The sequence below is a fragment of the Phenylobacterium sp. genome (assembly GCF_036502675.1).
Lineage (GTDB): Bacteria > Pseudomonadota > Alphaproteobacteria > Caulobacterales > Caulobacteraceae > Phenylobacterium.
In genome coordinates this window covers 1-50,171 of sequence record NZ_DASXYF010000140.1, presented here as the reverse complement: position 1 = coordinate 50,171, position 50,171 = coordinate 1, and the positions used below count along the sequence as shown (strand labels likewise).

Annotated in this window: 57 protein-coding genes; 32 read left to right on the top strand and 25 right to left on the bottom strand. The window is 71.4% G+C overall.

From position 1 onward, the window contains the following. Positions 1–445 (bottom strand): tRNA (adenosine(37)-N6)-dimethylallyltransferase (locus tag VGL30_RS18140; RefSeq protein ID WP_331541430.1); only part of this gene is annotated, 445 nt, incomplete at its 3' end. Between the two features lie 199 nt (positions 446–644). Here VGL30_RS18140 and serB point away from each other — a divergent pair. Together serB and VGL30_RS18130 are read left to right on the top strand one after the other, a co-directional pair. Then, positions 645–1,352, top strand: coding sequence for a phosphoserine phosphatase SerB (gene serB / locus VGL30_RS18135; RefSeq protein ID WP_414695050.1), 708 nt, complete (start codon positions 645–647; stop codon positions 1,350–1,352). Between the two features lie 3 nt (positions 1,353–1,355). Beyond that, positions 1,356–2,024, top strand: coding sequence for an HAD family phosphatase (locus tag VGL30_RS18130; protein WP_331541428.1), 669 nt, complete (start codon positions 1,356–1,358; stop codon positions 2,022–2,024). Between the two features lie 118 nt (positions 2,025–2,142). Here the strand turns inward: VGL30_RS18130 and VGL30_RS18125 are convergent, their stop codons facing one another. Together VGL30_RS18125 and hflK are read right to left on the bottom strand one after the other, a co-directional pair. Further along, positions 2,143–3,033, bottom strand: coding sequence for a protease modulator HflC (locus VGL30_RS18125; RefSeq protein WP_331541427.1), 891 nt, complete (start codon positions 3,031–3,033; stop codon positions 2,143–2,145). Further along, positions 3,030–4,073 (bottom strand): FtsH protease activity modulator HflK, encoded by a 1,044-nt coding sequence (gene hflK / locus VGL30_RS18120; protein ID WP_331541426.1) that lies wholly within the window; start codon positions 4,071–4,073, stop codon positions 3,030–3,032. The genes VGL30_RS18125 and hflK overlap by 4 nt, the downstream gene beginning before the upstream one ends. Before the next feature lie 281 nt (positions 4,074–4,354). On the opposite strand from hflK, the gene VGL30_RS18115 reads away from it, so the two are divergent. After that, positions 4,355–5,467: an Mrp/NBP35 family ATP-binding protein gene (locus VGL30_RS18115; protein WP_331541425.1), complete on the top strand. Its 1,113-nt coding sequence runs from the start codon at positions 4,355–4,357 to the stop codon at positions 5,465–5,467. Between the two features lie 54 nt (positions 5,468–5,521). On the opposite strand, the gene VGL30_RS18110 is transcribed toward VGL30_RS18115, so the two are convergent. From VGL30_RS18110 to VGL30_RS18085, 6 genes are all read right to left on the bottom strand, one after another. After that, positions 5,522–6,154, bottom strand: a complete 633-nt coding sequence (locus VGL30_RS18110) for a YceI family protein (RefSeq protein WP_331541424.1) — start codon at positions 6,152–6,154, stop codon at positions 5,522–5,524. A 168-nt stretch (positions 6,155–6,322) separates the two neighbouring features. Then, a complete protein-coding gene (locus tag VGL30_RS18105; protein WP_331541423.1) occupies positions 6,323–6,679 on the bottom strand; it encodes a metalloregulator ArsR/SmtB family transcription factor in 357 nt (118 codons plus the stop codon). A gap of 142 nt (positions 6,680–6,821) precedes the next feature. After that, the gene (locus tag VGL30_RS18100; protein WP_331541422.1) at positions 6,822–7,727 is read right to left on the bottom strand and encodes an SDR family NAD(P)-dependent oxidoreductase; all 906 of its coding nucleotides are present in this window, start codon (positions 7,725–7,727) and stop codon (positions 6,822–6,824) included. 153 nt (positions 7,728–7,880) lie between these two features. Further along, positions 7,881–8,825: an HlyD family secretion protein gene (locus tag VGL30_RS18095; protein ID WP_331541421.1), complete on the bottom strand. Its 945-nt coding sequence runs from the start codon at positions 8,823–8,825 to the stop codon at positions 7,881–7,883. A 5-nt stretch (positions 8,826–8,830) separates the two neighbouring features. Next, positions 8,831–9,574 (bottom strand): ABC transporter ATP-binding protein, encoded by a 744-nt coding sequence (locus VGL30_RS18090; RefSeq protein ID WP_331541420.1) that lies wholly within the window; start codon positions 9,572–9,574, stop codon positions 8,831–8,833. Beyond that, positions 9,571–10,713 (bottom strand): ABC transporter permease, encoded by a 1,143-nt coding sequence (locus VGL30_RS18085; protein WP_331541419.1) that lies wholly within the window; start codon positions 10,711–10,713, stop codon positions 9,571–9,573. Before VGL30_RS18085 ends, VGL30_RS18090 begins: the two co-directional genes overlap by 4 nt. 190 nt (positions 10,714–10,903) lie before the next feature. Here VGL30_RS18085 and VGL30_RS18080 point away from each other — a divergent pair, with 190 nt between their 5' ends. From VGL30_RS18080 to VGL30_RS18060, 5 genes are all read left to right on the top strand, one after another. Beyond that, complete coding sequence (locus VGL30_RS18080) at positions 10,904–12,187, top strand: NupC/NupG family nucleoside CNT transporter (RefSeq protein ID WP_331541431.1); 1,284 nt, start codon at positions 10,904–10,906, stop codon at positions 12,185–12,187. A 17-nt stretch (positions 12,188–12,204) separates the two neighbouring features. Beyond that, the gene (locus tag VGL30_RS18075; RefSeq protein WP_331541418.1) at positions 12,205–12,816 is read left to right on the top strand and encodes a glutathione S-transferase family protein; all 612 of its coding nucleotides are present in this window, start codon (positions 12,205–12,207) and stop codon (positions 12,814–12,816) included. Beyond that, a complete protein-coding gene (locus VGL30_RS18070) occupies positions 12,813–13,340 on the top strand; it encodes a hypothetical protein (RefSeq protein WP_331541417.1) in 528 nt (175 codons plus the stop codon). Before VGL30_RS18075 ends, VGL30_RS18070 begins: the two co-directional genes overlap by 4 nt. 312 nt (positions 13,341–13,652) lie before the next feature. Then, entirely contained in the window at positions 13,653–16,877 is a 3,225-nt protein-coding gene (locus VGL30_RS18065; protein ID WP_331541416.1) for an ATP-binding protein, read from the top strand. Further along, entirely contained in the window at positions 16,874–17,254 is a 381-nt protein-coding gene (locus tag VGL30_RS18060) for a response regulator (RefSeq protein ID WP_331541415.1), read from the top strand. Before VGL30_RS18065 ends, VGL30_RS18060 begins: the two co-directional genes overlap by 4 nt. 40 nt (positions 17,255–17,294) lie before the next feature. Here VGL30_RS18060 and VGL30_RS18055 read toward each other — a convergent pair whose 3' ends face one another. Both VGL30_RS18055 and VGL30_RS18050 read right to left on the bottom strand, forming a co-directional pair. Further along, positions 17,295–18,293 carry an MsnO8 family LLM class oxidoreductase gene (locus VGL30_RS18055; RefSeq protein ID WP_331541414.1) on the bottom strand — a complete coding sequence of 333 codons (999 nt, stop codon included), beginning with the start codon at positions 18,291–18,293 and terminating at the stop codon, positions 17,295–17,297. Then, the gene (locus tag VGL30_RS18050) at positions 18,290–18,766 is read right to left on the bottom strand and encodes a PaaI family thioesterase (protein ID WP_331541413.1); all 477 of its coding nucleotides are present in this window, start codon (positions 18,764–18,766) and stop codon (positions 18,290–18,292) included. The genes VGL30_RS18055 and VGL30_RS18050 overlap by 4 nt, the downstream gene beginning before the upstream one ends. Before the next feature lie 153 nt (positions 18,767–18,919). Here VGL30_RS18050 and VGL30_RS18045 point away from each other — a divergent pair, with 153 nt between their 5' ends. Genes VGL30_RS18045 through VGL30_RS18000 form a run of 10 tightly spaced genes read left to right on the top strand, consistent with a single transcriptional unit; the run spans position 18,920 to position 25,100 of the window. Beyond that, positions 18,920–19,441, top strand: coding sequence for a hypothetical protein (locus tag VGL30_RS18045; protein WP_331541412.1), 522 nt, complete (start codon positions 18,920–18,922; stop codon positions 19,439–19,441). Next, entirely contained in the window at positions 19,441–20,589 is a 1,149-nt protein-coding gene (locus VGL30_RS18040) for an acyl-CoA dehydrogenase family protein (protein ID WP_331541411.1), read from the top strand. Before VGL30_RS18045 ends, VGL30_RS18040 begins: the two co-directional genes overlap by 1 nt. 52 nt (positions 20,590–20,641) lie before the next feature. Beyond that, positions 20,642–20,824 (top strand): hypothetical protein, encoded by a 183-nt coding sequence (locus tag VGL30_RS18035; RefSeq protein WP_331541410.1) that lies wholly within the window; start codon positions 20,642–20,644, stop codon positions 20,822–20,824. 17 nt (positions 20,825–20,841) lie between these two features. Further along, on the top strand, positions 20,842–21,126 hold the full coding sequence (locus tag VGL30_RS18030; protein ID WP_331541409.1) for a type II toxin-antitoxin system prevent-host-death family antitoxin: 285 nt from the start codon (positions 20,842–20,844) through the stop codon (positions 21,124–21,126). Between the two features lie 2 nt (positions 21,127–21,128). After that, positions 21,129–21,500, top strand: a complete 372-nt coding sequence (locus VGL30_RS18025) for a type II toxin-antitoxin system VapC family toxin (protein WP_331541408.1) — start codon at positions 21,129–21,131, stop codon at positions 21,498–21,500. A gap of 1 nt (position 21,501) precedes the next feature. Continuing rightward, positions 21,502–21,762: a DUF3253 domain-containing protein gene (locus VGL30_RS18020; protein WP_331541407.1), complete on the top strand. Its 261-nt coding sequence runs from the start codon at positions 21,502–21,504 to the stop codon at positions 21,760–21,762. Then, positions 21,759–22,397, top strand: coding sequence for a glutathione S-transferase family protein (locus VGL30_RS18015; protein ID WP_331541406.1), 639 nt, complete (start codon positions 21,759–21,761; stop codon positions 22,395–22,397). The genes VGL30_RS18020 and VGL30_RS18015 overlap by 4 nt, the downstream gene beginning before the upstream one ends. A gap of 23 nt (positions 22,398–22,420) precedes the next feature. Then, positions 22,421–23,002 (top strand): uracil-DNA glycosylase family protein, encoded by a 582-nt coding sequence (locus VGL30_RS18010; RefSeq protein WP_331541405.1) that lies wholly within the window; start codon positions 22,421–22,423, stop codon positions 23,000–23,002. 5 nt (positions 23,003–23,007) lie between these two features. Then, positions 23,008–24,039, top strand: a complete 1,032-nt coding sequence (locus VGL30_RS18005) for an alpha/beta fold hydrolase (RefSeq protein WP_331541404.1) — start codon at positions 23,008–23,010, stop codon at positions 24,037–24,039. After that, a complete protein-coding gene (locus VGL30_RS18000; protein WP_331541403.1) occupies positions 24,036–25,100 on the top strand; it encodes a Leu/Phe/Val dehydrogenase in 1,065 nt (354 codons plus the stop codon). The genes VGL30_RS18005 and VGL30_RS18000 overlap by 4 nt, the downstream gene beginning before the upstream one ends. On the opposite strand, the gene VGL30_RS17995 is transcribed toward VGL30_RS18000, so the two are convergent. The 4 genes from VGL30_RS17995 to VGL30_RS17980 form a co-directional block, all read right to left on the bottom strand. Continuing rightward, on the bottom strand, positions 25,097–26,413 hold the full coding sequence (locus VGL30_RS17995) for an MFS transporter (protein WP_331541402.1): 1,317 nt from the start codon (positions 26,411–26,413) through the stop codon (positions 25,097–25,099). The two genes, VGL30_RS18000 and VGL30_RS17995, sit on opposite strands and share 4 nt — an antisense overlap. 152 nt (positions 26,414–26,565) lie before the next feature. Further along, positions 26,566–27,237, bottom strand: a complete 672-nt coding sequence (locus VGL30_RS17990) for a TetR family transcriptional regulator (RefSeq protein WP_331541401.1) — start codon at positions 27,235–27,237, stop codon at positions 26,566–26,568. A gap of 97 nt (positions 27,238–27,334) precedes the next feature. Then, complete coding sequence (locus VGL30_RS17985; protein WP_331541400.1) at positions 27,335–27,478, bottom strand: hypothetical protein; 144 nt, start codon at positions 27,476–27,478, stop codon at positions 27,335–27,337. 14 nt (positions 27,479–27,492) lie between these two features. Then, the gene (locus VGL30_RS17980) at positions 27,493–28,368 is read right to left on the bottom strand and encodes a transglutaminase family protein (protein ID WP_331541399.1); all 876 of its coding nucleotides are present in this window, start codon (positions 28,366–28,368) and stop codon (positions 27,493–27,495) included. A 127-nt stretch (positions 28,369–28,495) separates the two neighbouring features. Here VGL30_RS17980 and VGL30_RS17975 point away from each other — a divergent pair, with 127 nt between their 5' ends. Beyond that, positions 28,496–29,872, top strand: coding sequence for a UdgX family uracil-DNA binding protein (locus tag VGL30_RS17975; RefSeq protein ID WP_331541398.1), 1,377 nt, complete (start codon positions 28,496–28,498; stop codon positions 29,870–29,872). A 9-nt stretch (positions 29,873–29,881) separates the two neighbouring features. On the opposite strand, the gene VGL30_RS17970 is transcribed toward VGL30_RS17975, so the two are convergent. From VGL30_RS17970 to VGL30_RS17960, 3 genes are all read right to left on the bottom strand, one after another. After that, positions 29,882–30,538, bottom strand: a complete 657-nt coding sequence (locus VGL30_RS17970; RefSeq protein WP_331541397.1) for a TetR/AcrR family transcriptional regulator — start codon at positions 30,536–30,538, stop codon at positions 29,882–29,884. A gap of 16 nt (positions 30,539–30,554) precedes the next feature. Next, complete coding sequence (locus VGL30_RS17965) at positions 30,555–31,730, bottom strand: VWA domain-containing protein (RefSeq protein WP_331541396.1); 1,176 nt, start codon at positions 31,728–31,730, stop codon at positions 30,555–30,557. A 95-nt stretch (positions 31,731–31,825) separates the two neighbouring features. Then, positions 31,826–32,320 (bottom strand): recombinase family protein, encoded by a 495-nt coding sequence (locus tag VGL30_RS17960; protein WP_331541395.1) that lies wholly within the window; start codon positions 32,318–32,320, stop codon positions 31,826–31,828. 314 nt (positions 32,321–32,634) lie between these two features. Between VGL30_RS17960 and VGL30_RS17950 the strand changes: the two genes are divergently transcribed. From VGL30_RS17950 to dxs, 5 genes are all read left to right on the top strand, one after another. Next, a complete protein-coding gene (locus tag VGL30_RS17950; RefSeq protein ID WP_331541394.1) occupies positions 32,635–33,558 on the top strand; it encodes a histone deacetylase family protein in 924 nt (307 codons plus the stop codon). Positions 33,559–33,606: 48 nt separating this feature from the next. After that, complete coding sequence (locus VGL30_RS17945) at positions 33,607–34,224, top strand: histidine phosphatase family protein (RefSeq protein WP_331541393.1); 618 nt, start codon at positions 33,607–33,609, stop codon at positions 34,222–34,224. Between the two features lie 91 nt (positions 34,225–34,315). After that, a complete protein-coding gene (locus VGL30_RS17940) occupies positions 34,316–34,558 on the top strand; it encodes an exodeoxyribonuclease VII small subunit (protein WP_331541392.1) in 243 nt (80 codons plus the stop codon). After that, a complete protein-coding gene (locus VGL30_RS17935) occupies positions 34,558–35,439 on the top strand; it encodes a farnesyl diphosphate synthase (RefSeq protein WP_331541391.1) in 882 nt (293 codons plus the stop codon). Before VGL30_RS17940 ends, VGL30_RS17935 begins: the two co-directional genes overlap by 1 nt. A gap of 29 nt (positions 35,440–35,468) precedes the next feature. After that, a complete protein-coding gene (gene dxs / locus VGL30_RS17930; RefSeq protein WP_331541390.1) occupies positions 35,469–37,388 on the top strand; it encodes a 1-deoxy-D-xylulose-5-phosphate synthase in 1,920 nt (639 codons plus the stop codon). 34 nt (positions 37,389–37,422) lie between these two features. On the opposite strand, the gene VGL30_RS17925 is transcribed toward dxs, so the two are convergent. The 5 genes from VGL30_RS17925 to flgF form a co-directional block, all read right to left on the bottom strand. After that, positions 37,423–37,926: a hypothetical protein gene (locus VGL30_RS17925; protein WP_331541389.1), complete on the bottom strand. Its 504-nt coding sequence runs from the start codon at positions 37,924–37,926 to the stop codon at positions 37,423–37,425. 63 nt (positions 37,927–37,989) lie between these two features. Then, positions 37,990–38,730, bottom strand: coding sequence for a flagellar basal body L-ring protein FlgH (gene flgH, locus VGL30_RS17920; protein WP_331541388.1), 741 nt, complete (start codon positions 38,728–38,730; stop codon positions 37,990–37,992). 14 nt (positions 38,731–38,744) lie between these two features. Beyond that, entirely contained in the window at positions 38,745–39,491 is a 747-nt protein-coding gene (gene flgA, locus VGL30_RS17915; protein ID WP_331541387.1) for a flagellar basal body P-ring formation chaperone FlgA, read from the bottom strand. A 1-nt stretch (position 39,492) separates the two neighbouring features. Next, entirely contained in the window at positions 39,493–40,281 is a 789-nt protein-coding gene (flgG, locus tag VGL30_RS17910; protein ID WP_331541386.1) for a flagellar basal-body rod protein FlgG, read from the bottom strand. Positions 40,282–40,295: 14 nt separating this feature from the next. Further along, a complete protein-coding gene (gene flgF / locus VGL30_RS17905; RefSeq protein ID WP_331541385.1) occupies positions 40,296–41,033 on the bottom strand; it encodes a flagellar basal-body rod protein FlgF in 738 nt (245 codons plus the stop codon). 227 nt (positions 41,034–41,260) lie between these two features. On the opposite strand from flgF, the gene VGL30_RS17900 reads away from it, so the two are divergent. Genes VGL30_RS17900 through VGL30_RS17880 form a run of 5 tightly spaced genes read left to right on the top strand, consistent with a single transcriptional unit; the run spans position 41,261 to position 47,441 of the window. After that, positions 41,261–41,854 (top strand): flagellar basal body-associated FliL family protein, encoded by a 594-nt coding sequence (locus VGL30_RS17900; protein ID WP_331541384.1) that lies wholly within the window; start codon positions 41,261–41,263, stop codon positions 41,852–41,854. A gap of 30 nt (positions 41,855–41,884) precedes the next feature. Next, positions 41,885–42,967 carry a flagellar motor switch protein FliM gene (fliM, locus tag VGL30_RS17895; RefSeq protein ID WP_331541383.1) on the top strand — a complete coding sequence of 361 codons (1,083 nt, stop codon included), beginning with the start codon at positions 41,885–41,887 and terminating at the stop codon, positions 42,965–42,967. Further along, the gene (locus tag VGL30_RS17890; protein WP_331541382.1) at positions 42,964–43,494 is read left to right on the top strand and encodes a DUF6468 domain-containing protein; all 531 of its coding nucleotides are present in this window, start codon (positions 42,964–42,966) and stop codon (positions 43,492–43,494) included. The genes fliM and VGL30_RS17890 overlap by 4 nt, the downstream gene beginning before the upstream one ends. Next, complete coding sequence (locus tag VGL30_RS17885; protein WP_331541381.1) at positions 43,491–44,504, top strand: MotE family protein; 1,014 nt, start codon at positions 43,491–43,493, stop codon at positions 44,502–44,504. The genes VGL30_RS17890 and VGL30_RS17885 overlap by 4 nt, the downstream gene beginning before the upstream one ends. Positions 44,505–44,507: 3 nt before the next feature. After that, complete coding sequence (locus VGL30_RS17880) at positions 44,508–47,441, top strand: tetratricopeptide repeat protein (protein WP_331541380.1); 2,934 nt, start codon at positions 44,508–44,510, stop codon at positions 47,439–47,441. Positions 47,442–47,619: 178 nt separating this feature from the next. Here VGL30_RS17880 and fliP read toward each other — a convergent pair whose 3' ends face one another. Together fliP and VGL30_RS17870 are read right to left on the bottom strand one after the other, a co-directional pair. Continuing rightward, entirely contained in the window at positions 47,620–48,417 is a 798-nt protein-coding gene (gene fliP, locus VGL30_RS17875) for a flagellar type III secretion system pore protein FliP (RefSeq protein ID WP_331541379.1), read from the bottom strand. Next, on the bottom strand, positions 48,410–48,712 hold the full coding sequence (locus tag VGL30_RS17870) for a flagellar biosynthetic protein FliO (RefSeq protein ID WP_331541378.1): 303 nt from the start codon (positions 48,710–48,712) through the stop codon (positions 48,410–48,412). The genes fliP and VGL30_RS17870 overlap by 8 nt, the downstream gene beginning before the upstream one ends. Positions 48,713–48,812: 100 nt before the next feature. Here VGL30_RS17870 and flgB point away from each other — a divergent pair, with 100 nt between their 5' ends. Genes flgB through fliE form a run of 3 tightly spaced genes read left to right on the top strand, consistent with a single transcriptional unit; the run spans position 48,813 to position 49,970 of the window. Further along, positions 48,813–49,226, top strand: a complete 414-nt coding sequence (gene flgB, locus VGL30_RS17865) for a flagellar basal body rod protein FlgB (RefSeq protein ID WP_414695049.1) — start codon at positions 48,813–48,815, stop codon at positions 49,224–49,226. An 11-nt stretch (positions 49,227–49,237) separates the two neighbouring features. Next, positions 49,238–49,657 carry a flagellar basal body rod protein FlgC gene (flgC, locus tag VGL30_RS17860; protein WP_331541376.1) on the top strand — a complete coding sequence of 140 codons (420 nt, stop codon included), beginning with the start codon at positions 49,238–49,240 and terminating at the stop codon, positions 49,655–49,657. A gap of 10 nt (positions 49,658–49,667) precedes the next feature. Beyond that, complete coding sequence (fliE, locus tag VGL30_RS17855) at positions 49,668–49,970, top strand: flagellar hook-basal body complex protein FliE (RefSeq protein WP_331541375.1); 303 nt, start codon at positions 49,668–49,670, stop codon at positions 49,968–49,970. The last annotated feature ends 201 nt before the right edge of the window (positions 49,971–50,171 follow it).

The window sequence follows — 50,171 nt, the reverse complement described above, 5'->3', positions numbered from 1 at the left end:
CGCCCGGGTCGGGCTCGGCCAAACGCCGCCGGAAGGCTGCCTCGCCCATGGCGTCGAGCTCGGCCGTCGCCTGCGCGCGGAGGGCGGCGGGAACGGCTGGAATCTCCGCCAGGCCCGCCGTCAGCGCCTGGAAATAGAGGCCGGTGCCGCCGACCAGGATGGCGCGGCCGTCGCGCATCGCGATCTTGCGCAGGACCTGCGCCGCCGCCGTGCGCCAACGGCCCACCGACCAGCCGTCGGCCGCGTCAGCCGTCCCGAACAGGTGATGCGGCGCCTGGGCCTGCTCCTGCGGTGAGGGTGCGGCGGAGAGGATGCGCAGGTCGGCATAGAGCTGCATGGAGTCGGCGTTGACGATCTCCGCGCCCGTCGCCCGCGCGAGCCTGAGCGCCAGCGCCGACTTGCCGCTTGCCGTGGGTCCGGCGATCAGCCAGATGCGGCTTGTCATGCAGCTCGTTCTCACACTGGCCGTTCCGGCAGATTACATCCAACGGTACGGCATAAGGTTCGATGTCACGCCGCTCGCCGGTGTATGCACGGATGTAAGTGATCCAATGTGGTTGTCGAAGCCAGCATCAGAGTTTTCGGCGCACGACACCTTTCTGGAGACCGACGACTTCGACGGAGCGCGCCGCGCCGCCGCCGAGATGGTGGCGGACAGGCCCGTGGACTGGTGCCTGCAGCCGCTGGAAGGCCGCAAGAAGCGCCTGCTGATCGCCGACATGGATTCCACGATCATCAATGTCGAGTGCCTGGACGAGTTGGCCGACTTCGCGGGGCTGAAGGCGGAGATCTCGGCGATCACCGAGCGGGCCATGCGCGGCGAGTTGCCTTTCGAGGCGGCGCTGCGCGAGCGGGTGGCGATGCTGAAGGGCCTGCCGGTCACCGCATTGCAGGCGGCTTACGACGAGCGCGTGCGGCTCAATCCCGGCGCGCGGACGATGGTCAGGACCATGGCGGCCAACGGCGCGCGCTGCGTGCTGGTCTCCGGCGGCTTCACCTTCTTCACCCGCCGGGTGGCCGCCGCCGCGGGCTTCCATGCCGAGCGGGCCAACACCCTGGACGAAGCCGGCGGCATGCTTGCGGGGACGGTGGGCGAGCCGATCCTGGGGCGCGAGGCCAAGCTGGCGGCGCTGGCGGCGGAGGCCAGGGCGCTGGGCGTCCCGCCGCTGGCGGCGCTGGCCATCGGCGACGGGGCCAACGACCTGGCGATGATCGGGGCGGCGGGCCTGGGCGTGGCCTATCGCGCCAAGCCGGTGGTGGCCGCCGAGGCCGACTGCGCCGTCGACCACGCCGACCTGACGGCGGTGCTCCACTTTCAGGGCTACCGCGCCGAAGACTTCGTGACCGACTGACCGATGCGCCTGCCGCGCCGGGTCCGCGCCGTGGTGTTCGACATGGACGGCCTGCTGGTCGACACCGAGCAGGCGGTCTATGCGGCCATGCAGCGGACGGCCGGCGGCCTGGGGCGCGAGCTGCCGATGGCCACCTTCCAGCGGATGGTCGGCCTGCCGCGGGCGGCGAGCGACGTGATCGTCATGGAGCACTTCGGCGAGGGCTTCGACATCGACGCCTGGGCCGCCCAGATCCGGTTGCACGTGCAGGAGGCCATCGCCGCCGGCGTGGCGCTGAAGGCGGGGGCCGCGGAGATCCTCGACCACCTGGACGCCGTCCGCCTGCCGCGGGCCATCGCCACCTCGTCGACCCAGGAGGCGGTCCACCACAGCCTGGGCCCGCACGGGATCGTCGGGCGCTTCGACGCCCTGATCACCCGCGACGTGCAGACCCTCGGCAAGCCGCACCCCGAGCCGTTCCTGAAGGCGGCGGCGGCCCTGGGTGTCGCGCCGGAAGACTGCCTGGCGCTGGAGGACAGCCACAACGGGGTGCGCGCCGCCGCGGCGGCCGGGATGATGACGGTGATGGTGCCCGACATGCTGGATCCCACCGACGAGATGCGCACCCTCTGCATCCGCATCGCCCGCGACCTGCACGAGGTGGTGGAGATGCTGGCGGGGCAGGGCGGGTGAGGGGGCGTCTCCGACGCAATCACATCCGGAACTTGGCCGTCTGGCGACGCCACCGCGCCTGCGGCGCGCCCCTCACCCAACCTCTCCCCGCAAGCGGGGCGAGGGGTTTAGGGTGGCGCTACTTCCCGCCCGGCCCGCGTGCGAAGTAGCGGAAGAAGGCGCTGTCGGGGGAGAGGACCAGGGTGGTGTCGCCTTGGGCCAGGGCCGCGTCATAGGCCTGCATGGAGCGATAGAAGGAGGCGAAGCTGGGGTCGCGGCCGTAGCTCTGGGCGAAGATGCGGGTGCGCTGGGCGTCGCCTTCGCCGCGGGTGGCCTCGGCGGTCTCGGTGGCGGTGGCCAGGGTGATGGCGACCTCCTTGTCGGCCGAAGCGATGATCTCCCGCTTCTGCTGTTCGCCGATGGCGCGGATCTGGGCGGCCTGCTGCTGCCGGGAGGTTTGCATGCGGCGATAGACCGTGGGCTGGTTCTGCGCCGGCAGGTCGGCCCGCTTGATCCGTACGTCGATCACCTCGATGCCCAGGCGGGAGGACTGGGCTCTGCGGCTCACGTCGGTCTTGGTGGCCTGCATCAGGGCGCCGCGGCGGCCGGAGACGATGTCGTTGGAGGAGGCCGACCCCAGCACCTGGCGCAGCGAGGAGTTCAGAAGCCGCTCGATCCGGTCCACCGCCGTGCGGTCGTCGCGCAGGGTGCGATAATACTGCAGCGGGTTGGAGATGCGGTAGCGGATGAAGGCGTCCACCACCAGCCGCTCCTGGTCGGAGGCGGTGATCTCCTCCTGGTCGGCTTCCAGCGACAGGTTGCGCTTGTCGAGCATGATGGCGTGCTCGAGGAACGGCACCTTCATATGCAGGCCGGCGTTGGGTGCGCCGGGGGCGTTCAGCACCCGCACCGGCTCGCCGAAGCGGGTGATGATGGCCTGCTTGCGCTGATCCACCTGGAACAGGGTGTTGCCGATGACGATGAGCGCCAGGACGACGAGAACGCCGAGGGCGACGAGGCGGCGGCTCATGGCTTCACCGCCTGTGTTTCGGGCTGGGGCTGGGGCGCCGTCGCAGACGGGTCGAGGGCGCCGGACGCTGCGGGCGCACGGGGCCGGAAGACGTCGGGCGGCAGGATGATCGGGGCCGACGCGCCTTTGGCGTCGACCACCACCTTGTTCGACTTGGCCAGCACGCGCTGCATGGTCTCGATGTAGAGCCGGTCGCGGGTGACGCCGGGGGCGCGGCGGTACTCGGCCTGGATCTGGTTGAAGCGGGCGGCGTCGCCCAGCGCCTCGCGCACGGCCTGCTCCCGGTAACCCAGGGCCGACTGGGTGGTGCGGGCCGCATCGCCCTTGGCCTCGTTGATCACCCGGTTGCGGTAGGTGTTGGCCTCGTTGACCGCGGAGACCGCGTCCTGCTGGGCGCTCTGCACGTCGCGGAAGGCGGCGGCCGCTTCCTGGGGCGGGTTGGCCGCGCGGATCTGCACCTCGACCACGATGATGCCGGAGCCCCAGCTGTCCAGCATGCGCTGCATGAGCTCGGCGGCGTTGAGCTGCACCTGGCCGCGGCCGGTGGTGAGGATCTCCTGCAGGCCCATCTTGCCCACCACCTCGCGCATGGCGCTCTCGGCCACCGCCTTCACGGCGGGATCGGGGTCGGAGAGGCTGAAGAGGTAACGGGCCGGGTCGGCGATCCGCCAGGTGACGCTGAAGTCGAGGTCGACGATGTTCTCGTCGCCGGTGAGCATCAGGCTCTCCTCCGGCACGTCGGCGCCGGCGGTGCCGCCCACGTCGGTGCGCTGCAGGGAGGTGACCGCCACCTTCTCCACGCGCTCGATGGGGACGGGCAGGTGGTAGCGCAGGCCCGGCGCCTCGGAGCGGGAGTAGGCGCCGAAGGTGGTGACCACCGCCTCCTCGTTGGGTTGCACCACGTAGAAGCCGGAGAGCGCCCAGAGGCCGAAGGCGACGCCGGCGACCATTGCCACGGCGCCGGGCCGCATGCCCTCGCCGCCGGAGCCGCCGAACAGGCCGCGCAGCCTGCGCGACAGGCGGTCGAAGGTGGCGTTCATGTCGGGGCCGCCGTCAGGCCGGCGCGGGCCTCCGCCTCCGCCGGCGCGATTGGCGGGGCGTTTGGCCGGCTCGCGGCGGTCGCCATCGTCGCCGGGGGGCGGCGGTGAACCCCAGGGACCGGGGTTGGCGTTGTCATTCCAGGGCATGCGTCGGGCGCGTTTCGCTTCGTTGGTCTCGGCGCGGCTGCGTCGTCGGCCCCAGGTGGGCTTGTAAACCGGCGCTGTGGCCCGGATATGAGACCCCTTCACGGCCAAAGCAAGTCATACGAGGTTCGGCCCGCATGAACGATCCCGCTCCCCTCGACCGGACGGCCATCCTGGCGGCGCTGGACAAGGTCATCGATCCGAAGTCCGGCCTGGGCCTGGCGGCGGCGGGGCTCGTGCGCGGCCTGACCCTGCGGGGCGACCGGGCGGCCTTCATGCTGGAGGCGCCGCCCGCCGACATTCCGCTCTATGAGCCGGTGCGCGACGCGGCGGAACGGGCGCTGGCCGCGGCCGCCGGCGTCGGGCAGGCGCAGGTGGTGCTGACGGCGGAGGCTCCGGGCGCCGGGCCGGCCCCCGGCGTCACCCGGGTGCGCCGGGGCGCGCGGCTGAGCGAGGATCCGCATGCCCAGGCCAAGGCGCCGCCGGACGTCGAGCGGCCGGCCCATGTCCGCAAGGTCATCGCCGTGGCCAGCGGCAAGGGCGGAGTGGGCAAGTCGGCGGTGGCGGCCAACCTGGCGGTGGCCTTCGCCGCGCTGGGCCTGCGGGCCGGGCTGCTGGACGTCGACGTCTACGGGCCGTCGGCGCCCAAGATGATGGGGATCGACGGCGACCCGGAGTTCGCCGATGGCAAGCTGCAGCCCCTGGAGGCCTGGGGCGTGAAGGTAATGTCCATCGGCTTCCTGGTGGACGAAGCCGCGCCGATGATCTGGCGCGGGCCGATGGCCTCGTCGGCGGCGCGGCAGATGAGCCACGACGTGGCCTGGGGCTCGGCCGAGGCGCCGCTGGACGTGCTGGTGGTGGACATGCCGCCGGGCACCGGGGACATCCAGCTGACCCTGGTCCAGAAGGTGAAGCTGGACGGGGTGGTCATCGTCACCACGCCGCAGGAGATCGCCCTGATCGACGCCCGGCGGGCCGCGGCCATGTTCCGCAAGACGGCGATCCCGATCCTGGGGGTGGTGGAGAACATGTCTTTCTTCCCCGACCCGTCGAGCGGCCGGCCGCTCTACCTGTTCGGCCAGGGCGGCGGCAAGGCGGAGGCCGCGCGGCTTGGGGCGCCGCTGCTGGGCGAGGTCCCGCTGGACCCGGCGCTGCGGGAGGGCTGCGACACGGGCAGGCCGCTGGTCGCCACCGCCCCGGAGAGCCCGGCGGCCAAGGTGTTCCTGGACATGGCGCGACGGCTGAAGTGACGCCGAGCCGATGAGGTCGCTAGGTCCTCGGCCGTCAGGAGGTCCTGAGGCCGCTCACGGCTGACGCACGAACTCGGCGTCGATGACCAGTTCGATGGGCGCGGCGAAGAATTGCGGCGGCAGGCCGTAGTCGGCGCCCACGATCGAGGTCTTCGCCTCCATGCCGAGCCGCGGCGCCCCGAAGCCGGGGCCGGCGCCCACCAGCTCCACGGCGAAGGTCACCGGCTTGGACTTGCCCATCAGGGCGAGGGTCCCGTCCACCTCGCCGTGGGTCGCGTCGGTCTGGCGGAAGGCGGTTGAGGTGAAGGTCGCCTGCGGGAAGGCCTTGGCGTTCAGGTACTGGGCGCCGGCCAGCTGGGCGGCGAAGCCGGGCACGGGGCTGGAGATGGAGGCGGTGTCGACCGTGGCGGTCACCGAGGAGGCGGCCGGCGCGGCCGGATCCCATTTGAGCGCGCCCGCCACCTTGTCGAAGCGGAACACGCTGACCGAATAGCCGATGTGGGAGACGCGGGCGATGACGGCCGCATGGGCGTCGTCCAGCTTATAGGTCCCGGCGGGAGCGAGCTTGGGGTCCTTCAAGCCGAAGACGATGGTCGGGGGCTTGGCCGGCGCGGTGGTCGCAGCCGGAGCGGCGCCGGCGAGGGCGGCAAGGGCGAGACCAAGGACGGCGGCGTGGAGAGTCGGCATGGCGTTTCCTCGTGTGCGATTCGGGGCGGGAAGTAGACGTGCAGATGGGCGGTCTTGTCATCCGGCGAAAGCCTCGCCGTCTCGATGAGCTGGATGCGCACGTCTAGCGGAAGGGGGCGTCGCAGGTGCGTTCGATCGCGAAGGACGCGTGCACGACGGTGCGTCGGGTCATCGGGTCTGCTCAGGATCGTTAGCCGTGGCGGCCAGGTCGTCGCCGAGGCGGTCGAGGCGCCGCTCCCACAGCTTGCGCCGCTCGCGCCGTTCGCTGATCCAGCGCTCGGCCAGGGTCAGCGCGGCCGGCTCGATGCGGCAGGTGCGCACCCGGCCGGCCTTCTCCGAACGGACCAGGCCGCTGGCCTCCAGCACCGCCAGGTGCTGGACGATGGCCGAGAGCGAGATGTCGAACGGCCGGGCGAGCTCGCTCACCGAGGCGGGGCCCTCGGTGAGCCGCTCGACCATGCCGCGGCGGGTGGGGTCGGCCAGGGCCTGGTACATGGCGTCGAGCCGGGCGCTTTCGTGAAGCATATACTTAAGTATCACGCCGCGAGGAGGCGGGCAAGGGGAACAGGCCGGCGGCCCTGCATGTCAGCCGGGCGGTTCAGAGAGACACCTCATCCGACCTGCTTCGCCGGCCGCCCTCTCCCGCAAGGGAAGAAGCGCGCGGGCTTCAGCCGCCCTGCAGCTTGCGGAAGATCTTGGCGACCTGTTCGCCGGCGTTGCCGTAGGGGTGCTGGTTCGCCGGGTCGCTGATCGCAGCCCAGTTGTCGCGGACCTCCTCGCCGGAAAGGCCGCCGTCGCCCAGGTAGACGCCTTCGGTCTCGTAGACCCGGGCCACGGAGAACACGCCGCCGCCGGCCACCAGGACCGCGCCGGCCGGAGCCTCCTCGGAAGCCAGGAAGACCACGCCCGGGGTGACGTATTCCGGACTCAACCGGGTCAGCATCTCCGGCGGCAGGATGCCCTCGGTCATGCGGGTGGCGGCCACCGGGCAGATGGCGTTGAGGTGGATGTTGTTCTTCTGCCCCTCGAGGTTCAGCGATTTCATCAGGCCGACCACGCCCAGCTTGGCGGCGCCGTAGTTGGACTGGCCGAAGTTGCCGTAAAGGCCGGTGGCGGAGGTGGTGACGACGATGCGGCCGTAGTTCTGCTGGCGCATGATCTCCCAGACCGCCTTGACCGGCTTGACCGTGCCCATCAGGTGGACGTCGACGACGATATCGAAGTCGGCGATCTCCATCTTGGCGAACGACTTGTCGCGCAGGATGCCGGCGTTGGCGACCAGGACGTCGATGCGGCCCCATTCCGCCATGGCGTCGGCGACCATGCGGGCGACGCCGGCGTCGTCGGTGACCGAGGAGCCGTTGGCGATGGCCTGGCCGCCGGCCGCCCTGATCTCGTCCACCACCGCCCTGGCCGCCTCCGAGCCGCCGCCGGAGCCGTCCACCGCCCCGCCCAGGTCGTTGACCACCACCTTCGCCCCCCGCCGGGCGAACTCCAGGGCGTGCTGGCGGCCGAGGCCGCTGCCGGCGCCGGTGACGATGACGACCTTGTCGTCGAAGCGGATGTCCGCCATGGGGGCCTCGTGAGCTCGATGAAAAATGCGGCGCAAGTTCTGCGGAGGCGGGCGCGCGGCGTCAAGACGCTCCGGAGCAAGATCCGCCATCTGGTTCCTCTTCCTCCGGCATCGGGGAGAGAGGCCAGCGGGGAATGCGGAGAGCCCGGCGGCTCAGGTCCGGGGGCGCAGGAACTTCACCAGCACGCGCTGGCCGATGAGGAAGGGGGCGCCGTCGGCGCTGACCACCACCTCGACCACCCGCTCGTCGGCCCGCTCGGAGGGGTCGTCGGAGTCCAGCTTGCGGGCGCCGAACACCGCCGCCCGGCGCAGGACGCGGCCGGCGTAGGCTTTGCCGGGGTCGGATTCGGGCGAGATCTGCACCGTCTGGGCCACCGCCACCACCGGCAGGGCGCTTTCCGAGAGCTCGGCGCGGACGATCCGGCGGCTGTTGGGCTCCAGCTCGAACATGGTGGAGACATTGAGGGTGGAGGCGCCGGAGCCGGGGTTGGCGTAGCGGCGGGCGATGCGGCCGTCGACGGGGGCGCGGACCACCGTGAGCTCGAGGTTGTAGCGGGCCTCGGCCAGGCGGGCCTGGGCGGCGGCCACGGCGGCGCGCTGGGCCTGCAGGCCGGCCTCGGCCTGGCGGACGGTGTCGCCCGCCTGGTCCAGGCGCTGGGCGGCGATGAAGTTGGAGGCGGCCAGCCCCTTCATCCGCGCGTACTCCCGCCGGGCGGTGGAAAGCTGGAGATCGCCCAGGACGGTCTGGGCGCGGGCCTGTTCGAGGTCGGCGGCGGCGCTGTCGGCGGCCAGGCGGGGCTCGTCGTCCTCCTGGCGGGCCAGCGCCTGGCCGCGGACCACGGCGTCGCCCTCCTGCACCAGGACGTCGCGGACGATGCCGGCGCGGCGGGCGGCCACCTGGATGACGCCGCCTTCCACGTCGGCCTTGCCGTTGGCGATCGCCACATAGGGCCCGCCGGGCGGGATCGCCGTCGCGGCGCCGCTCGCCTGCCGCCGGGCCTGGTGGGTCTGGCTGGCCATCACCACGCCGCCGGCGCCCAGCACGAGGACGCAGACCGAAACGATCCAGAAGGCGCTGCGGCGGAAGAGGGGGGGCATGGGGCTCAGGCTCCGGAGCGCGCGGCGCGCGGATGGCGGACGAGGACGGGGGCGGGCCCTATGCGGCGGTCCTCGCGGATCCGGCCGTCCTCGAGGCGGATGATGCGGTCGGCGTAGTCTTCCAGCCGCGGATCGTGGGTGACGCAGACTACCGCCGCGCCGCGGTCCTTGGCCGCGCGTTGCAACAGATAGGCGACCACCTGGCCGCTCTCGCCGTCCAGCGCGCTGGTGGGCTCGTCGGCGAAGACCAGGTCGGGGGCCTTGGCCATCGCCCGGGCGATGGCGACGCGCTGCTTCTCGCCGCCGGACAGCTCGGCCGGGCGCTGGTGCAGGCGCGGCGTGAGGCCCACGTCGTCGAGGGCGGCCTCGGCGCGGGCGCGGGCGTCGCGGGCGGAAAGGCCCGTGTGGCGCAGGATCACCGCCACCTGCTCCAGGGCGGTGAGCGCCGGGAACAGGTTGAAGCCCTGGAAGATGAAGCCGCAGTGGGCGAGGCGGAAGCGGTCGAGCTCCTCGGCCGACCGGCTCCAGAGGTTCTGGCCCAGGGCCGTCACCTGGCCGGCGTCGGGCTTCAGCAGGCCGGAGAGGGCGGCCACCAGCGTCGACTTGCCGGAACCGGAGGGGCCCATGACCATGGTCACGTCGCCGTGGCGCGCCTCGAAGTCGACGCCCTTCAGCACCGCCACCTGGGCGCGGCCGGCCTTGAAGCGCTTGACCAGGCCGGTGGCGACGATGGCGGGGACGGCGGTCAACGCAGCAGATCCGCCGGCTGGGCTTTCCGCAGCACGCCCATCGACATCATGCCGGACCCGAGCGCGATCAGCAGCAGGAGGACGGCCACGCAGGCGACCCAGGGGACCGGGAAGCTCATGGGCAGGCCGCTCAGCGCGCCGGCCTGGGCGACCAGGAAGGTGAAGCCCGCCGCGAGCGCCAGGCCCGCGACGCCCACCCACAGGGACAGTTCCAGCACGATCAGCCGCAGCGCCTTCAGCGGCACGCCCAGGGCGCGCAGACTGGCGAATTCGCGCACGTTGGACAGGATGGCGCCGCGCAGGGTCTGGGAGGTGACGCCGACGCCGATCAGCAAGGAGAGGAACAGGGAGAAGCCCAGCATCAGGCCGATGACCTGATGCTTGATCATGGCGCCCTCGTTGGCGCGGGCCAGATCCTGGCGGGTCCAGGCGCGGTAGGCGCCCCGGGACACCGCGTTGAGCTGGTCGCGTACCGCCAGGGTCCGCGAGGGATCCTTCAGCGCCACCAGCAGGGGGCCGGTGGTTTCGTTGCGCACGCCGACCCCCAGCATCCGCATGGTGTCGCGCGACATCACCACGCTGACCTGGTTGATGTCGGCGTAGCCGTCGAGCAGGGCCGCGACGCGGACCGTGCGGCCGGCGAGCAGGGCGCGGTCGCCGAGCCTGGCGCCCAGGCGGCCCAGCGCCGTGCGGTCGACGGCGACGGCGTAGGGCTCCATCAGCGCCACCCGGACAGACTCGCCGTAGTCGACGGGCAGGGTGACGGCGCCCAGGCGCGGGTCCACCGCGCGCATGGCGACGTTGAGGGCCACCTGCTTGCCGCCGGGACCGGGGATGTTGAGCCAGGGCGCGCCGGCGCCGTCGAAGCTCGCCACCTCGGCGACCTCGGGGTTGAGGTAGATCTGCGGGGCGATGCGGGCCGGCAGGGCGGCGGGGCCGTTCTCCACCAGGCTCTCGCGCTTGGGCGGCATGATGACGATCTGGGCCCGCGAGCGGTCGATGGTGGCGGTGACCGCGTGCACGATGCCGGTGAACATCCCCACCTGCGCCAGGACCAGCAGGCCCGAGAAGGCCAGCGCGATCACCGCCGCCAGATAGCGCCGCCATTCGTGCACGAGGGTGGCCAGGGCCAGGGACATCCGAAACTCCGATCGCCCGGCATAGGTCCATAAGCCTTCCAACCGGGTTAACTCCGCGTAACGGAAGTCGTTTTGCGGGCGGGAGGCGCGGCCGCCGAAAGCCCGCCTTGCGCGGCGCGACGGCTTGCTACTCAATCGATATTTCGGCCCGCCGGCCTTCGCCCGCGGCCCGGGCGGGGGCCGTGGCGAGATGTTCCGACCGGAGAACGCGCAGAGCCTGGCGGGCGTGGCGCTGGTGATCGGCCTCTGCTGGGCGCTGTCGGAGAACCGGCGGCGGTTTCCCTGGAAGCTGGCGATCGGGGCGGTGGCGATCCAGGCGCTGCTGGTGCTGGCGCTGTTCGGCGTGCCGGCGCTGCAGGCGGGGCTGGCCGGCGTCGGCGGGGCGGTGGACGGGCTGGCGAGCAGCACCCAGGCGGGGGTGGCGTTCGTGTTCGGCTTCCTGGCCGGGACACCCCGCCAGCCCTATCCGCTCAGCGACCCGGGCTCGCTGTTCATCTTCGCCTTCCGGGTGCTGCCGGTGATCCTGGTGGTCTGCGCGGCCTCGGCCCTGCTGTGGCACTGGCGCATCCTGAAGTGGGTGACGCAAGCCTTCGGATTCATTTTCGAAAAGACCATGGGCCTGCGCGGCGCGCCGGCGCTGGCGACGGCGGCCACGGTGTTCATGGGCCAGGTGGAGGGGCCGATCTTCATCCGCAGCTACCTGGCCGGCCTGTCGCGTTCGGAGCTGTTCATGCTGATCGCCGTGGGCATGGCCTGCGTCTCCGGCTCGACCATGGTGGCCTATGCGACGATCCTGAAGGACGTGCTGCCCAACGCGGCGGCGCACGTACTGACCGCCTCGATCATCTCGGCGCCGGCGGGCGTGCTGCTGGCCCGCATCCTGGTGCCGCGGGATCCGGAGAGCGAGCGGCCCGAGACGCTCGACCTCTCCGAGACCAAGACCTACGACAGCTCGGTGGACGCGCTGATCAGGGGCACGTCCGACGGGCTGCAGATCGTGCTGAACGTGGCCGCCACCCTGATCGTCTTCGTGGCGCTGGTGGCGATGGTCAACGGGGCGCTGGGCCTGTTCCCGCCGGTGGGCGGGGCGCCGCTGTCGGTGGAGCGGGGCCTGGGGCTGGCGTTCGCGCCGCTCGCCTGGTCGATGGGGATCGCCCGGCATGACGCGCCCTTCGCCGGCTCGCTGCTGGGGGTGAAGCTGGTGCTGACCGAGTTCACAGCCTTCATCCGCCTGGGGGCGACGCCGATAGGGGCGATCGAGCCCAGGACGCGGGTGATCCTGACCTATGCGCTCTGCGGCTTCGCCAACGTGGCCTCGGTGGGAATCAACGTCGCCGGCTATTCGGTGCTGGCGCCGGAGCGCCGGGGCGAGATCATGGGCATGGTGTGGAAGGCGATGATGGCCGGTTTCCTGGCCACCTGCCTCACCGCCTCGGTGGTGGGAGCGCTGCCGGGGGCGCTGTTCGGCCTGTGAGGCCGCAGGAGGCGAAGATGAAGCTCTACGACACGCCGGGCGCGCCCAACCCCCGCCGGGTGCGGTGGGTCATGGTGGAGAAGGGGATCGAGGACATGGAGATCGTCACCCTCGACATCATGGCGGGCGCGCACAAGACGCCGGACTACCTGGCCCGCGCCGGCCTGCCCAACGTGCCGGCGCTGGAGATGGACGACGGGACGACGATCACCGAGTCGCTGGCGATCTGCCGTTACCTGGAGAGCCGCTATCCGGAGCCGAACCTGTTCGGCCGCACGCCGCAGGAGGCGGCGGTCATCGAGATGTGGACCCGGCGGGCGGAGATGATGGTGGCCGTGCCGCTGATGCTGGGAGTGCGCCACAGCCACCGGGCGCTGGCGGTGCTGGAGAGCCAAGTCCCGGCGGTGGCGACGTTCAACCGCGACGCCGGGCTGGCGGCCCTGGCGCTGCTGGACAGGCGGCTGGAGGAGAGCGAGTGGCTGGGCGCAGGACGGCTGACCATCGCCGATATCGTAGCCTTCGTCGGCATCGATTTCGCCCGCATGATCAAGCTGCGGCCGCCGGAATCGCTTGTGAACCTGGGCCGCTGGGCGGCGGCGATGCGCAGCCGGCCGGGGGCGGCGCTGTGAGGCGGACGGCGGTGTTTGCGGCGGCGCTGGCGCTGGCGGGCGCTGCGCAGGCCCAGGCCTGGGCCCAGACGCTCACCGTGCGTGGGCTGGACGGCACGGCCAGGAGCCTGACGGCCGCCGAGATCGCCGTCCTGCCGCGGGGCGAGGCGGAGCTGGTCGAGGACGGCAAGTCGCACCGCTACGAGGGCGCCTCGCTGACGGCGGTGCTGCGGGCCGGCGGCCTGCCGATGGGGGCGCGGCTGCATGGCGACCCGCTGAAGGCCTATCTGGTGGCGGAGGGGGCCGACGGCTTCCAGGCGGTGTATTCCCTGGCCGAGGTCGACCGCGACTTCCACGGCGACAGCGTGATCCTGGCCGACCGGGTGGACGGCCAGCCGCTGCCGGCCAGGCAGGCGCCCTGGCGGGTGGTCTCGTCGAGGGACCGGAAGGGGTGGCGGGCGGTCTATGCGGTCACCCACCTCGAGGCCCGCTCGATCGCGCCCGCGGGCGGAACGGGGCCGGCGATGGACCACGGCGCGCACTGACGCGCTCCGCACTTCGGGGCCGCACAGCCCGGACGCCGAAGAAGCTCGCTCTACCCACGGTTACGCCTTAGGCTGGATTCAGCGACTCGGTCCGGCGACCGCAAGCCGTTGCGCGGCGTGCGCGAGCAATACAACTAACCGTAACATTGTGGCGGGATGCAACTGTGCATTAAGATTCACGAATGTTAGCCTCCTTCTTCGGGCGGGATCCCAAGGCGATGGCTTCGCCGCTGGCGCCGGCGTGAGGTCATGGAAACTGAGACGAGGAAATCATCGCCCGGGGCTCCCGCCTTTCTCTCGGGCGGCGGCGAGATGGCGCTGCTGATCGGGTCCACCGACTGGTCGAATACGCCGCTGGGGCCTATCGAGGCCTGGCCGCAGAGCCTGAAGACCACCGTAAGTCTCTGCCTGGCTTCGAATTTTCCGATCAACATCATCTGGGGTCCGGAGCACAGCCAGATCTACAACGACGGCTATCGGGTGGTGTGCGGCGCGGCCCATCCGATCGCGCTCGGCGAGGCCTACACCAAGACCTGGGCCTCGGCGTGGCCGGCGATCGGCCAGCCCTTCGACGACGCCCTGGCGGGGAAGACCTCCTACCTCGAGAACCAGCGGATGTTCCTGTTCCGCAACGGCTACCTGGAAGAGACCTTCTTCACCTTCTCGATCAGCCCGATCCGCGACGAGAGCGGGGGGATCGGCGGCCTGTTCCACCCGGTGACGGAGACCACGCCCAGCATGCTGGCCGAGCGCCGGACGCGCCTGCTGCGCGACCTGAACGCCCGGCTGGGGGACGCGCGCACCACCGGCGAGGTGTTCGCCCGGGCGGTGGAGGTGTTCGCGGACCACGCTTTCGATCTGCCGTTCGTGCTGATCTACGACCTGAGCGCGGGGGCCGGGGCGCCGCGGCTGGCGGGGTTCACCGGCCTGGGCGGCGGGCGGGACGCCGGGCCCGGTCCGCCCTTCGAGCCGGGCTCGCCATGGATGGGGACGCTGGCGCGGTTGAAGCGCCCGGCCGAGTTCGACGATATCCCCTGGGAGGCGGCCGCCCGTTGCGGCCCCTACGACGAGCCGCCGGGGCGGGCGCTGGTGTTTCCGATCCGCGTCCCGGGCGCGGCCGCGCCGGTGGCGCTTCTGCTGGCCGGGGCGAGCCCGCGCCTGCCGCTGAACGACGCCTACCGGGACTTCTTCGGCCTGCTGGGCGCCGCCGTCGCCGCCGGCGTGGCCAACGCCAGGACCTATGAAGAGGCGCGCGAGCGGGCCGAGATGCTGGCGGCGCTCGACCATGCCAAGACCGCCTTCTTCTCCAACGTCAGCCACGAGTTCCGCACGCCGCTGACCCTGATGCTGGGGCCGATCGAGGACGCCCTGGACGACGCCGCCGGCCTGCCGCCGGCGCAGCGGGAGCGGCTGGACGTGGCGCACCGCAACGCGCTGCGGCTGCTCAAGCTGGTGAACTCGCTGCTGGACTTCGCGCGCATCGAGGCGGGGCGGACGCGGGCGCGGTTCGAGCCCACGGCGCTGGACGCGGTGACCGCGGATCTGGCCAGCACCTTCCGGTCGGCCTGCGAACGGGCGGGGCTGGCGCTGGTCGTCGACTGCCCGCCGCTGCCGGAGCCGGTCCATGTGGACCGCGACATGTGGGAGAAGGTGGTCCTCAACCTGGTCTCAAACGCCTTCAAGTTCACGCTGCAGGGCCGGATCGCCGTCGCCCTGCACGCCCGGGGCGACACGGTGGAGCTGACGGTGGCGGACACCGGGGTGGGCATCCCCGAGGCGGAGGCGCCGCGGGTGTTCGAGCGCTTCCACCGGATCGAGGGACAGGGCGGCCGCACCCACGAGGGCACCGGCATCGGCCTGGCGCTGGTGGCCGAGCTGGCGAAGCTGCACGGCGGAACGGCGGCGGTCGAGAGCCGGCTGGGGGAGGGGTCGACCTTCCGGGTGACGATCCCGCGCGGGACGGCGCACCTGCCGCGCGACCACGTGACGGCCAGCGCGCCGCTCGCCCCCACCACGGTGCAGGCGGGCGCCTTCGTGGCCGAGGCGCTGCGCTGGCTGCCCGACGACGGCCGCGCCGCCGGGAAGGACGATGCGCTGGCCGCGGCGCCAGGCTCGCCGCGGGTGGTGCTGGCCGACGACAACGCCGACATGCGCGCCTACGTCAGGCGGCTTCTGGAAGCGGGCGGCTATGTGGTCGAGGCGGTGGAGAACGGCCGCGCCGCCCTGGAGGCCGTGCGGCGCGGCCCGCCGCCGGACCTGGTGCTGAGCGACGTGATGATGCCGGAGCTCGACGGCTTCGAGCTGCTGGCCGAGCTCCGCGCCGACCCGGCGCTGGAGGGGCTGCTGGTGGTGCTGCTGTCGGCGCGGGCGGGCGAGGAAGCGCGGCTGGAGGGGCTGGCGGCCGGCGCCGACGACTATCTGGTCAAGCCGTTCAGCGCCCGGGAGCTGCGGGCGCGGATCGACGGAGCGATCCGGCTGTCGCGCCAGCGCCGGGAGGCGGGCGAACGCGAGCGGCGCCTGGGCGTCGAGATCGCCGAGGCGCGCAGCCAGGCGGCGCTGCGCCAGTCGGAGCTGCGCCTGGAGCTGGCGATGCAGGCCGCCCGCCTGGGCGGCTGGGAGCAGGACCTGGCGACCGGCGAGCTCACGCCCTCCGACCACCTGCGGGCCATCCTGGGGGTTGCGGCCCACGAGCCGTTCGCCAGCCAGGACCACCTGGCGGCCCGGGTGCATCCCGACGATCGGCGACGGCGGCGGGAGGCGATCGAACACGCTGTCGCCAGCGCCGCCGACCTGGAGGTGGAATATCGGGTGCAGCGTCCCGACGGGCAGGTGCGCTGGATCCTGGAGCGCGGGCGGGCGGCCTACGACAACGGCGTGGCGACCCGGCTGGCGGGCGTCTCGCTGGACATCACCGAGCGCAAGGACGCCGAGGCGCACCTGCGGCTGGTGCTCGACGAGTTGAACCACCGGGTGAAGAACACCCTGGCCACCGTGCAGTCGATCGCCTCCCAGACCCTGCGCCACACCCCCGACCCGCTGGCGTTCAGCGCCGCCTTCCTGGAGCGGATCTATGCGCTGGCCCGGGCGCACGAGATGCTGAGCGACGCGGCCTGGCAGGGGGCGTCGCTGGCCGACGTGATCGACCGGACGCTGGCCGTCCACACCCTGAACGGCGAGTCCGGGGAGGTGACGCTGGGCGGGCCCGCGGTGAACCTGGGCCCGACGGCGGCGGTGACGCTGAACATGGCGTTCCACGAACTGGCCACCAACGCCACCAAGTACGGGGCGCTGTCGCAGGCCGGCGGCCGGATCGCGATCGACTGGGGCATGGACGAGCCCGGGGCCATCATCATCAACTGGCGGGAGTCCGGCGGGCCGCCGGTCAGCGTGCCGAGCCGGCGGGGCTTCGGCTCGCGGCTGATCGAGCAGGGGCTGACCCGCGAGCTGGGGGGAGAGGCGCAGATGACCTTCCTGCCGGACGGCCTGTGGTGCCGCCTGCGCCTGCCGCTGTCATCGAAGCTCTCCGTGGCGGCATGACCGCGCCGCTCCAGGGTGTCCGCCTGCTGCTCGTTGAAGACGAGGCGATGGTGGCGATCATGCTGGAGGAGATGCTGAAGGGCCTGGGCTGCGAGGTGGTGGGGGTGGCCGGCAGCGTCGCCCAGGGGCTGGACGCCCTCGAGGAGGCCGACCGGCGGCTGGATGCGGCGATCCTCGACGTGAACCTTGGGGGAGAGAAGGTCTATCCGGTGGCCGACAGGCTGGCGGCCAAGGGCGTGCCGTACATATTCTCCACCGGCTACGGCCTGGCCGGCATCGCGCAGGGCTACGCCCGCGTCCCGGCGCTGGCCAAGCCGTACGGGCCGGAGGCGCTGGAGGAGACGCTGCTGACGGTGCTGGGAGACCGGGCGGGGTAGGGGGCGATGAGCAGGATCTCGATCCGCGTCCTCCGCGAGATCAGCCGTCGGCGGCCTTGATCAGTTCCAGGGAGCGGATGCGGTCGGCCAGGGTGGGGCCGGTGGCGAGGATGAAGACTTCGTCGGCCTCGGCGGCCGCGGCCTTGGCGGCCAGGCGGGCGCGGACCGTGGCGGGGTCCGAGGCGATGCTGCGGGTCTCGACGGCCGCCAGGCGCGGATCGTTCCGGAAGCCGGCGAGGAAGTCCTCGGCCTCCTCGACCGAGGGGAACCGGCGCTGTCGGCCCATCGCCGTGGCGAGCTGGGAGGCGCGGCGCGGGGCGTCGAGGCGCTTCGCCGCCTCGACGGTGGGGGCGGCGATCGCCGCCACGGCGATCCCGGTCCAGGGGGTCTCGCGGAAAGGGGAGGGGCGGAAGGCCTTGCGGTAGGCGGCCGCCGCCTCGCCGCCCTCGCGCTGGGCGATGAACTCCGAATAGATCATGCCGACACCGGCCTGACCGGCCAGGATGGCGCTGTCCGCCGAGGAGCAGAGCAGGAACACGTCCGGGTGCGAGGGGCCGGTCGGGCTGGCGTGAACGTCATGCAGCGGATGGCCGGGGCCGATCGGCTCCTTGCCGGCGGCGTCGAGCAGCCAGGCGCAGAGCAGGGCGAAATAGTGGGGGAAGGCCTCGGAGCCGGCCGAGCGCAGGGCGGCGCCGGTGCGGGGATCGGTTCCCAGCGCCCGGCCGAGGCCGAGGTCGATGCGGCCGGGAGCCAGGGCCTCCAGGGCCATGAACACCTCCGCGACCTTCAGGGGCGAGTGGTTGACCAGCATCACTCCGCCCGAGCCCAGGCGGATGGTGGTCGTCACCTGGGTCAGGGCCGCGATCAGCACTTCCGGCCCCGGCGAGGCGACGCCGGGGATGTTGTGGTGCTCGGAGACCCAGAAGCGATGGTAGCCCAGGCGCTCGGCGGCCTTGGCGGCTTCGAGGGTGTCGCGCAGGGCCTGGGCCTGGGCGTCGCGCCCGGAGACGATGGAGAGGTCGAGGACGGAGAGGATCATGACGGCGTCCGGATCTCCGGGCGGGACCCGGTCTTCTTGATCACCGCCTGGAAGCTCATCACCGGCTCGTCCGCCGAGGTGATCATGCCGCGGACGAAGACCATGGAGCGGCCGGCCTTCACCACCTCGCCGGAGCATTCCACCAACGCGCCGACGCCCACCCCGCCCAGGAAGTCGCCGGTGAAGGAGGCGGTGACGGCGGTCGAGCCCTGCAGGATGTCGTAGGCGATGACGAACAGGCAGAAGTCGGCGAAGGTCATCACGCAGCCGCCGTGCAGGCCGCCGGAGGCGTTCATGTGCCTGGGCTCGGTACGGAAGGCGCATCTCGCGCGGCCATCCGCGTCCCTGCGGGTGTAGAAGGGACCGGAGAGCGCTTCGAACGGGTCGTTGGCCCAATGCGCCCAGCCGGCCCAGGGCCCCTCGGCGATCGGCCGCAGGGTCCAGATGTCCGCGTCGGGCGCGCCGCCGTCCATGCAAGTCTCCGCCGGGTTTGCCCTGCGCCGGTTCGACGCCTAGGTTGCCGCCGATTTTCGGCTGGGCAGGACGCACGGCCTATTCGCGGAGATGGCAGGTTGCAAGGGCGGACTTCGGATCGGGCGGCCGCCGCCTCGCCGGGAGCCTGAGGGGTGCGCGCGGCCCAGATCGCCGGTTGCCTGGCGGCCGCCCTGGCGCCGGCCGCGCCCGCGCCGGCGGCGCAGTCCGCCGTCTCCGTCGACGGACGCTCGCTGTCGCTTCATTCCGGCGAGCGGGTGGTGGTGCGGCTGCAGGCCGGCGGCGTGCTCGCCCTGGTGTCCGCCGTCCCGGCGGCCGCCTCCGAGGCCGAGCCGCCGAAGCCCCGATCGCCCGCGAAGGACGACGCCGGCCCCGCGCCCGGGACCATCGCCCTGACGCTCGGCGTCGAGGGGGCGCGGACCCTGCTGAAGATCGACAGCGGCCTGTCGCAGGCCTTCGACTACCGCGCGACGCTGCGCCGGGACGGCGCGGCGGCCGGCGAGGCCGTTGGCGTCTGCACCGTCCTGCCGCTGCTGGCCAGTTGGGAGCACTGGCCCTATGGGGTGCGCTCCCTCACCCTCTCCGGGTTCGCGACCCGGCCGACCAACGAGGTCGTCTGCCCCGAACCGCCCGCCTCACAGGAGACTTCGCCCTAATGGCCCTCGACGCCGAAACCCGCACACAGCTGCTCGACACCCTGCGCCGGTTCGTCACCGAGCGGCTGCGCCCGCTGGAGGCCAAGGTCTCGGAGGACGACCGCATCCCCGACGAGGTGCTGGAGGAGATGAAGGCCCTGGGCCTCTTCGGCCTGACGATCCCGGAAGAATACGGCGGCCTCGACCTCTCCTCGGAGGACGAGTGCCTGGCGATCATCGAGATGGGCCGCGTCAGCCCCGCCTTCCGCTCGGCCTTCGGCACCAATGTCGGCATCGGCAGCCAGGGCCTCGTCATGTTCGGCACCGAGGCGCAGAAACAGAAGTACCTGCCGGGCGTCGCCTCGGGCGAGATCGTCACCTCCTTCTGTCTCACCGAGCCTGAAGCCGGCTCCGATTCCGGCTCCGTCCAGACCCGGGCGACCCGCGACGGCGACCACTACGTGCTCAACGGGACGAAGCGCTACATCACCAACGCCGCGCGGGCGGGCCTCTACACCGTCATGGCGCGGACCGATCCCGAGAAGAAGGGCGGCTCGGGCGTCAGCGCGATCCTGGTCGAGCGGAACACGCCCGGCATCACGATCGGCAAGCCCGAGAAGAAGATGGGCCAGCAGGGCGCCCACATCCACGACGTCATCTTCGAGAACGCCCGCGTGCCGGTGGAAAACCGCCTGGGCGGCGAGGGCGAGGGCTTCAAGGTGGCCATGCAGGTGCTGGACCGCGGCCGGCTGCACGTCGGCGCGCTGTGCATCGGCATGGCGGAACGGCTGATCGCCGACAGCGTGGCCTACGCCCGGGAGCGCAGGCAGTTCGGCCAGCCCATCGCGAGCTTCCAGCTGATTCAGGGCATGATCGCGGACTCGAAGACGGAGGCGATGGCCGCCAAGGCGCTGCTGCTCGACAGCGCCCGCAAGCGCGACGCCGGAGAGCCGGTGATCCTGGAGGCGGCGGCCTCCAAATACTATTGCTCGGAGATGGTGGGCCGCGTGGCCGACCGGGCGGTGCAGATCTTCGGCGGGGCTGGCTACGTCGCCGACCACGGCATCGAGCGCTGTTATCGCGACGTGCGCATCTTCCGCATCTACGAGGGCACCAGCCAGGTCCAGCAGGTGATCATCGCCCGGGAGACGATGAAGCAGGGCGGGTGACGGCCGTCACGGCGCTGAGCTGAAACGTCGCCCGGCGGACGGTTGGGCGGTCGTGGATGAACTCATCGCCCAGCGGCGTCTCCGCGCTGCGCCGGAGATGGGCGCCATCCATGTGGCGGAGCAACGGGAGATACTCGGCCGCCTGCATCGGTTGGAAATCACACCCGAGACAGTGCAGGCGCTCCCGCTCGCGCGATTGGTCGGCGAGGGCGCCTTGCGAAAAGACCAGATCTAGCTTAGCTTAGCTAAGTCATGATCGTCGCCAATATCCATCGCGCCAAGACCCACCTCTCCAAGCTCATCGAGCAGGCGGAGGCCGGCGAGGAGGTGGTCATCGCACGGAACGGGAAGCCTACGGTCCGGTTGACGCCGATCAATCCGAAGGCGGCGGCGACAAGGCGGGCGGATGGCTTGCCTGCGTGGATGGGCTCTCTTCGGGGCCAGATCGTCATCGGTCCAGACTTCGACGCGGCGGATGCCGAGATCGCCGCGGCTTTTGAGGAGAGCGTGAACGACGACGGTGACCTCGGCCGGTGAGGGTGCTGCTCGACACACATGTCCTGTTGTGGAGCTTCGCGGAGCCGGAACGCCTGGGAACGGAAGCGGCCGAGGCTTTCCGGAGCCTCGTCACAGCAACCGTCGTGAGCGCCGCCAGTCTCTGGGAAATTGCGATCAAGCGTGCGGCGGGCCGGTTGGCGGCGCCGGACGACTTCCCCGACATCGTGCGAACGATTGGGCATGAGATCCTGCCGATCCGGGCGGAGCACGCCTGGAGGGCGGGCGCCTTGCCGCCACACCATCGTGACCCGTTCGACCGGTTGCTGGTGGCGCAGGCCGAGGTGGAGAACCTGACGCTGATGACGCACGATCGTGCCTTGGCGCCCTATGGCATCAAGGTCATATGGGCCTGACGTGAACCTCGAAGCCACCCTCCTCGACATGCTCGCCGCCCTGCCGCCCGGCAAGTCCGCGTCGCCGGAGGAGGTGGCGCGGGCAGCCGATCCGGAGGGGTGGCGCCGGCAGCTGCCGCGGGTCCGGGCGATCGCCAGAGGCCTGGCGCGGGAGGGGCGGCTGGTCATATTGCGCCACAACAAGCCCGCCGATCCGGAGACGTTCCGGGGCGTCTATCGACTGCGGCTGCCACAGGCTGAAGAAGTTGGAGTTAAGCCATGAAACTGTTTGGGTCTTCTGGATCTCCATACGTCCGGAAGGTGCTGGCCTTCGCGGACGAGAAGGGCATCGAGCTGGAGGTGGTCGCGGCCGGGATCGGCGCCGCGCCGCCGGGGTTCCGGGAGGCGAGCCCGTTCGGCAAGATGCCGGCGTTCCAGGACGGGGATTTCATGATCTCCGACTCCTCCGCGATCATCACCTACCTCGACGCGATCCGGCCGGAACCGAACCTGATCCCGCTGGAGCCCAAGGCGCGGGCGCGGGTCATCTGGTTCGAGGAATACGCCGACACCATCCTCACCTCCTGCGGGGCGAAGATCATGTTCAACCGGTTCATCTCGCCGCGCTTCCTCGGCAAGCCGGGGGACGAGGTCGTGGCCGCGGCGGCGGAGCAGGACGAGCTGCCGCCGATCCTCGATTACCTGGAGCGGGTGATCCCGGAGTCCGGCTGGCTGGTGGAGGACCGGCTGACCTTGGCGGACCTGGCGGTGGCCAGCCCGATCGGCACCCTGATGCACCTGGACTGGCGACTGGACCCGAAGCTGTATCCGAAGGCCGCGGCCTATGCGGACAAGGTGCTGGCGCGGCCGTCGCTGGCCCGCTGGATCGCCCAGGAGCGGGCCGCTTTCGGAACCTGACGGCTCGCGCCTATATGGCGGGGATGAGCCTTGAGAGCGTCCTGGCGGACATCCGCGCCTGCCGCGCCTGCGCGGGCGAGCTGCCGCTCGAACCGCGGCCGGTGGTGCGGGTGAGGCCCGAGACGCGGTTGCTGATCTGCGGCCAGGCGCCGGGACAGCGGGTGCACGACAGCGGCCTGCCGTTCGACGACCCGTCCGGCGACCGGCTGCGCGGCTGGCTGGGGATGGACCGCGAGACCTTCTACGGCCACCCGGCCATCGGGGTGGCGGCGATGGCCTTCTGCTTTCCGGGGACCGATCCCAGGGGCGGCGACTTCCCGCCGCCGAAGCGGTGCGCCGAGCTGTGGCGGCCGCGGCTGCTGGCGGCCCTGCCGAAGGTGGAGCTGACGCTGCTGGTGGGCGCCCACGCCCAGGCCTGGGCGCTGGGCAAGGGTTCGATGACCGCGACCGTGCGGGCCTGGCGCGAGCGCCTGCCGGGGGTACTGCCCCTGCCGCATCCGTCGTGGCGCAACACCGCCTGGCTGAAGCGAAACCCGTGGTTCGAGGCCGAGGTGACGCCCTATCTTCGCAGCGCCGCCGCAAGCATTCTGGCGCGGCCGTCATAGGGTCCATGCAGCGCCTTCTGGTCATCCTCGCCGCCATGATGCTCACCGCCTGCACGCCGCTGGTGGTGCAGCAGGCGGGCGCGCCGCCGCTGGGCTTCCAGGGGCCGCGCCTCGAGGCGGATGCGGTGGTCAGCTTCGACGGCGCGCGGCTGGGCCTCAGCCGTTGGGAGGCCAAGGGAGAGCCCTGGGCGGTGGTGGTCGCCGTCCATGGGATGAACGACTACGCCAACGCCTTCCACATGGCCGCCCCCGCCTGGGCGGAAGCGGGGGTGACCACCTACGCCTACGACCAGCGCGGCTTCGGCCGCTCGCCGCTGCGGGGGGTCTGGGGCGGCGACGACCTGATGGACGAGGACCTGCGCACCGTCGTGGGCCTGGTGCGGATGCGCTATCCGCACGCGATCCTGGCGGTGGCGGGCGAGAGCCTGGGCGGCTCGGTGGCGATCGAGACCTTCGCGTCGGACCGGCCGCCGCCGGCCGACCGGCTGGTGCTGATGTCGCCCGGCGTGTGGGGCTTCTCGACCCAGCCGCTGCCCAACAAGACGCTGCTGTGGTTCGCCGCGCGGTTCACCGGGCCCAGAGTCTACACCCCGCCGGACTGGCTCGCCAAACACATCCATCCCACGGACAACCATGAGGAACTGGTCGCCATGGGGCGCGACCCGCTGATGATCTGGGGCTCGCGGTCGGACACCCTCTACGGGGTGGTGCGGATGATGGAGCGAGCCTATGACGCCACGGGGCGGACGCGCGTGCCCACCCTCTACCTCTACGGCGCGAACGACGAGATCATCCCGAAGAAGGCGGCGTTCCGCGCGGCCCGAAAGCTGAGGCCCGCCGACCGGTCGGCCTACTATGCGCAGGGCTGGCACCTGCTGACCCGGGACCACCAGCGGGCGACGGTCATTGAAGACATCCTGGCTTTCCTGCGCGACCCGCAGGGGCCGCTGCCCTCGCACCCGCCGACCATTCCCGGCGCGGCCACGCAACCCAACGCCACCGTCGCCTCCACCCCTGTCCTCGAGCCTGCCCAATGACCCTGTTCGATTCCCCCGCCTTCGAGGGCCACGAGGGCGTGCACGCCTTCCATGATGCGGCGACGGGGCTGAAGTGCCTGATCGCGGTGCATTCCACCGCGTTGGGACCGGCGGCGGGGGGCTGCCGGATGTGGGCCTATCCGACCGCGGAGGCGGCGCTGGAGGACGCGCTGCGCCTGTCGCGGGCGATGTCCTACAAGAACGCCATCGCCGGGATCGACCTGGGCGGCGGCAAGGCGGTGATCATCGGAGACTCCCGCACCCAGAAGACGCCGGCGCTGTTCGAGGCGTTCGGTCGGGCGGTGGAGGACCTTTGCGGCCGCTACTGGGCGGCGGAGGACGTGGGCGTCTCGCCGGCGGACCTGATCCACGCCCGCAGGTTCAGCCGGCATGTGGCGGGGCTGGAGGGCCACCCGGCGGCGTCGGGCGACCCCAGTCCGGTGACCGCCGACGGCGTGTTCCGCGGCATCGAGTTGTGCGTGCGCCGGGCCCTGGGACGGAAGCTGGACGGCGTGACGGTGGCGATCCAGGGGGTGGGCCACGTGGGCGGACTGCTGGCCGAGCGGCTGCATCGGGCGGGGGCGAAGCTGATCGTCACCGACGTGCATGCACAGGCTGTGGACGAGGTGGCGCGCCGCACCGGGGCGAAGGTCGTGGCGCCGGGCGCCATCTTCGACGCGGAGGCCGAGGTGTTCGCCCCCTGCGCGCTTGGCGGGGCGGTGAGCGCCGAGACCCTGCCCAGGCTGCGCGCGAAGGTGATCGCCGGCGGGGCCAACAACCAGCTCGCCGACCCGGAGATCGGCCGGGCTGTGTTCGCCCGCGGGATCGTCTACGCCCCCGATTTCGTGATCAACGGCGGCGGGATCATCAACGTGGCCGGCGAGATCCGCGCGCTCGAGCGGGAGGAGGGCTTCGATCCCGCCTGGGTGGGGGACAAGGTCGCCATGCTGATGCGCACGCTGGAGCAGGTGCTGGACCGTTCGCAGGCGGAGGCGAGGCCCGCCCACGAGATCGCGATCGAGATGGCCAGGGCGCGGATCGAGGCGGCGCGGCGGGTCTAGGCCGGCTTGGCGCGCCGCGGTTCGCCCATGGCCGGCAGCAGCAGGACCGCCAGCGCCAGGAAGGCGATGGAGGCGCCGAACACCGCCGGGAAACCCAGGTGGTCGGCCATCACCCCGCCCGCCAGCGGGCCCGTGGTGGCCATGATCGCCTCGGCCGTGGTGGAAAGCCCCAGGCGCATGGGGATGTCGTCGCGGACCCCGAACTCCAGCACCATGGTCTGGGCCGCCATCTGGTAGCCGGATTGCGCGGCGCCCAGGCCGAAGAAGGCCAGGGCGATGGCGGGTGTCGCATGCACGGTCATCAGCAGCACGGTGGCGCCGATCCAGGTCACCAGGGAGAACAGCAGCACCCGGCGGAAGCCCGCCTTGTCGCCGGTGTAGCCCCAGACGAGGTTCGAGAGCATGTCGGCGCCCAGGAAGGCGACGGACAGCAGTCCCAGCGTCCCGCCGCTCAGCGGGATCAGCTGCCCCACGTAGAGGATGTAGAACGGCGTGGCGATGCGGCCCGCGGTGGCCAGCATCTGCACGATCAGGAACAGCATGAAGCTGCGGTCGCCCGCCAGCAGGCGCGGGAAGTCGCGCAGGCGTTCGCGCAGCCGCGCGCGCGCCGCGACCGTGGGCGGCTCCGGCTCGCGGATCAGGATGCGGAAGAAGCTGATGCCCAGGCTGGTGGCGACGAAGGCCAGCAGGAAGGTCAGCGGATAGCCGTGGCCGAAAAGGTCGGGCTCGATCAGGTACTTCCCGGCGCAGTAGGCCATCAGGGCAGCGATCAGGCCGCCGGCGGCGCTGCGCCAGGCCTGCAGCCGGCCGCGGCGACTGATCGGGACGACCTTGGCCATCAGGACCTGGAACACCACCCGCTGGATGCCCATGAAGACGCCGAGGAAGAACATCATCACGAGCAGGCCGGTCACCAGCGCCTGGCCGCGCAACCACCAGCCGCAGAGCGCCATCCCCAGGATGGCGAGCCGCCCCAGCCCCCCCATCCACATGGCCGTGGGCAGCAGCCTGGTCTTGTGCTCCACCTTGGAGGCGCCCAGGATCGGGGTCAGCACGCCGCCCAACTGCTGCAGGGCGAGGCCCAGGCCGACAATGGCGCTGGAGCCGGAGACGGCGTGGAGATAGGCCGGCAGGAATGTCGGCGCGTTCACCAGCCGCCAGCCGGTGGCGCCCAGGGCGCCGTGCAGGAAGTTGGCCAGGTAGTTCCGCTTCAGGTTGTCCCAGACGAACGCCTCATAGGCGCTCTCACGCTCAGCGAGGCTCGGGCCCGCGGCCGCCTCGACGGGTTCTGCTCGTCCGTCCAATCGCGTCACGCCGGCGGGCGTCCTCGTGACGCGCGGCGGCTGCCCCTAGTTGCTGCCTGGTCGCTCTGTCGTATCAGAGTTCGACGCGGCGGCGGAAGCAGGCTTCGGCGGCGAACCCCGGCCATGGACAAGCCGCGGCGCGGCGCCTCAGGATGGCCGATTTAAAAATAACCATCGAGGCTGGCGAGCGCCGACCTGACGCTGTCGGCGACCGGAGCGGTGATCACGGCGGTGGCGGTGTCGAGGGCGTCCTGGACGAGCTGGTCGTCGATCGCCAGCTTGCGGCCCTGGCGGTCACGCTGCACCAGGCCGGTCAACACCAGGGCCGAGGCGGCGAGCCGACGGTCCACCAGCAGGGGCGCCGGCACGTGCGGGGTGACGTCCATCAGCCGATCCAGGACGATGCGCGTCACCGGCGCGAAGGCGTCGATGTCGGAGCGAATGCGGTAGCCATCCGCGCTCTGCTGCAACGCCAGCAGGAAGGCGGCGTAGGCGCGGCGGCCGTCTCGATCGCGCAGGCCGGCGATCGGCCGGTAGATGATCTCCACCAGGGTGCGCGGGTCGTCGGCGAGGCCCGCCCGCGTCGCGGCCTCCAGAAGCGGCCTGCGGAGCCGCTCGAGCTCGGCCAGCCGCACCTGGAAGATCGCGCTCACCAGCCCGGCCTTATCGCCGAAGTGATACTGGACGGCGAAATTGTTGGAAAAGCCGGCAGCCGACACGATCTGCCGAAGCGACACCGCCTCGAGCCCGTAGTCGCCGAACAGCCGCTCGGCCGCCTGGATCATGGCGTCCTTGGCGACCGCCGCCCGCTTGTCGCTTCGAAGCGCGGCCATGTGCTCTATCCCGGGACAGCGCCCGCCAGTCCATCCGGCATAGCGGGACAGTCCTGGCGCCGCAAGCGGCTCCGGCGAAGCCGCGGAACCCGCGTCCTCAGTGGGCCGGCCGCGGCTCGAAGCTGCGCTGCTTGGTCAGGCGGAGCACTTCCGGGTCGGTCTTACGACCGTGCTGGGGCTTGGGCGCCGAGCGCAGGAAGACCTGGCTGGCGAGCTGTTGCTGCTGAAACGGCTGGGTCACCGTCATTCCTCCCTTCAGGCCGCCGCCATCAACGTGGTCGGCCGGACGTCCACGTGGACGTCCAGGCGGGCGTCGCCGCCGTCGCCATATATCACACCGCGCACCGGCGCGGCTTCCCCCGGCGTGCGGCTGACCGCCACCGGGATCAGGTCGGCGGATTCCGCCAGGCCGTTGGTGGGGTCGAACTCGATCCAGCCCAGGTCGGGCAGGAAAACCTCACACCAGGCGTGGGTGGCCCCGGCGCCGCGCACCTGGCTGACCGCGGGCGAATACAGGTAGCCGGTGACGAAGCGGGCGGCGAAGCCCAGCCGGCGCAGCGCCTCCACCATCAGCCAGCCGAAGTCGCGGCAGGTCCCGGCCTGCAGCGCCACGGTGTGGGCCGGTTCCTGGCAGCCTTCCTCGTAGCGGACGCTGTAGGCGAAGCCGTCGTGGATGGCGCCGTTGAGGCGCAGCAGGAAGTCCAGCGCCGGCTCGTCGGGACGGCCCATGCAGCTCTTGATCCACTTCAGCAGCCGCCCGTCCGTGTCCTCGCTGGTCGGCTCGATGAACGGCGCCAGCACCGGTCGGTCGGCCGGGTCGTAGACGATGGGCGTCACGGTCTGCGGGTCGTCGATGCGCAGCGGCGACAACGGCGTGGGAAAGCGCTCGATCACCAGCTCGCTGACGATGGACAGCCGGTCGGATGCGCCCTCCAGGGTCAGCCAGCAGACGCTGTTGCCCAGGGCGTCATAGCTCCACCGCGTCTCGCCCGACGGGGAAAACGCCAGCGAGGCCTCCGTCACCCGGATCGCGTGGCTGTCGCGCGGCCGGATCAGCAGCCTGTGGGGCGCGAACCGCACCGGGCGCTGGTAGCTGTAGCGCGTCTCGTGGAGGATGGTGAACCGGGTCATGCGTCGGCGGAACCCGCTCGCCGGGGCGGGGTTCCCCGAGCCGGCAAAAAGACGGCCAGGCGAATCCATGGACAGAACAAAACAAGAACACTAAACTCGGCCGCATGGTGGTCATGGACTTCTTCTGATGCGGGTGGTGCGGCTGGCCTCCGAGACCGACTTCGCCGGCTGGCGCGCCGCGGCGCGAACGCTGCGGGCGGCGGGGGTCGCGCCGGAAGGGGCGATCTGGACGGTGGACGGGTCGGGCGGCCTGTCCGCGTCCCAGGCGGGCGGCGGGCGGGACGACGTGAGCTTCACCGTGCCACGGGGGTTCCTGCAGCTGGCGGCGCCGGCGGCGCTGCACCGTTCGCCGGAGCGGTTCGCGCTGCTCTACCGTATCCTGTGGCGGCTGGGGCGGGAGCCGGACCTGCTGCGTCTCTCCGCCGACCCGGACGTGGCGAAGGCGCGCGCCTTCGCCCAGGCGGTCGATCGGGCGGCGCATAAGATGAAGGCCTTCGTGGACTTCCACCGGGTGGAGGAGCCGGAGACCTTCGCCGCCTGGTACGAGCCGGCGCACCGGGTGGCGGAGCGCACGGCGCCGTTCTTCGTGCGCCGCTTCGCCGGCAAGCGGTTTTCGCTGCTGACCCCGGACGTCTGCCTGCATTGGGACGGCGAGGCGCTGGCCGTCACGCCGGGCGCCGACCCGGCCGACGCCCCGGCGGGCGACAGCCTGGAGGACTATTGGCGCGCCCACTACGCCTCGGTCTTCGACCCTGTGCGGCGGAACCTGCCGGCGCCCCGGCTCATTCCAGAACCGGTCGAAAGCGCCGAAAGCCGCACCGCCGCCATGGTCAGCCACCCAGCTCCGGAACCTTCCCGCCGCGCCGTCCGCGCCGCCCTGCGCCACAGCCGCGATGCGTCCTACGAGGACGGCGGCCCTACCAGCCTGGAGGAGGTGGCGGCCGGCGTGGATGCGTGCCGCCGCTGCGACCTCTGGCGCAACGCCACCCAAGGCGTGCCGGGAGAGGGCCAGGCGGGGGCGCGGCTGATGCTGGTGGGGGAGCAGCCGGGCGACCGGGAGGACCTGGCCGGGCGGCCCTTCGTGGGGCCGGCGGGGCAGGTGCTGGACAAGGCGCTGGCGGCGGCCGGCGCGCCACGCGGGGAGACCTACGTCACCAATGCGGTCAAGCACTTCAAGCACGAACTGCGCGGCAAGCGGCGGCTGCACAAGACCCCCGACGCCGGCGAGGTCGCCGCCTGCCGCTGGTGGCTGGACCACGAGCGCGCCATCGTCCGCCCGCGGGTGATCGTGGCCCTGGGGGCGACAGCGGCCCAGGCGGCGTTCGGCCGCCCGGTCCCGATCGGCAAGTCCCGCGGCCAGGCGCTGCAGCTGTCCGACCAGGCGCAGGGGGTGGTGACCTACCATCCCTCCTACCTGCTGCGGCTGCCCGACGCCGATGCCAAGGCCAAGGCTTTCGAGCTGTTCGTCCAGGACCTGAAGTTCGCCTGGTCGCTGGTCGGCTGACCGCGCCGCTCAGGCCGCGAAGCCGGCCTCGGCGAAGTCCAGCATCCGGGAGAGCAGGGCGTCCGTCTCGTCCTCGCGGGTGAGCCCGCCGGAGAGGATGCGCAGGCGGTCGAACTCGACGAAGCGGTTGTTGTGCAGCACGCCCAGGCAGAAGTGCAATCGCCAGTAGACGTCCTCAGGTGGCAGGTCGGGCCGGGCGCGCAGCAGGGCCTCGGCGAAGCGCTCCAGGTGCGAGACGTCGCGCTGCAGGGCCTCGCGCATCCGGGCGGTGCCTTCGGTGCGGGCGCGGAAGATGAACTGCAGCGCGATGCGCCGCTCATGCCCGGGCGCGGCCCAGCGGAGCGGCGGGGCGAACAGGGCGGCCAGGATCTCGCGCACCGGCGGACGGCCGGCGTGGCGGTCGTTGGCCATGTGCAGCATCCGCGCCCGCTCGCGGTTCAGCTCCGTGGTGCGCCGGCGGAAGATCTCGTAGAGCAGGGCGTCCTTGCCCCCGAAGTGGTAGTTCACCGACGCCAGGTTGACCCCCGCCTGGGCGGTGATGTCGCGCACCGAGACGGTCTGGAAGCCGTGCAGGGCGAACAGGCGCTCGGCGGCGGACAGCACCGCGGTCCTGGTGGCGGCTCCGGCCTCGTGGTCCAGGGCGGGCTCGACTTGCGGATCGCTCACCGCGACGGCCGCCGGCTCAGCGCGAGAGCTCGCGCATGGCCTTGTCGAGGCCATCGATGGTCAGCGGGTACATCCGGTCGCCCATGATCTGGCGCATCACCTCCACCGAGGGCGTGTAGTCCCAGTGGCGCTCAGCGGTGGGATTGAGCCAGACGGCGTGCTCGAAGATGCGGGTGGCCCGCTCCAGCCAGACGGCGCCGGCCTCCTCGTTCCAGTGCTCCACCGAGCCGCCGGGGTAGGTGATCTCGTAGGGGCTCATGGTGGCGTCGCCCACGAAGATCATCTTGTAGTCCGCGGGGAACTTGTGGAGCACGTCCCAGGTGGGGATCTTTTCCGTGTGCCGCCGGCGGTTGTCCTTCCACACCGACTCGTAGAGGCAGTTGTGGAAGTAGTAGAACTCCATGTTCTTGAACTCGGTGCGCGCAGCGGAGAACAGCTCCTCGCAGAGCTTGATGTGGGCGTCCATCGAGCCGCCGATGTCGAGGAACAGCAGCACGCTGATCTTGTTGCGCCGTTCGGGGCGCATGTGGATGTCGAGATAGCCCTTCTCGGCGGTGCCCTGGATGGTGCCATCCATGTCGAGCTCTTCCTGGGCGCCCTCCCGGACCCATTTGCGCAGGCGCCGCAGCGCGATCTTGATGTTGCGGGTGCCGAGCTCGACGGAGTCGTCGAGGTTCTTGTACTCGCGCTTGTCCCAGACCTTCACCGCCCGGCCGTGACGGCCCTTCTCCTGGCCGATGCGCACGCCCACGGGGTGGTAGCCGTTGGCGCCGAAGGGCGACGTGCCGCCGGTCCCGATCATCTTGGAGCCGCCCTCGTGGCGCTCCTTCTGCTCGCGGATGCGCTCGGCCAGCTGCTCCATCAGCGCGTCGAAGCCGCCCAGGGCCTCGATCTGCGCCTTTTCTTCCTCGGTGAGGAACTTCTCGCTCATGATCCGCAGCCACTCGGCCGGGATGTCGGGATTGCCCTGGGGGTCGAGCGTCTCCAGACCCTTGAAGACATGGCTGAACACCTGGTCGAAGCGGTCGAGGTTCTTCTCGTCCTTCACCAGGGCGGCGCGCGAGAGGTAGTAGAAGTCGTCGACCGTGCGGTCGATGACCGCCTTGTCCAGCGCCTCCATGAGCGCCAGGTACTCTTTCAGCGTCACCGGCACCTTGTTTTGGCGCAGCTCGGTGAAGAAACGCATGAACATCGGGGCCCGGTCCTCGGCGGCGGTTCGAACGGTTGTTTGACCGCAAAGGATGGGGCCGGGCGGCCCCAGTGTCCAGTCTCAGGCAGCGTCCAGTCTCAGGCAGCCTGGGTCCTGAGCTTGCGCCAGACGGTCATCCGCGAGACGCCGAGCCGCCGGGCGATCTCCACCGGACCGATGCCGGCCTCCTGCAGGGCCAGAATCTCGTCGGTCGAGGGCGCGCCCCGCCGCCGGGGCGCCGACAACGGCTCCAGCGAGGCCACCGCCTGCAGGGCGGCCCGCAGCGCGCGACCGCCTTCACCGGCGCTGCAGATCTCGGGCTCCACCACGAACAGGGTGGCGCCCTTGCATTCCAGCCGGTCGATCACCTGCAGCAAGCTGCGAGTGCAGTGGGCCAGGTGCTCCAGCCGGGTGACCACCAGCTGGTCGCCCTCGCCGATAAAGTCGAGGATGGAGGTCAGCATCGCCGAACCGTCGGCCATGTAGCCCGCAGGTTCCTCGGCCCGGACCACGTGGCAGCCTATCGCCTTCAGCGCCGCGGTGTCGTCCGCCGAGCATGAGTCACGAAGACGCACATAACCAATTCGAAGCATGCGCCCCGCCCGATCGCCAGCCGCCAGTTGCTGCCCGAAAATACGCAAATACACGCCATCCGCCAAGAGCGCAGGGTGTTAATTCGTCGCAATATTTGGTTGGTTATCAATGATTACCACCCTGCTAAGGCCAAGCTGTCAGTTGTGCTCACAGAGCGCCGTAGAAAAGCTATCGACGCAACGCTTCAAGATGAACTCGCGGTCACGGGCCGCGCCGACCGGGAAGTCGTATTCGCCGGCCTTCCGGAAGCCCGCGCGGGCGTAAAGGCGCCGGCGTCACTGGATAGGCGGGCGTTTCGGGGTAGGATGCGGCCATGACGGTCGCGCTCTACACCCACGCCGACATGTTCGACCACCGTCCAGGCGCCGGCCACCCCGAGCGTTCGGAGCGGCTGGGCGCGGTGGTGGACGCCCTGAACGACGCCAGCGACCTGGACCTGGAATCGCGCGACGCCCCGTTGATCGAGCCGGAGGACCTGCACCGCGTGCACCCGGCAGCCTACGTCGATTCCATCCGCAAGGCCGCGCCGGCCAGCGGACGGCTGATGCTGGACGGCGACACCTTCATGTCGCCCGGCAGCCTGCGGGCGGCGCGGCGGGCGGCGGGGGCGGTGACGGAGGCTGTCCGCGCGGTGGCCAGAGGCGAGAGCGAGCGGGCCTTCTGCGCGGTGCGCCCGCCCGGCCACCACGCCGAGCCGGACACCCCGATGGGCTTCTGCATCTTCTCCAACGTGGCCGTGGCCGCCCGGGTGGCGCAGGCCGAGGGGTTCGAGCGGGTGGCGGTGGTGGACTTCGACGTCCACCACGGCAACGGCACCGAGGCGGTGTTCGCCGGTCAGGAGGGCCTGTTCTTCGCCTCGATCCAGCAGTGGCCGCTGTGGCCCGGCTCCGGCCATCCGTCCCAAGTCAGGCCCGCCAACATCGCCAACGCCGTGGTGGCGCCCGGCGCGGCGCGCGAGGCGTGGCGCAAGGCCTTCGAGAGCCTGATGCCCAGGGTGGACGCCTTCGCCCCGGACCTGATCCTGATCTCCGCCGGCTTCGACGCCCATGTCCGCGATCCCATCGCCGCCCAGCAACAGTTGGAGGAGGCGGATTTCGCCTGGGCGACGCGGGCGATCCTGGAGACGGCGCGGGCCCATGCCGGCGGCCGGGTTGTGTCGTCGCTCGAGGGCGGCTACGACCTTGAAGCTCTGGGCCGCTCGGCGGTTGCGCATGTGCGGGCTCTTTCGGGGGAGTGAGACGGGGCGGTTCGCGATGCTTGCGCGGGCTGGCGCCCCTCGGATGAAATGGCCGACACCTTGACTGTCGAGCTGCCCGTCGCGCCCGCGGCCCGGTCGGGCGCGGTGATCCTGGCCCGGCATGGCGAGCCGGCGATCTCGCGAAAGGTGCGGTTGAGCGCCGAGGAATACCGCAGGTTCTGGACGCGCTACGAGCTGAGCGGCATCGTGCAGGGCCACGCGCCGCCGCCGCTGCTGCAGAAGTTCGTGGACGACGCAGGCGTGGTGATCGCCTCGACGCGGCTGCGCTCGATCGAAAGCGCCCAGGCCCTGGCGCAGGGCCGCGAGTTCACCCGGGAGGCCCTGCTGGTGGAGGCGCCGCTGCCGCCGCCGAGGCTGCCCGCGGCCATCCGCCTGTCGCCGCGGATCTGGGGATTCCTCGCGCGCTGGTGGTGGTGGTTCTTTAACCACCACGAGGGCGCCGAGACCCGCCGCCAAGCCGAGGCGCGGGCCGACCAGGCCGCCGCCATGCTGGCGGAGATGGCCGCTTCGGGCCGGGACGTGGTGGTGCTGGCGCACGGCTTCTTCAACTTCATGATCGGCCGGTCGCTTCGCCGGATGGGCTGGCGGATGACCGCCAGCCAGGGCTTCAAATACTGGTCCACGCGCCGCTTCGAGCGGCCCTGAGGCGGCGGTCCTGCGCCCGGCGCCGTCTCGCCCGTTGCGGCGGTGGGACGGTCTCTTTAGGTTGGCGCCCGACGCCCCCGCGAGGATCTCCATGGCCGACGCCGCCGACATCGCAGGCCTGAGCTTCGAGCAGGCGCTGGCCGAACTGGAGCGGATCGTGGCCGAGCTGGAGTCCGGCCAGGCGCCGCTGGAGCGCTCCATCGAGATGTATGAGCGCGGCGCCGCCCTGAAGGCGCACTGCGAACGGCGGCTGGAGGCGGCGCGCCTGCGGGTGGAGAAGATCATCGTCGGCGCGCAGGGCGCGCAAGGGACAGAACCGGCTGAGTTCAACTGATGACCTCGCTGGGGCGACGGGTGTCGGAAACCGCGGACCTGGTCACCGTGGCGCTGGACGAGCTGTTGCCCCGCGCCGAGGGGCCGGAAGCACGGCTGACCGAGGCGATGCGCTACGCGGCCCTGGGGCCCGGCAAACGGCTGCGTCCGTTCTTCGCGCTGGAGACCGGCCGGATGTTCGAGCTGGAGGAGCGGCCGGTGCTGCGGGCCGCCTGTGCGCTGGAGTGCGTGCACGCCTACAGCCTGATCCACGACGACCTGCCGGCCATGGACGACGACGACCTGCGCCGCGGCCGGCCGACGGTGCACAGGGCCTATGACGAGGCCACCGCCATCCTGGCCGGCGACGCCCTGCAGGCGGCGGCTTTCGAGATCCTGGCCCACGCCGACACCCACGCCGACGCCGCCGTCCGCGCGGACCTGGTGCTGCGCCTGGCGGTGGCCGGCGGGGCGCGGGGAATGTGCGGCGGCCAGATGATCGACCTGCTGGGCGTCAAGGACGACCTGGGGGCGGTGGCGCGGATGCAGCGGCTGAAGACCGGGGCGCTGATCGCCTGCGCCTTCGAGATGCCGCTGACCATGGCCCGCGCGGGCGACGGGGAGCGCCACGCCCTGCTGGCCTTCGCCCAAGACCTGGGCCTGGCCTACCAGATCGTCGACGACCTGCTGGACGCCGAGGGGGAGGAGGCGCTGCTGGGCAAGAAGGCAGGCAAGGACGCCGGGCGCGGCAAGGCCAACTATGTCACATTGCTGGGCGCGGCGGCGGCGCGCGACCGGCTGGCGCTGCTCACCGACCAGACCAAGGCGCACCTAGATCCGTTCGGCCGGCGCGCCGAATTCCTGCGGGACAGCGTGGATTTCGTGCTAGAGCGCCGCAGCTAGGAAGCCCAATAGCAGTGTTCGTTCCTTACATGCCTGTGACGCCCCTGCTCGACACCATATCCAGTCCTTCCGACATGCGGGGCCTGACGGTTCCCGAGCTGAAACAGCTCGCCGACGAGCTGCGCGCCGAGACCATCGACGCCGTCTCCGAAACCGGCGGACACCTGGGCGCGGGCCTGGGGGTGGTGGAGCTGACGGTGGCGCTGCACCACGTCTACGAGACGCCGAAGGACATCCTGATCTGGGACGTGGGCCACCAGGCCTATCCGCACAAGATCCTCACCGGCCGGCGCGGGCGGATCCGCACCCTGCGCCAGGGCGGCGGGCTGTCGGGCTTCACCCGCCGCTCGGAAAGCGAATATGACCCGTTTGGGGCGGCGCATGCGGCCACCTCCATCTCGGCGGCGCTGGGCTTCTGCGCGGCGCGCGACCAGGCCGGCCGCGACAACAAGGTGGTGGCGGTGATCGGCGACGGTTCGATGAGCGCCGGCATGGCCTATGAGGCGATGAACAACGCCTGCGAGACCACCAAGCAGCTGACCGTCATCCTCAACGACAACGACATGTCGATCGCCCCGCCGGTGGGCGGGATGAGCGCCTACATGGCCCGGCTGGTGTCGGGCGGCGGCTACCGTTCGATCCGGCGCCTCGGCAAGTCGATGGCCGGCGCCCTGCCCAGGCCGCTGAAGGAGGCCGCCCGCAAGGCCGAGGAATACGCCCGCGGCATGGTCACCGGCGGCACTTTCTTCGAGGAGCTGGGCTTCTACTACGTGGGTCCGATCGACGGGCACGACATGGACGCCCTGGTCCATGTGCTGCAGAACGCCCGCAACATCGTCGACAAGCCGGTGCTGGTCCATGTGGTCACCCACAAGGGTAAGGGCTATGCGCCGGCCGAGGACGCCGAGGACAAGCACCATGCGGTGGCCAGGTTCGACGTGGTCACCGGCCAGCAGGCCAAGGCCAAGGCCGTCGCCCCCAGCTACACCAAGGTGTTCGCCACCGAGCTGATCCGCCAGGCGGAGATGGACCCGAAGATCGTGGCCATCACCGCGGCCATGCCTTCGGGCACCGGCCTGGACCTGTTTGCGCAACGGTTTCCGCAGCGGTGCTTCGACGTGGGCATCGCCGAACAGCACGCGGTGACCTTCGCGGCCGGCCTGGCGGCCGACGGCATGAAGCCGTTCGCCACCATCTATTCCACCTTCCTGCAGCGCGGCTACGACCAGGTGGTGCACGACGTGGCCATCCAGCGCCTGCCGGTGCGCTTCGCCATGGACCGGGCCGGCCTGGTGGGCGCGGACGGGGCGACGCACGCCGGCTCCTTCGACATCGGCTTCATGGGCGCGCTGCCCGGCATGGTGCTGATGGCGGCGGGCGACGAGGCGGAGCTGGCGCGGATGGTGGCCACCGCCGCGGCCATCGACGACCGGCCGAGCGCCTTCCGCTATCCCAGGGGCGAGGGCGTGGGGGCGGCGATTCCCGACGACGCCCAGCCGCTGGAGATCGGCAAGGGCCGCATCGTGCGCGAGGGGACCGCGGTGGCCATCCTGTCGTTCGGCGCGCGGCTGGCCGAATGCCTGCAGGCCGCCGACCTGCTGGCGGCCCGCGGCCTGTCGGCCACGGTGGCCGACGCGCGGTTCGCCAAGCCGCTGGACGTGGAGCTGATCCTGCGGCTGGCCCGCGAGCACGAGGCGCTGATCACCGTCGAGGAGGGGGCGATGGGCGGCTTCGGCGCCTTCGTGCTGCAGGAACTGGCCGAGCGGGGCGCGCTCGACCGCGGCCTGCGGGTGCGGACGCTGGCCCTGCCGGACATCTTCCAGGAGCACGACAAGCCCGAGGCCATGTACGCCGAGGCCGGCCTCGACGCCGAGGGCGTCCTGCGCGCGGCGCTCGCGGCGCTGGGCGCGGACAACGTCGCGGCGGCGGCGCGGGGCTGGCGGGCGTAGGGGGCCGCCAAGCCGGTTCCAAGGCGCGGCGCCGCTACCGGCAATAGCCCAGGAACGCCCGCAGCATGCCGCCGGGCACGGGTGGGGCTTCGACACCTTCGTGCAGGACCGTGACCCGGATGACCGCGGTCTTGCGGAAGGCGCCGATCACCGGGGAGGCGGTGGAGATCTCGGTGACGATGGAGGAGCCGCCGTGCTCGATGTCCGGGGCGACGCGGCCGGGTAGGCTGGCGGCGGCGGCGCCGGCGGAGACGGTGACGGTGGCCGGGCGACGGATGTCCACCGGCGTGGCGGCCGGCATGTCGGCGTCCTGCGGCTCGGTCAGGCGCACCGGGCTGGCGGCGACGATCCGGATCTGGCCGGAGCGCCTGGCGCACAGGTAGCCCAGCATCTGGCCGTCGGACATTGGGGAGGCGTAGCGCAGCGCCGCCTCGCCATCCTTGGGCAGGGCGACGGTCCAGACGCGGCCGTCCTGGGCGCCGGCGGGTCCGGCGGCGAGGGCTGCGAGGAGCGGAACGAGCAGGCGGAAGCATCGCATGGCCGCAGCCTAGGCCCATCAGGATGAACGATTTCCGATCAGGCGGCGCGCCGCCCGCGGCGGTCAGAACGGAGAGAAGCGCTCCACGAGCGACTGGCCGGCCGGAACCTTCTGCACCCGGCTGATGTCGCCGCGGCCGCCGTAGCTGATGCGGGCTTCGGCGATCTGGGTGTGGCGGATGGTGTTGGCCGCGGAGATGTCCTCGGGCCTGACGATGCCGGCGACGGTGAGCTGGCGCAGCTCGTTGTTGGTGCGCACCTCCTGAGTGCCCTGGATCACCAGGTTGCCGTTGGGCAGCACGGCGGTGACCACCGCGGCGATGGTCAGGCTGATCTTCTCCGCCCGGGTCACCGAGCCCGATCCGGCGTTGGAGCTCTTGGAATTGGTCTCCACGGCGTTGGCGGGGTCGAAGCCGCCCGGCAGGATCTTGCCCAGGCTGGATTCGAGACCCAGGAAATGCGGCACGCCGGCGGTCACGCCGGCGGCGCGCGAGCTGGCCGAGGAGTTGGAGGTCTTGGCGCTGTCGTCGATATCGATGTTGACGGTCAGGATGTCGCCGACGCGGCCGGCGCGCTGGTCGATGAAGAAGGCGCGCGCGCCGGTGCGCCACAGCGAGTTGGCGCCGGCCGGGGAGGGCATCGGCTCGCGCGCCGAGGCGGCCAGCGGCAGCACCTGCTGGTCCTGCGGCACCAGGGCGGCGGGATAGCCCACCGGCGTCAGGTTCGGGCCGTGCACGGCCTCGCTGACGGTGGAGCAGGCGGCGAGCGGAACCACGGCGACGAGAACGAACGGGGCGAGGCGCATGCGGGCGGCTTTCTTCAACGGAGCGCGTAGCGGGGATGGCGGGCGGCCTGGAAGCGGTCGGCCGCGGGTCCGACCAGCGCCTGGCCGGGGCCGGTGACCAGCGCCTGGACAGTCTTCTTGGAAGCCGGGTTGAGCACGGCCACGGTGTCGCCCACTGCGGCGCTGGCGGCGGCCTTGCCCTGCAGGGCGAGGGTCACGCCGTCGTTCTGGTAGGTGACGGTGACCGGATCGCCCGCCTTGACCACCAGGGCCGCGGCGAGGTCGCGCCCCTGCGCCGGCGCGCCGGCGCGCAGGGGCCGGCGGGCGGCCATGCCCACCGCCTGGTCGGCGTCGCCGACGGCGTCGGCGGGGGCGGCGGCGACCTTGGCCCAGACCAGGTCCTGCGGCTGCAGCACCTCGCCGGCGTTGAGGTTGCGGGCGTAGGTCAGGATCTCGACATTGCCTTTCGCCGCGGCGCCGACGCCGGCGTCGGCGGGGGCGGCGGAGCGGACGATGAGCCGGCGGTAGCCCTCGGCGTTAGGCCAGTCGAGGCCGGCGCGGCGGGCAGCCGCCTGTACGGCGCCGGCGTCGAGCACCACGGTGGCGCCGGGCTTGGCGGCGACGGGAACCCGGGCGGCGGCGCCCGCGCCGTCGAACAGGTCGCCAAGGGTGACCATGCCGTCGTCGTCGACCGGCGCGGCCTTCAGGGCGACGGGCGCGCCGGCCAGGGCGGGCGTGGCCAGGGCGAGGGCGGCGAGCAGGGGGACGAGGCGGCGGGTCATCTTACGACTTGATCTGGCTGGTGACGGACAGCATCTGGTCGGCGGTGGAGATCACCTTGGAGTTCATTTCGTAGGCCCGCTGGGCGACGATCAGGGCGGTGATTTCGCTGACCGGGTCGACGTTGGAGGCCTCGGTGTAGCCCTGCAGCAGGCCGCCGATGCCGGTGGAGCCGGGCACGCCGGTGGTGGCCGGGCCGGAGGCGCCGCTTTCCTTCAAGAGGTTGCCGCCGATCGCCTCCAGGCCCGCGTCGTTGATGAAGGTGGCCAGCTCCAGCTGGCCGACGGTCTGCGGCGCGGTCTGGCCGCTCTGGGAGACCTGGACCTGCCCGCTCTTGGAGATCGAGATGCTGGTCACGCCCTGCGGGATCGTGATCGCCGGCTGGACTTGGTAGCCGTCCTCGGTGACCAGCTGGCCCTGGTCGTTGGTGGAGAGGTTGCCCGCCCGGGTGTAGGCGGTTTCGCCGGAGGGCATCAGCACCTGGAAGAAACCGCGGCCGTCGATGGCCAGGTCCAGGTTGTTGTCGGTCCGCGTCATCGAGCCTTGGGTGGTGATGCGGTAGGTCGAGCCGGCCTTGACGCCGGCGCCGATCTGCACGCCCGTCGGCACGATCGTGCCCTGGTCCGAGGACTGGGCGCCGGGAGTGACCAGGGTTTGGTAGAGCAGGTCCTGGAACTCGGCGCGCTGCCGCTTGAAGCCAACGGTATTCATGTTGGCGATGTTGTTGGAGATGACTTCGACGTTGAGCTGCTGGGCCGCCATGCCCGTGGCGGCGGTGCGAAGAGCCTGCATTGGCTAGACTTTCCTTATTGTACGCGGCCCATCCGCTCGATCGAGCGGCGGGAGAGGTCGGCTTCGGCGTCCATCATGTGGCTGATCTGCTCGTAGGCGCGGCTCACCTCGATGAGCTTGGTGATCTCGGTGATCGGCTTGACGTTGGAGTTTTCGAGCATGCCCTGGCGGACCAGGGCGTCGGGGGCCGCCGCCGGTGGGGCGTTGGCGGTGTTCTTCAACAGGTTGTCGCCGGATTTCTCCAGCACCGACAGGTCGTCAAAGCGCACGACGCCGATCTTACCGACCCGCTCGATTCCCTGGCTGATCGTGCCGTCGGCGGCGATGACCACCGGCCCCTTCAGCGCGTCGAGGGTGATCTCGCCGCCGCCGTCGCCCTGCACGGGCTGGCCGCCCTCGGTGACCAGCTTGCCCAGGTCGTCCAGGCGGAAGCGGCCGTCGCGGGTGTAGCGGTCGCCATCGGGCGTGGTGACGGCGAAGAAGCCCTTGCCCTCGATGGCCAGGTCCAGCGGCGCGTCGGTGCGGCGCAGGCTTCCCTGGCCGAAGTCGCGGGCCACCCCGTCGCCCAGCACGAACTTGACCGGATTGGGCGCGCCCAGCGTCCGGGCGGGGCCGGCCGGGTCGGTCTTCAGCATCAGCCCTTCGACCTTGAAACCGCTGGTGTCGGCGTTGGCCAGGTTGTTCGCCGCGATGTCCAGCTCCCGGCGAAGGGTGATCTGGCGCGACAGGCCGACGAATAGGGCGTTGTCCATCCGATTAAGGCCTGAGCCCCCCGCTGCGACACTTTCAACGCTCAACGCCTGCAACCTTCGGGCCAGTCTGAAACACCAAGGATTTCAGTGAAAAAGACGGTTAACGACCGCCGTGGGGCGGATTTTGCCGGGCAGGTTTCGGCCTCCGTTAACGGGCGTTAAAAACCGATCCTTAACCAACCGCGCGCGAAGGGTGGGAAGACGTAGGACTCTAAGGAATCGCGCGCGTGTCCAAGGACAAGGTGAAAGAGGCGCCCGAGGAAGCGCCCGCCGAGGGCGACGAGGGCGAGGCCGGCGGCAAGAAGAAGCTGCCGATGAAGATGATCATCATCGCCGGCGCCGCGGCGCTGGTGGTGCTGGGCGGCGGCGGGACGGCGGCGTTCCTGTTCCTCAAGCCGAAGCCCGACGCGGCCCATGCCGAGAAGGGCCACGAGAAGAAGAAGGAAAAGAAGGCGAAGGGCGGCCACGACAAGAAGGGCGGCGAGGCGGCCAACAATATCAAGGAAGGTCCCGACGGGGTGATCTTCTACACCATGCCGGACATCACGGTGAACATGCAGACCGCGGACGGCAAGCCGACCTTCCTGAAGCTGAAGCTGACCCTGGAGCTGCCGGACGAAAGCGCCGTGGAGACGCTGGATCCGAACATGCCCAGGCTGCAGGACATGTTCCAGACCTTCCTGCGCGAATTGCGCCCCGAGGACCTGTCGGGCAGCCAGGGCAGCTATCAGCTGCGCATGGAGATCCTGCGGCGCGTGAACCTGGTGATCGCCCCCGGCAAGGCCAACGCCGTGCTCATCGAGGAGATGCTGATCAACTAGGGGCCCTCAGGGGCCCCTGGCGCAGACGCCATGGCAGACGCAAACGAACCCGAAGCCGACGTTGCAGCCGCCAGCGGCGCCGACGCGCCCGCCTGGAGCCCCGGCGAGGGCGAGGGGGGCGAGGCCGGCTCCGAACGGATCCTCAACCAGGACGAGATCGACAGCCTGCTGGGCTTCGACCTGTCGGACGACGACGCGGGCGAGCGCACCGGCATCCGCGCGATCATCAACTCGGCGCTGGTCTCCTACGAGCGGCTGCCGATGCTGGAGATCGTCTTCGACCGGCTGGTCCGGCTGATGACGACCAGCTTGCGCAACTTCACCTCCGACAACGTCGAGGTGAGCCTGGACAACATCTCGTCGATCCGCTTCGGCGACTACCTGAACTCGATCCCGCTGCCGGCGATCCTGTCGGTGTTCCGGGCCGAGGAGCTGGACAACTACGGCCTGCTGACGGTCGATTCCAACCTGATCTACTCCATCGTCGACGTGCTGCTGGGCGGACGGCGCGGCACAGCGGCCATGCGCATCGAGGGGCGGCCCTACACCACCATCGAGCGGGTGCTGGTGCAGCGGATGGTGGAGGTGGTGCTGGCCGACGCCCAGGCTGCCTTCGAGCCGCTGACCCCGGTGAGCTTCGTGCTGGACCGGCTGGAGACCAACCCCCGCTTCGCCGCCATCGCCCGGCCAGCCAACGCCGCCATCCTGGTGAAGCTGCGCATCGACATGGAGGACCGCGGCGGGCGTATCGAACTGCTGCTGCCCTACGCCACCCTGGAGCCGATCCGCAAGATGCTGCTGCAGCAGTTCATGGGCGAGAAGTTCGGCCGCGACAACATCTGGGAAGGCCACCTGGCCACCGAACTCTGGACCACCCAGCTTGAAATCCGCGCGGTGCTGGACGAGCGGCCGGTCAGCCTGAAGGAAGTGCTGAACTTCCGGGTGGGCGAGACCCTGATGCTGAACGCCACCCCCGACAGCGCCATCGAGCTGCGGGCCGGCGCCATACCCCTGACCCGCGGTCGCATGGGCCGCCGCAACCAGAACATCGCCATCCGCGTCGACGCGCCGCTTTCCACCGGCGCCCGGCAAGCTCTCCAGAGGTTGAAATGAGCGCCATCGCCATCACCCTGAACCTGCTGCTCGCGATCCTGCTGACAGCCGCGCTGGCGATGGGCTGGCGGCTCAACCGCCGGCTGATCGTGCTGCGCGACAGCCACGAGGGCTTCGCCAAGGCGGTGGGCGAGCTGGACCAGGCCGCCCAGCGGGCCGAGCAAGGGCTGGCCGACCTGCGCGCCGCCACCGACGAGGCCACCGACCTGCTGGCCGACCGCATCGAGAAGGCCCGGGCGCTGACCCAGAAGCTGGAGCGCCTGACCGACCGGTCGTCGCCGTCCCCCGCCGCCGCTCCGGCGCCCCGCGCGCGGGAGATGGACCTGGAGCTTGAGCTGAGCCGGCCGCTGGAGCCTGGCCGCCTGGGCGCCCTGATGGGCGGGGCCCGTACGCCGCGGCCGCGTCCGACCCCGCCGCCGGTGCGCCGCGAGCCGCTGGCGGCCCGGCCCCGCGCGCCGGAGGACGACCTGTTCGACGAGCCGGTCGGACGCATGCCGATCAGCGCCATGCTGGGTGCGCGCCGATGAGGAACGTGCCGCGGATCCTGCCGCTGTTGGGCGTCGCCGTGGGCGGCGTCCTGGCGATCAACGCGCTCTCGGGCGCCCGCGCCCTGCCGGACCTGCTGTCCGGCGCGCGGGCGTTTGCGGAGGACGTCGCCAAACCCGACCGGCCCGCGAAGAAGGCCAAGGCCGGCGAAGCGGTCAAGTCCGGCGAGACGGGCGAGGGGACGCCGGCCGACACGGGCGACGCCCAGGACGCCACCACCAAGGCCGCCCTGCCGACGCCGACCGTCAAACCGGTGGCCGTCTGCGCGCCCACCGCCGCCGAGCTCGCCAAGGAGGCGGGGCTGTCGCCGGCCGAGCTGCAGGTGCTGCAGAGCCTGGGCGTGCGCCGCGGCCAGCTGGACCAGCGCGAGCAGCAGCTCGACGTGCAGCTGGCGCTGATGGCCGCCGCCGAGGCCAAGCTGGACGCCAAGGTCCGCGCCCTGACCGGGTTGAAGACCGACATCAAGGGCTTGCTCGTCCAGGCCGACAGCCACGAGGACGAGGAGATCAACCGCCTGGTGAAGGTGTTCGAGGCGATGAAGCCGAAGGACGCCGCGCCGCGGATGGTGCTGCTGGAGGATTCCGTGCGCCTGCCGATCGCCGCCAAGATGAAGGAGCGGGTGCTGTCGGCGATCCTGGCCCAGATGCCGCCTCCCGAGGCCAAGCGGCTGACCGAGTCCCTTGCCCGGCGCTTCACCGCCGCCCAGAAGCTGGCCGCCGATGCGACCGCCCAGGCGCAGGCGCCGATGAGCGCCGCCGCCGCGGCGCCGGCCCTGGCCGCCGCCGCGGCCGCGGCGCCCGCCAAGGCCGCGCCGGCGAAGGCCGCGCCCAGGAAGACCGCCCAGGCGGCCAAGCGTCCCGCGCTCAAGAAGGCGCCAGCCTCCGCCCGGGCCGCCAATGTTCCGGCCCCCGCACCGCCCGCCGCCCCGGCTGCGCCCGTCGCACCCCCTGCACCTCCCGCGGCCGCTGCGCCGGCGGCGAAGGCCGGCTAGACGATGCGCCTGAGGCGCGCCCTTCGCGGCGGCGTCGCGGCCGTCTGCATCGGCGGGATCGCGGCGCCGACCGCCGTCGCGCCGCCCGCCGCGGCCGCGGCCAGCGCGGGGCTGGACGTGCGGGTAGCCCAGGCGCGCGACTTCTCCCGCGTGGAGTTCCGCGGCGCCGGGCGCCCGGCCGTCAAGCGCGACGGCCAGACGCTGACCTTCACCTTCGGCCGCGACGGCGATCCGGACATCTCCCGCCTGCGCGTCTCGCCACCCCGGTGGATCAAGACCGCCGAAGCCCGCCACGGCGGCGGGCGGCTGCAGGTCGTAGTGACCCTGGCCGACGGCGCCGACGCCGTTTCCGGCGAGGCCGACGGGGCGACCTTCTTCAACGCCTTCCAGAAGGCCGACCCGGCGGCGGCGGCGTCCGACCCGGCCAAGGCCGCGGCGGCCCCGCAATCGGCTGCGGCGGTGGAGCCCGAGCCGCAGCGGCCCAATCCGATCCCGGCCGGCGGCGTGGTGCGCATGCAGGCGGCGGTCACCAAGAGCGACGTGATCCTGAGCTTCCCGTGGGCGGCGCCCAACGGCGCGGCGGTGTTCCGCCGCGGTGACGCGGTGTGGGTGGTGTTCGACGCGCCGGCGGCGATCGACGTCTCCAGGGCGCCGCGCGGCGTCAGGCAGTTCTCGAGCCTGCGGGCGGTGCGCGGCGCCGACTATGCGGCGGTCCGCATCGCCGCCCCGCGAGAGGTTCCGGTCTTCGCCAGCGCCCAGGGCTCGGTGTGGAGCATCACCCTCGGGCCCGCGCCGCAGGACGGACGGACCGTGTTGACGGTGGGCCGCGACGACGCGGGCGGGCCGGCGGCGCTGCAGGCCGCGGTGGCCGGGGTGACGCGGATCGTGCGCGTGGCCGACCCCGTCGTGGGCGACGACTTGCCGGTGGTGACCGCGCTGGGGCCGCCGAAGGGCCTGCCGTCGCGGCGGGAGTTCGTGCAGGTGGCCTTCCTGCCCTCCGCGCAGGGACTGGCCATGGAATCCTATGTGGACGACCTGACGGTCAGCCATGACGGGGACCTCGTCCACGTGGGCCGCCCTTCCGGCCTGGCGTTGTCGCCGGCCTGGGCGATCCAGGCCAAGGCCGGCGCCGAGCTGGGCGCGCCGCAGGCCGCCGCCATGCCGGCGCTGGTCGACGAAGCGGCCTGGTCGAAGACCGGTTCGGGCGGCTTCATGTCACGCTACGAGGCGCTGCTCGACGCCGCCGGCGAGGAGGCGGGCAAGGGCGACAAGGCTCCGGTCGGCGCGCGGATGGCCATGGCGCGCTTCCTGGTGGGCTCGCAGCTCTCGTTTGAGGCGATCGGGTTGCTGAACGATCTGGCCCGCGCCAAGCCCGGCGTGATGGACGACCCGGAGTTCCGCGGCCTGCGCGGCGTCGCCCGGGTGATGGCCCGCCGCTACAAGGAGGCGCAGGCCGACTTCTCCGCCCCGGTGCTGGTCGACGACCCGTCGAGCGCGCTCTGGCGGTCCTACATCGCTTCGCAACTCGCCCAGTGGACCGAGGCGCGCCAGCAGTTCGGCGCCGGGGCCGACGCCTTCAGCCAGTTCTCGCCCCTGTGGAGGGCCCGCTTCGCCCGGGCCGACGCGCAGGCCGCGCTGGCGCTCGGCGACCTGGACGGGGCCGGGTCGCGGCTGTCGCTGTCGCTGGCCGAGAAGACCGACGCCGGGGAGGAGCTGGCCTCGCGCCTGCTGCAGGCCCGCCTCGCCGAGGCGCAGGGGCAGAAGCGGCGGGCGCTGGGCATCTACCTGGCGCTGATCCGCGCCCCGCAGGAGAGCCTTTCGGCGCCGGCGCTGCTGCGCGCCACCCAGATCAAGCTGGAGACCGGCGCGATCACGCCCGCCCAGGCGGCGCAGGTGTTCGACGGCCTGCGCTACCGATGGCGCGGCGATTCCACGGAGCTGGAGACCATCCGCACGCTCGGCCAGCTCTACCTGTCGCAGGGCCGCTATCGCGAGGCGCTGGAGGCGCTGCGCTCGGCGGGCGTGCGGCGGACCGACCTGCCGGAGGCGCTGCAGTTGCAGACCGACCTGGCGGCGGCGTTCCGCGGTCTGTTCCTCGACGGCCTGGCCGACGGGCTGCAGCCGGTGCAGGCGCTGGCGCTGTTCTACGACTTCAAGGAGCTGACCCCGATCGGCGCCGACGGCGACCTGATGGTCCGCAAGCTGGTGCGCCGGCTGGTGGACGTGGACCTGCTGGACCAGGCGGCCGAGCTCCTGCGCTACCAGGTGGACAACCGGCTGGACGGCGTACCGCGGGCGCAGGTGGCCACCGATCTCGCCGTCATCTACCTGATGGACAAGCAGCCGGAGAAGGCGCTGGAGGCGATCAACGGCTCGCGGACCACCGTGCTGCCGTCGGCGCTGAACGCCGAGCGGCGGCGGATCGAGGCGCGGTCGTGGACGGCGCTGGGCCGGTTCGACAACGCGCTGGAGATCCTGGGCAAGGACGCCTCGCCGGACGCCAACGACCTGCGCGCCGAGGTGACCTGGAAGGAGAAGGACTGGGCCGGCGCGGGCGCGGCCTACGAGAAGGCGCTGGGCGACCGCTGGAAGGCGGGCGGAGTGCTCTCCACCGACGAGGAGGGCCGGCTGCTGAGGGCCGGGGTGGCCTATAGCCTGGCCGGCGACGCCGCCGCGCTCGCGCGGATGCAGCAGCGCTACCAGGGCTTCTACGACCAGGCGCGCAGTCCGGACGCCCTGCGGGTGGCGCTGACCGGCGAGCCCAGCGGGCGGCTCAGCGTCGCCGACTTCGGCCGCGTCACCGCCGACAACGAGGCCTTCGCCGGCTGGATGCAGAAGATGAAGCAGCGCTTCCGCCAGCCGCCGGCCCCGGCTGCGCCCACCAAACCGACCCCGCCGGTGAAGCAGGCCGCGGCGAACGCGCCGGCGAAGGGGTAGGGGAGTTCCGCTCTCTTACGGGAGAGTCTGCGGCAAACTTGATAGAAGTCGTCCACGAACCTCACGAACCACGAAGAGGGGATAGCGAATCTGTCGATGCGCGCTTCAAGCGCCATCCAAGCCGTTGGAAAAGCCTGAGCCGTCTCGCTTGTTCGTGAGGTTCGTGGAAAACCAGGACCTACCCACCCCCCGCGCCGTGGTGGAAGCTTTCCACCAGGCTGCCGCAGACCAGCCGCCAGCCGTCCACCAGGACGAAGAAGATCAGCTTGAACGGCAGCGAGATCACCACGGGCGGCAGCATCATCATCCCCATGCTCATCAGCACGCTGGCGACGACGAGGTCGATGACCAGGAAGGGCACGAACAGCAGGAAGCCGATCTCGAAGGCGCGCTTCAGCTCGGAGATCATGAAGGCGGGCGTGACCACCTGCAGCGGGGTCTCGGCGACGGTGCGGGGCCTGGGCGTCTTGGAGAGGCGGACGAAGAGCGCGAGGTCCTCGCGGTCCACCTGGCTCAGCATGAAGGTCTTCACCGGCGCGCCGGCGGCTTCGAAGGCGGCGGGAAGCTCCATCTGCTGGTCGAGCAGGGGGCGTATGCCCTCGTCGTAGGACTTCTGCAGCGTGGGTCCCATGACGATGGCGGTGAGGAACAGCGACAGCGAGACGATCACCGCGTTGGGCGGGCTCTGCTGCAGGCCGAGCGCGGTGCGCAGCAGCGACAGCACCACCACGATCCGCACGAAGGAGGTGGTCATGATGACGATGGAGGGCGCCAGCGACAGCACCGTCATCAGGCCGACGAGCTGGACGACGCGCTCGGTGAGCCCCGCGCCGGTGCCCAGGTTGATGTTCACCGCCTGGGCCGCGGCGGCGGCGGGGAACACCAGGCTGCCCAGGGTGATCAGGGCCGCCATGATCCCGGCGGTGCGCCAGTCCTGGGCGGGGAGGGTGCGGACGGCGCGGATCAGCTCACGCATCGGCGGCCTCGGTCGCGGGGGGCTTTTTCGCACGGGACGGGGCCGGCGGCGGCAGGACCTGGCCCTCGCCCAGCAGCAGCAGCCGCTCCTGGCCGTCGCAGGAGACCAGCACGATGCGGCGGGAGGGGTCGAGGACCAGGCTCTCCACCACCGCCAGGCGATGTTCCCTGCGGGTGGGGGTGAAGCGGGCCAGGGCGTCGGGCCCGAAGCGGCGGAGGGCCACGGCGCCCAGGCCGACCAGGCCCAGGGTCACGGCGAGGGCGAAGGCCGCCCGGGCGAAGTCGGTGAAGTCCATGGCGTCTGGCTGCTTTTTGCGGCGCGAATTTGCCTATCGCCCAAGGGTTTGCCGCAAGGGTCTTAAGGAGCGATTAACCCTATTTGTTCACCATGTCCGCATGGACCTTGGCAGTATTCCGCTGTTCTCGATGTTGCGCGGCCGGCTGGGCTACCTCAGCGAGCGCCAGCGCGTGGTCGCCGAGAACGTGTCCAACTCCGACACCCCGGGATATTCTCCCAACGACCTGAAACCGTTCGCCTTTTCCGTATCTGGAAGCGGCGCGGCGAATGGAGCGGCGGTGGCCCAGAGCGTCACCCAGCCCGGACACATGGTCGCGCCGAACGCGAAGCGGCCGGGGATCAAGACGTTCCGCACCCACGATTCGGAGACGACCCTCGACGGCAACTCCGTGGTGCTCGAGGAAGAGATGATGAAGATGACCGACGCGCGGATGGACTACGACGCGGCCATCAGCTTCTATCAGAAGTCCCTCAACATGCTGCGCCTCGCCGCCAAGGCGCCGGGCCGCTAGGGAGGGCGTAGATGGCCGACATCAAGAGCGTCGGGAGTTCCCCCCAGCTCATCGCCACCTCGGCGTTGCGCGCCCAGCAGGCGCGGATGCGGGTGATCGCCGAGAACCTAGCCAACTCCAACTCCACATCGCGCGCGGCGGGCGGCGATCCCTACCGCCGCCAGGTGGCGGTGTTCCGCCCGGACAAGACGGCCGCCGGGACGGGGGTGAAGGTGGCCCGCGTCGAGTCCGACCGCAGCGACTTCAAGACCGAGTACGAGCCCGGCCATCCTTCGGCCGACGCCAAGGGCTATGTGAAGATGCCCAACGTCGATCCGCTGATCGAGGCGCTGGACATGCGCGAGGCGCAGCGGGCCTACGAGGCCAACCTGAACGTCATCGAGACCGCCCGGGCCATGGACCAGCGCACGCTGGACCTTCTGAAGAAGTAGGGGCCGAGGCATGATCACGCCCCTGGCGGTCGCCAAGGCCTACGCCGCCGCCCAGAGCCAGGCCGGGGGCGCCGCCGGCGCCGCGGAGCCCGCCGGCGGCGGCTTCGCCGACCTGCTGAAGTCGGCGATGAACGACGCCGTCCACGCCTCGCGCAACGCCGAGACCCAGATGGTCAAGCAGGTGCAGGGCAAGGCCGAACTGATCGACGTGGCCACCGCCATCTCCGCCGCCGAGACCAGCCTGGAGACGGTGATGGCCGTCCGCGACCAGGTGATCAGCGCCTACCAGGAAATCATGCGGATGCCGATCTAGGCGCGCCGTCCGGACTCTCACGGCGCATCAGCGATCATAACGACGCCATCCGTCCGCGGCGTGGCGTGGTGTGGTGGCGGTGTTGGGCTGTGGTTGTCCAGAAGGGGGTGTTGGGTGAGCAAGGCGGCGGCAAAGCGGCCTGGGCGGCGGTTTTATTGGCCGCTGCGCCATCTTTTCGCCCAGGGCTGCGTCTGAGACACG

Excerpts from the sequence above, each read along its gene's own strand:
- serB (WP_414695050.1), top strand. The coding sequence starts at position 645 with ATGGTGGCGGACAGGCCCGTGGACTGGTGCCTGCAGCCGCTGGAAGGC.
- VGL30_RS18130 (WP_331541428.1), top strand. The coding sequence starts at position 1,356 with ATGCGCCTGCCGCGCCGGGTCCGCGCCGTGGTGTTCGACATGGACGGC.
- VGL30_RS18125 (WP_331541427.1), bottom strand. The coding sequence starts at position 3,033 with ATGAGCCGCCGCCTCGTCGCCCTCGGCGTTCTCGTCGTCCTGGCGCTC.
- hflK (WP_331541426.1), bottom strand. The coding sequence starts at position 4,073 with ATGAACGCCACCTTCGACCGCCTGTCGCGCAGGCTGCGCGGCCTGTTC.
- VGL30_RS18115 (WP_331541425.1), top strand. The coding sequence starts at position 4,355 with ATGAACGATCCCGCTCCCCTCGACCGGACGGCCATCCTGGCGGCGCTG.
- VGL30_RS18110 (WP_331541424.1), bottom strand. The coding sequence starts at position 6,154 with ATGCCGACTCTCCACGCCGCCGTCCTTGGTCTCGCCCTTGCCGCCCTC.
- VGL30_RS18105 (WP_331541423.1), bottom strand. The coding sequence starts at position 6,679 with ATGCTTCACGAAAGCGCCCGGCTCGACGCCATGTACCAGGCCCTGGCC.
- VGL30_RS18100 (WP_331541422.1), bottom strand. The coding sequence starts at position 7,727 with ATGGCGGACATCCGCTTCGACGACAAGGTCGTCATCGTCACCGGCGCC.
- VGL30_RS18095 (WP_331541421.1), bottom strand. The coding sequence starts at position 8,825 with ATGCCCCCCCTCTTCCGCCGCAGCGCCTTCTGGATCGTTTCGGTCTGC.
- VGL30_RS18085 (WP_331541419.1), bottom strand. The coding sequence starts at position 10,713 with ATGTCCCTGGCCCTGGCCACCCTCGTGCACGAATGGCGGCGCTATCTG.
- VGL30_RS18080 (WP_331541431.1), top strand. The coding sequence starts at position 10,904 with ATGTTCCGACCGGAGAACGCGCAGAGCCTGGCGGGCGTGGCGCTGGTG.
- VGL30_RS18075 (WP_331541418.1), top strand. The coding sequence starts at position 12,205 with ATGAAGCTCTACGACACGCCGGGCGCGCCCAACCCCCGCCGGGTGCGG.
- VGL30_RS18065 (WP_331541416.1), top strand. The coding sequence starts at position 13,653 with ATGGCGCTGCTGATCGGGTCCACCGACTGGTCGAATACGCCGCTGGGG.
- VGL30_RS18060 (WP_331541415.1), top strand. The coding sequence starts at position 16,874 with ATGACCGCGCCGCTCCAGGGTGTCCGCCTGCTGCTCGTTGAAGACGAG.
- VGL30_RS18055 (WP_331541414.1), bottom strand. The coding sequence starts at position 18,293 with ATGATCCTCTCCGTCCTCGACCTCTCCATCGTCTCCGGGCGCGACGCC.
- VGL30_RS18050 (WP_331541413.1), bottom strand. The coding sequence starts at position 18,766 with ATGGACGGCGGCGCGCCCGACGCGGACATCTGGACCCTGCGGCCGATC.
- VGL30_RS18040 (WP_331541411.1), top strand. The coding sequence starts at position 19,441 with ATGGCCCTCGACGCCGAAACCCGCACACAGCTGCTCGACACCCTGCGC.
- VGL30_RS18030 (WP_331541409.1), top strand. The coding sequence starts at position 20,842 with ATGATCGTCGCCAATATCCATCGCGCCAAGACCCACCTCTCCAAGCTC.
- VGL30_RS18015 (WP_331541406.1), top strand. The coding sequence starts at position 21,759 with ATGAAACTGTTTGGGTCTTCTGGATCTCCATACGTCCGGAAGGTGCTG.
- VGL30_RS18010 (WP_331541405.1), top strand. The coding sequence starts at position 22,421 with ATGAGCCTTGAGAGCGTCCTGGCGGACATCCGCGCCTGCCGCGCCTGC.
- VGL30_RS18005 (WP_331541404.1), top strand. The coding sequence starts at position 23,008 with ATGCAGCGCCTTCTGGTCATCCTCGCCGCCATGATGCTCACCGCCTGC.
- VGL30_RS18000 (WP_331541403.1), top strand. The coding sequence starts at position 24,036 with ATGACCCTGTTCGATTCCCCCGCCTTCGAGGGCCACGAGGGCGTGCAC.
- VGL30_RS17990 (WP_331541401.1), bottom strand. The coding sequence starts at position 27,237 with ATGGCCGCGCTTCGAAGCGACAAGCGGGCGGCGGTCGCCAAGGACGCC.
- VGL30_RS17980 (WP_331541399.1), bottom strand. The coding sequence starts at position 28,368 with ATGACCCGGTTCACCATCCTCCACGAGACGCGCTACAGCTACCAGCGC.
- VGL30_RS17975 (WP_331541398.1), top strand. The coding sequence starts at position 28,496 with ATGCGGGTGGTGCGGCTGGCCTCCGAGACCGACTTCGCCGGCTGGCGC.
- VGL30_RS17965 (WP_331541396.1), bottom strand. The coding sequence starts at position 31,730 with ATGTTCATGCGTTTCTTCACCGAGCTGCGCCAAAACAAGGTGCCGGTG.
- VGL30_RS17960 (WP_331541395.1), bottom strand. The coding sequence starts at position 32,320 with ATGCTTCGAATTGGTTATGTGCGTCTTCGTGACTCATGCTCGGCGGAC.
- VGL30_RS17950 (WP_331541394.1), top strand. The coding sequence starts at position 32,635 with ATGACGGTCGCGCTCTACACCCACGCCGACATGTTCGACCACCGTCCA.
- VGL30_RS17945 (WP_331541393.1), top strand. The coding sequence starts at position 33,607 with ATGGCCGACACCTTGACTGTCGAGCTGCCCGTCGCGCCCGCGGCCCGG.
- VGL30_RS17940 (WP_331541392.1), top strand. The coding sequence starts at position 34,316 with ATGGCCGACGCCGCCGACATCGCAGGCCTGAGCTTCGAGCAGGCGCTG.
- VGL30_RS17935 (WP_331541391.1), top strand. The coding sequence starts at position 34,558 with ATGACCTCGCTGGGGCGACGGGTGTCGGAAACCGCGGACCTGGTCACC.
- dxs (WP_331541390.1), top strand. The coding sequence starts at position 35,469 with ATGCCTGTGACGCCCCTGCTCGACACCATATCCAGTCCTTCCGACATG.
- VGL30_RS17925 (WP_331541389.1), bottom strand. The coding sequence starts at position 37,926 with ATGCGATGCTTCCGCCTGCTCGTTCCGCTCCTCGCAGCCCTCGCCGCC.
- flgH (WP_331541388.1), bottom strand. The coding sequence starts at position 38,730 with ATGCGCCTCGCCCCGTTCGTTCTCGTCGCCGTGGTTCCGCTCGCCGCC.
- flgA (WP_331541387.1), bottom strand. The coding sequence starts at position 39,491 with ATGACCCGCCGCCTCGTCCCCCTGCTCGCCGCCCTCGCCCTGGCCACG.
- flgG (WP_331541386.1), bottom strand. The coding sequence starts at position 40,281 with ATGCAGGCTCTTCGCACCGCCGCCACGGGCATGGCGGCCCAGCAGCTC.
- flgF (WP_331541385.1), bottom strand. The coding sequence starts at position 41,033 with ATGGACAACGCCCTATTCGTCGGCCTGTCGCGCCAGATCACCCTTCGC.
- fliM (WP_331541383.1), top strand. The coding sequence starts at position 41,885 with ATGGCAGACGCAAACGAACCCGAAGCCGACGTTGCAGCCGCCAGCGGC.
- VGL30_RS17890 (WP_331541382.1), top strand. The coding sequence starts at position 42,964 with ATGAGCGCCATCGCCATCACCCTGAACCTGCTGCTCGCGATCCTGCTG.
- VGL30_RS17885 (WP_331541381.1), top strand. The coding sequence starts at position 43,491 with ATGAGGAACGTGCCGCGGATCCTGCCGCTGTTGGGCGTCGCCGTGGGC.
- VGL30_RS17880 (WP_331541380.1), top strand. The coding sequence starts at position 44,508 with ATGCGCCTGAGGCGCGCCCTTCGCGGCGGCGTCGCGGCCGTCTGCATC.
- fliP (WP_331541379.1), bottom strand. The coding sequence starts at position 48,417 with ATGCGTGAGCTGATCCGCGCCGTCCGCACCCTCCCCGCCCAGGACTGG.
- VGL30_RS17870 (WP_331541378.1), bottom strand. The coding sequence starts at position 48,712 with ATGGACTTCACCGACTTCGCCCGGGCGGCCTTCGCCCTCGCCGTGACC.
- flgB (WP_414695049.1), top strand. The coding sequence starts at position 48,813 with ATGGACCTTGGCAGTATTCCGCTGTTCTCGATGTTGCGCGGCCGGCTG.
- flgC (WP_331541376.1), top strand. The coding sequence starts at position 49,238 with ATGGCCGACATCAAGAGCGTCGGGAGTTCCCCCCAGCTCATCGCCACC.
- fliE (WP_331541375.1), top strand. The coding sequence starts at position 49,668 with ATGATCACGCCCCTGGCGGTCGCCAAGGCCTACGCCGCCGCCCAGAGC.